Source organism: Polaromonas sp. P4_F4, assembly GCF_056401355.1.
Genome location: NZ_JBFUJO010000002.1, coordinates 336,235 through 380,347 on the forward strand (window position 1 = coordinate 336,235; position 44,113 = coordinate 380,347).

The window sequence follows — 44,113 nt, forward strand, 5'->3', positions numbered from 1 at the left end:
GGGCGGTGACGTCCGCTTCGATGGCGGCACCCGGGGCGGCGCGCGTCCCGCCCCGGGGAGTGCCGAGGTCGAAAGCAGCGTGGCTTTCAAGGCGCAGGGCACGCTCTCGGCCGAGGGCTTGCGGCAGGCGCATGAACTGGGTTTTATCGCGCGCATGGCGGAAAACGCCAGTGGCGCAACGGCTTATTCCGCCTCACTGGGTTTCCGGCGAGGCGTGGCCGAGGTCGCGGTCTCCAGCAACCTGCAGGGCCTGGCCCTGAATTTGCCGGCACCTCTGGGTAAAGCGGCCGATGCCGAGTTGCCGCTGCGTTTTGAAAATGTCCTGCTGCGCGACTCGCTGAACCCGGGGCAAAAGCTGCAGGACCAGCTCTCGGTCGCTATCGGGCGGGTAGCGTCCATCATCTACGTGCGTGACTTGAGTGGCGCTGAGCCTCGCGTGATCCGTGGCGCCATCGGTGTGGGGCTGGAGGCCGGTGAAACCGCCCCCCTGCAGGACGTCGGCGTGCTTGCCAATATCAGCCTGGCCCGGGTCGATCTCGATGCCTGGCAGAAAATCTTCGCCAGCTCAACTGGTGGCAGTGAGGCCTCGACCGCACCCGCACCTGCCGCCGCCACGGCTACAGGGGCCGCCACGCCAGCGACCGGGAGTGCCGGCCTGAGCTACCTGCCCACCGTGATGGCGATACGGGCCAGGGAGCTGCTGGTGGAAGGCCGCAAGCTGAACAACGTGGTGGTCGGCGGCTCGCGCGAAGGCCTGACCTGGCGCGCCAATATCGATGCATCCGAACTCAACGGCTATGTCGAATTCCGCCAGGCGGGCGGCGCTGGTGCGGGCCGGGTGTATGCGCGGCTGTCGCGGCTGAGCCTGGCGCCAGGCACGGCCAGCGACGTGGAGGCCATCCTGAATGAGCAGCCCGCCAGTATCCCGGCCCTGGACATCGTGGTGGAGGATCTGGAACTGCGCGGCAAGAAGCTGGGACGGGTTGAAATTGACGCGGTCAACCGGGGAGCCTCCGCCGCAGTCCGCGACAGCACCCGCGAGTGGCGTTTGAACAAGTTCAATGTGATCATGCCCGAAGCCGTGCTCACGGCGACAGGCAACTGGGCGGCGGTGAGCGCGCAGGCCGGCACCGCGCCGACTGCGGGTGGCGCGCCGCGCGCCGCGCGGGCCAGCGCGGAGCGGCGCCGCACCGTGATGAACTTCCGGCTGGACATTGCCGATTCGGGTGAATTGCTCAAGCGCTTTGGCATGGGTGAAGTGATCCGCCGCGGCAAGGGCAAGCTGGAAGGCCAGGTGGCCTGGATAGGCTCTCCGCTGAGCTTCGACTACCCGAGCATGAGCGGGCAGTTCAACGTGAATGTCGAATCGGGGCAGTTCGTCAAGGCGGATCCGGGCATTGCCAAGCTGCTGGGCGTGCTGAGCCTGCAGGCCCTGCCCCGGCGTCTGACGCTGGATTTCCGCGATGTCTTCTCCGAAGGTTTTGCCTTTGACTTCGTTCGCGGCGATGTGAATATCAACCAGGGACTGGCCCACACCAACAACCTGCAGATGAGCGGCGTGAATGCCGCCGTGCTGATGGAGGGCAGCGCCGACATCGCCCGCGAGACGCAGGACATCAAGGTGGTCGTCGTGCCTGAAATCAACGCCGGCACGGCCTCGCTGATTGCCACGGCCATCAATCCGGCCATTGGCTTGGGCAGCTTCCTGGCGCAGATGTTCCTGCGTCGTCCCCTGATTCAGGCGGCCACCCAGGAGTTCCACATTGACGGCACCTGGTCCGATCCCAAAATCACCAAGATTGAACGCAGGGCGGCATCGGAGGGCAAGGCCGGCGATACTTCCACGGAGACCCGCTGATCATGAAAGTCGCTGCCATCCAGATGGTTTCAGGCGTCCAGCTGCAGGACAACCTGGACACGGCCGCCCGGTTGCTGGCCCAGGCCGCCACGCAGGGCGCGGAGCTGGCGGTTCTGCCCGAATATTTTTGCATCATGGGCTTGAAGGACACGGACAAACTTCAGGTGCAGGAGACGGCAGGCCAAGGGATCATCCAGTCGTTCCTGAGCCGTTCGGCACGCGAACTCGGCATCTGGATCGTCGGCGGCACGCTTCCCATGGCGACCGCCGATCCCCGCCGTGCCCGCAACTGCTCGCTGGCTTACGCCCCCTCGGGCCAATGCGTGGCGCGCTACGACAAGATCCACCTGTTCCGTTTTGCGCACGGAAAAGAAGACTACGACGAAACCCGCGTGCTGGAGCCGGGCACCGAGCCGGTCCGCTTTGAGCTGGCCTCGCGGGACGGCCATGTCTACACCATCGGCATGAGCGTTTGCTACGACCTGCGTTTCCCCGAGCTGTACCGCGCGCTGAAAGCGGATGTGCTGCTGGTGCCCAGTGCATTCACCTACATCACCGGACAGGCGCATTGGGAGGTGCTGCTGCGCGCACGCGCGATTGAGAACCAGGCCTATGTGGTGGCGGCGGCCCAAGGCGGTCTGCACGACAGTGGCCGCCGCACCTGGGGCCACACCATGGTGGTCGAGCCCTGGGGTCAAATTCTGGCGCAGCATGCGGAAGGCGCGGCCGTGGTGATGGGTGAGGTTCTCCATGCCGGCCTGGAGGGCGTGCGCAGCCGTTTGCCTGCCTTGCGGCATGGCGTGCTGTGAAGGTAGCCGGCGTGAATTTTCCGCTGCTGAACGGTGTCAGCTGGGCCAGCCGGCGCTGGTCGCTCTGGGCCCTGCTGCTGGCGCTGGTGGTGACGCTGCTGGCGATTCTCGTCTGGCTGTCGGGGCGCTACGAGTCCAGCATGGTGCAAAGCCGGCTGGAGCACGATGCGGGAGAGACCGTCACGGACATCCGTTCGGGGCTGACCCGCAACATCCAGGCTTTCCAGGCCTTGCAGTCCACCGAGCGCACACCCGCCGCCTGGCATGCACCGGCCGCCGAGCTGCTGCGCGAGCACCGCGAGATCATGCGGCTGGAGTGGCGCAGCGAGACGCTGGAGGTTCTGGGGTTTGTCGAGACGCCCTACCGCGCCTCGGTGTTCGAGCGCCTGGGCCGTCAGGGCATGGAGGCCGATGTCAACCTGACCTGCACCACGGCTCGCCGCCTGAGCGGGTCGGCCTATTCCACCAGTTATTTCATGCCGCAAAACGATGGCCTGGGCCTGGAAGTCCTGGACATGTGCCTGCCGATCGTGGTGGCGGGCCGCCTGACGGGCTATGTGGTGGCCACCTACTCCCTGCAGGACATCCTGGGTGAGCTGGTGGGCAAGCAGCTGGCCCGCGGTGTGGGCCTCTCGTTCACGGAGGCCGATGGCACGCGCCTGGCTTTGCATGGCGTGCTTTCGCGCGGCAGCCGGGTTTACGTTGCCCAGCAATTGCTCGACCTGCCGGGCAACACACTGGTGGTGAGGATGGAAAGCCGGCTCGGCACCCCCGCGCTGTTTCCCAATGTGCTGACGGCGCTGGTCACGGCGATGTCGGTGGCCTTGCTGCTCGTGCTGTTCCTGCTGGCCCGTGACATGCGGCGACGCCTGAAGGTGGAGCATGACCTGGGCGAGGCGCTGGCCTTTCGCAAAGCCATGGAGGACTCGGTCCTGACGGGCCTGCGCGCGCGGGACCTGCAGGGGCGCATCACCTATGTCAATCCGGCGTTCTGCAAGATGGTGGGCGTGGACGCCAAGGACCTGCTCAACCAGAGCTTCCCCTCGCCCTACTGGCCTCCCGAACTGGCGGGCGTGTACCAGCAGCGCCAGGAAATTCGCCTGTCCGGCAGTAACCTGCCACGCGAGGGCCACGAATCGGTGTTCATGCGGCGGGATGGCACACGCTTTCCGGTGCTCATCATGGAGGCGCCGCTCATCAACGCCGTCGGCAAGCACACCGGCTGGATGAGCGCCATTCTGGATGTCAGCGAGCAGCGCCGCATTGAAGAGCTCTCGCGCGCCAGCCAGGATCGCCTGCAGGCCACGGCGAGGCTTGCCATGGTGGGTGAGATGGCCTCGCTGCTCAGCCACGAGCTCAACCAGCCCCTGGCGGCCATTTCCAGCTACGCCACCGGTTCGCTCAATCTTCTGCAGGGCGAGATGGCGCCGGCGGTGAATGCTTCCCCGGGCCGGCCGGATGCGGGCCCGACGGCACCACCTCTGTCCGAAGATCTGCAACTGGCCATGCGGCGTATTGCGGAGCAGGCCGAACGCGCCGGCAAGGTGATCAAAAGTGTGCACGATTTTGTACGGCGGCGCGACCAGGTGCGCGAAGCGGTGGAGCCGCGTGCCCTGCTCGATGCGATCATGCCGCTGGTGAGCCTGCAGGCGCGCAAACTGGGCGTGCGCGTGGTGATCGAGGTGGACGCGGCCTGCGAGCCGGTCCTGTGCGACCGCACCATGGTCGAGCAGGTGCTGCTCAACCTGTCGCGCAACGGCATGCAGGCCATGCAGGGCGTGGACGAGACGCAAGCGCCAGACCAGCGCGAAAGGGTGCTGACGCTGCGTATCCGGCCGGCGGCCTCCAATGCGCACAGCCGCTGGGTTGAATTTGCGGTGATTGACCGCGGCGAGGGCATTTCCCGTGAAGTCGCCGAGCAGCTGTTCACGCCTTTCTTCACGACCAAGGAGGAAGGCATGGGCCTGGGCCTGAGCCTGTGCCGCACGGTGATAGAGCAGCACGGCGGGTTCCTGGGGTTTGAAGCCGCGCAGCCGCGCGGTACGATTTTCAGCTTTACCCTGCCGGTGGCACTGGCGCAGGATGGCCATGACCATATCCACGCTCCTGATGGCGCCGGCGCCAGTGCCGTGGCCGATATGACCTAGAGTACGCACCATGGAACCCATACAAAATGCCACGGTTTATATCGTCGACGATGACGCCAGCGTGCGCGATGCGCTGGCCTGGCTGCTGCGTTCGCGCCGCTTGCCCAGCGAGACCTTTGACAGCGCCGAGGCCTTTGATGCGCGGGTGTCGCAGCGGTTTGAGGTGAAGTCGCCGTCCTGTGTGCTGCTTGATGTGCGCATGGCGGGGCTGAGCGGCCTGGCCATGTTTGAAAAACTGATTGCCTACGGCTTGCTGCCGACCCTGCCCGTGATTTTTCTGACGGGCCATGCGGATGTGCCGACGGCCGTCGATGCCGTCAAGCGCGGCGCTTTTGATTTCTGTGAAAAACCGTTTTCAGACAATGCGCTCGTCGACCGCATCGAACAGGCGCTCAGGTATTCCGCGGCGGCACTGGCCCAGCACAGCGAATCCACCGGCTTGCAGGCGCGGCTGGACGGGCTGACCGACCGGGAGCGGGACGTGATGCGGCTGGTGGTGGGCGGCCTGCCCAACAAGCTGGTGGCCGACCAGCTGGACATCAGCGTGCGGACGGTAGAAGTTCACCGTGCCCGCGTCTTTGACAAAATGGGGGTCAAGTCGGCTGTGGAGCTGGCCAATCTGCTGCGGAATTTGTAGCGGGCCCGGTTTATTTCCTGTCGGCTCCTGGGTCTGCGGCAGGGGGCGCCGAATCGCCTTTCAGTTCGCCATTTTTACGGCCTGAAAACATGGTCCACCACACAATGAACACCAGCAGCAGCAACGCCCCCAGGGCTTCGAGCAAAAGTAGGGTCATGACATTTCCTTGGATTGCAAATAGGGTTTCGCGGGGATCGGTGCGATTCACCCCGATTATCGCCATGGCCATGCTGCTGGCGTCCTGTGCCAGTCCGCCTTCCTATCCGCCGTCGTCTCCGTTGCCTTCATCGCCGCCACCGGCTGCGGCGCCCGCCGCAGCCAGCACGTTGCCGGAGCCCCTGGTACAAGGAAAAAGCCGCTGGGTGCCCGTTCGCTGGACGGAGTTGCCGGGATTTGAAGAGGACCAGCTGTTCGAGGCCTGGAACGCCTGGCTCAAAAGCTGCGAACGGCCCGGCCCGGCTTTTGCGCCCTTGTGCGGCGAAGTCCGGCGCTTGAGCATCGCTTCGGCCGAAGAGCAGCGCAGCTGGATGGTGAGCCGCCTGCAGCCCTACCGGGTTGAAAGCCTGCAGGGCGCGGCCGATGGGCTGCTGACCAGTTACTTCGAACCGGTTCTCAAGGCGAGCCGGCAGCCCGGCGCGGGTTATGAGGTGCCGCTGTACCGGCCACCTGCATCGCTGGGCAGCCGCAAACCATGGTTTTCGCGGCAGGAAATCGACACCCTGGCCGAGGCCAAGTCTGCACTGAGGGGCCGCGAGATTGCCTGGCTGGCAGACCCGGTCGAGGCGATGTCGCTGCACATTCAGGGCTCAGGCAGGCTGAACCTCACCGAGCCCGACGGGTCGCAGCGCGTGGTCCGGGTGGCTTATGCCGGCTCCAACGAGCAGCCGTTTCGCAGTGTCACCCAGTGGCTTCAAGACCAGGGCGAAGGCCGCATGGTGGTGCCCTGGGTGGAGTCCACCAAGGCATGGGCCGCGAAAAATCCGCAGCGCGTGCAGCAAATGCTCTGGAGCAATCCGCGCTACACCTTCTTCCAGGAGCAGCCCCTGAGCGATCTGGACGCGGCATTCGGCCCCAAAGGGGCGCAGGGCGTGGCGCTCACGCCGGGGCGCTCCATTGCGGTCGACCCGGGGAGCATTCCCTATGGCACCCCGGTGTGGCTGGCGTCCCGCGGCGGGGCGGCTAATTTGCAGAAGCTGGTCCTGGCGCAAGACACGGGCAGCGCCATTGTGGGCGCCGTGCGGGCGGACTATTTCGCCGGGACCGGGCCGGAGGCCGGCCTGCTGGCGGCACGTGTGAACCAGCCGCTGCGGCTGTGGGTGCTCTGGCCAAAATAGGCCACGAGGCTGCCACATCGGGCATACACAGAGACACAGGCAAAGGCAAAGGCAAAGGCAAAGGCAAAGGGCACAGAATGCGCATCAAGAACAGGCCTGCAGGCAAACGGATCGGCGGACTGATGGCCCTGGCGGGACTGACCATGCTGGCCGCGTGTGCGGGCCGGGGCTGGCAGTCGCCGGGGCCGCTTCACCGCTGCGAGCAAGGCATTGAGTTCACGGCCCGGTTCATCGACGACACGGCGGTACTGGACGGCACGCGCGGCTATGACGTGCTGTACCGCGACGCCGGCGGGCAGGGGCCGCAGCAGGCGGTGTACAGCAATCCGCGCATGCGGGCCGAATTTGGGCTGGGCGCCAGTGGCCGCGAGGCCGTGCTGCGCTATCCGCTGCTGCCACTGGCGGCGCGCTGCGTGCGGGACTGAGCCCCACGCACCTGGCGTGTGGCTTGCCTGGCGCCTAACGTACAGAAATCCGTACCTCGACTTTCAGGGCCTCCCGGCCCGAAGTCTGCCCCGCGCCGGCCAGGCCGCTGCTGTTGGCCGTTGCCACATCATCCGATTGCGCCACGGTGACCCATTCACCCAGCGGCAGGGCCAGCGAGGTGCTCGCGGATGACGAAGACGGCAGCGCCCCCACCGAGCCGGGGCGCGATTGCACGGCGGCCAGTTCAAGCTCCGCACTGTTGCCGCCGCGCCAGACGGGCCGTGCTGAAAAGCCGCTGCTGGTGTCGATCAGCACGGTGCCTCCCGTGTAGCGCAACACGCCGTTTTGCATAAAGGCCTGCATCAGTCTCAGCGGCGTGATGTTGCCCAGGTTGATGGCGACAGGCCGGCCATTGAGCACCAGCACCCGCTGCACCAGGTCGCGCGCGTCGCTGCGCTGGCTGTTTTGCGTGGTGATGTGGGTCGTGGCGCCGGACTGGCCCGGTTGCAGCAGCACGCCGCCCTGGGCGCCCAGCGCCTGCTGGCCTTGGTCGCTGCCCCGCAGTTGCCGCACTTCAATCTGCAGGTTGCGCATCGGCAGGGGATCCGGGGTGGCGATGGAATGAGTAGCGGGCTGTGCCTGCAGGCCGGGCGCCAGCAGCGTGAAAAGCAGGAGGAAAAATTGTCTGGAGAATCGAAGGGGTTGGGTCACGTTGCGTTCCATTGCTGCAGCTTGTCCGGAAGGGATTCGGGCTGAAAGTTGTTGCTATTGCTGTTGAATTGGTAGCCAGGGGTTGGCGAGATAGAGGGGCTGCAGTGGATTCTTATGATTCAGATGCCGTGCGCGCCAGATGCCCCAGCGGCAGCGCACTGCTGGCCTTGACCTCTCCCAGCGAGAAACTGGTGTGCAGGTCTTTCACATTGGGCAGGTTGATCAGGTTTTGCAGCGCAAACTTGCTGAAGGCCTCGAGGTCCTGGGCCACCACCTGCAGCTCGAAGGTTCCCGTGCCGCTGATGTAGTGGCAGGCGATGATTTCAGGCAGTTTTTTGATGGCCTCTTCCAGTTGCCGCGTGGCGTCCCCGCTGTTGCGGTCCGCATCCAGCCGGACAAAGGCCAGCACCCCCAAGCCTATCTTGTGGCGGTTGATTTCGGCCCGGTAGCCGGTGATGAAGCCGGCCTCTTCCAGCGCCCGCACGCGCCGCCAGCAGGGCGCGGCCGACAGGCCGACGCGCGACGCGAGTTCGGTGTTGGTCAGGCGCGCCTCGCTCTGCAACTCATTCAGGATGGCTATGTCAAACTTATCTAAATGTCCCATTTTTCCTATTTTCCAGCAAGATCCTTTCTTTGTACACCCTAAAACAGGCAAAGAAAGCAAAGACATATCTCGCCGTCCGTCCTACACTTTGCATTCAGTTAGAGGCTTGGTTCTATCCCGGCCTTGCCTTATCCAGACCTGCCCATGAGGCGGCATTACCCATCAGGAGACCCGAACATGAACGCCCCCCTGCCCGAGCACATTCGCAAGGCCCTGGAGACCGTCACGCTGGACGACAAATACAGCCTGGATCATGGCCGCGCCTTCATGAGCGGCGTGCAGGCGCTGGTTCGCCTGCCCATGCTGCAGCGCACCCGCGACGCCATCGCCGGCCTGAACACCGGCGGCTTTATCAGCGGCTACCGCGGCTCGCCGCTGGGCGGCTATGACCAGGCGCTGTGGGCGGCCAAAAAGCATCTGGCCGCGCAAAACATCGTGTTCCAGCCCGGCGTCAACGAAGAACTGGGCGCTACCGCGGTCTGGGGCACGCAGCAACTGGACCTGTACCCCCAAAGCAAAAAATTCGATGGTGTGTTTGGAATCTGGTATGGCAAAGGCCCGGGTGTGGACCGCTGCTCCGATGTGTTCAAGCATGCCAACATGGCCGGCACCGCGAAACACGGCGGCGTGATCGCCATTGCAGGCGACGACCATGTCTCCAAGAGCTCGACGGCGGCGCACCAGAGTGACCACATCTTCAAGGCCTGCGGCCTGCCGGTCTTCTTCCCGTCCAGCGTGCAGGACATCCTCGACATGGGGCTGCATGCTTTTGCCATGAGTCGTTTTTCAGGCGTCTGGTCGGGCATGAAGACCATCCAGGAGGTGGTGGAGTCGTCCAGCTCGGTGCTGGTCGATCCGGACCGCGTGAAGATCGTCATCCCCGAAGATTTCCAAATGCCGCCGGGTGGTTTGCACATCCGCTGGCCGGACCCGCCGCTGGAGCAGGAAGCGCGCCTGATGGACTTCAAGTGGTATGCCGCGCTCGCCTACATCCGCGCCAACAAGCTCAACTACAACGTCATTGCCGGGCCGAAAGACCGTTTCGGGGTGATCGCCAGCGGCAAGGCCTTCAACGACACGCGCCAAGCGCTGGTCGACCTGGGGCTGGACGAAGAGACCTGCCACCAGCTCGGCATTCGCCTGCACAAGGTCAATGTGGTGTGGCCGCTGGAGGCCACCATCACGCGCGACTTTGCCGAAGGCCTGCAGGAGATCCTGGTGGTCGAGGAAAAGCGCCAGGTCATTGAATACCAGATCAAGGAAGAGCTTTACAACTGGCGCGCCGACGTGCGCCCGAATGTGTTGGGCAAGTTTGACGAGCCTGAAGGCGACGCCTCGGGCGGCGAATGGAGCCGCTCCAACCCGAGCGACAACTGGCTGCTGCGCGCCAAGGCCGACCTGACGCCGGCCATCATCGCCAAGGCGATTGCCAAACGCCTGAAAAAACTGGGTGTGCCCGCGGACATTGTGGCGCGTATGGATGCGCGCCTGGCCGTGATCGAAGCGCGGGAACGTGCGCTCGCCGACGTCACGGTCGACACCGGCGAGCGGGCCCCCTGGTTTTGCAGCGGCTGCCCGCACAACACCAGCACGCGTGTGCCTGAAGGCTCACGCGCCGTGGCCGGCATTGGCTGCCACTACATGGCGACCTGGATGGATCGCTCCACCTCCACCTTCACCCAGATGGGCGGTGAAGGCGTCACCTGGGTGGGCCAGGCGGCATTCACGACCGACCAGCATGTGTTTGCCAACCTGGGCGACGGCACCTACTTTCACAGCGGCCTGCTGGCGATCCGCCAGGCCATTGCTTCCGGCGTGAATATCACCTACAAGGTCCTCTACAACGATGCGGTGGCCATGACCGGCGGCCAGCAGGTGGGCGAGCGGCCCGAGGGCCACTCGGTATTGCAGATCATGCAGAGCCTGCTCGCCGAAGGGGTGGCCAAACTGGTGATCGTCACCGACGAGCCGCAAAAGTACCAGGGCGCCAGGTTGCTGGAGGGCGTGACGGTGCATCACCGCGACGAACTCGACCGCATCCAGCGCGAGTTCCGCGAGCTCAAGGGCACGACCGCCATCATTTACGACCAGACCTGCGCCACCGAAAAGCGCCGGCGCCGCAAGCGCGGCACCCTGGCGGATCCGGAAAAGCGCGTGGTCATCAACGAACTGGTCTGCGAAGGCTGCGGCGACTGCTCGGTGCAGTCCAACTGCCTGTCGGTGGAACCGTTGGAAACCGAATTCGGCCGCAAGCGCCGCATCAACCAGAACACCTGCAACAAGGACTACTCCTGCGTCAAGGGTTTTTGCCCCAGCTTTGTCACGGTGGAAGGCGGCCAGCTGAAGAAGCCGAAGAAGGACAAAAAGGGTGGACTGTCCAGCCTGCCCGCGATTCCCGAACCCGTGCTGCCCGTGGCTGAAAACGCCTGGGGCATCGTGGTGGGCGGCGTTGGCGGCACCGGTGTCATCACGATTGGCCAGTTGCTGGGCATGGCTGCCCACCTCGAGGGCAAAGGGGTGGTCACTCAGGATGCCGGCGGGCTGGCGCAAAAGGGCGGCGCCACCTGGAGTCATATCCAGATCGCCAACCGGCCCGAGGCCATTTACACCACCAAGGTCGATACCGCCAAGGCCGATCTGGTGATCGGCTGCGATCCGATCGTGGCTGCCAGCAAGTACACACTCACCGTCATGCAGCCGGGCCGCACCTACGTGGCGATGAACTCGCACGGTACGCCGACGGCGGCCTTTGTGACGAACCCGGGCTGGCAATTCCCGGGTGGCAATTGCGAAAGTGCCGTGACGGCCGCAGTGGGCGCTGACTTGCTGGGCAGCTTTGACGCCGAGCAGGTGGCAGTCCAGATGATTGGCGACTCGATTTACACCAACCCCCTGATGCTGGGCTTTGCCTGGCAAAAAGGCCGGGTGCCGCTGTCCCATGCCTCGCTGATGCGGGCCATTGAACTCAACGGCGTGCAGGTCGAGAACAACCGGGCGGCCTTTGAATGGGGCCGTCGCTGCGCGCATGACCTGGCCGCGGTACAGGCCCTGTTCAAGGCGGCGCAGGTGATCGAGTTTGTGAAAAAGCCTTCCCTGGCCGAGATGCTGGGCAAGCGGGTGGATTTCCTGACGGCCTACCAGAACGTCGCCTATGCCCGGAGCTACCAGGCGTTTGTGGACAAGGTGCGGCTGGCGGAAGCGCCCCTCGGCAAGACCACGCTGACCGAGGCCGTGGCCCGGTACCTGTTCAAACTCATGGCCTACAAGGACGAGTATGAAGTGGCGCGGCTGCACACCGATGCGGGATTTCTCGGCAAGGTCAATGCCATGTTTGAGGGCGACTTCAAGCTCAACTACCACCTGGCGCCCCCGCTGATCGCATCCAAAAATGACAAGGGCGAACTGCAAAAGCAGCAGTTCGGACCCTGGATGCTGACAGGCTTCAAGGTGCTGGCCCGGCTCAAGGGCTTGCGCGGCACGCCGCTGGATGTGTTCGGCCGCACCGAAGAGCGGAAGATGGAACGCGCGTTGATTGATGAGTACCGGGCCAGCCTGGAGGAGGTGCTGGCCGGCCTGACCGCTCAAAACCATTCACTGGCCGTGGAAATTGCGCGGATTCCCGAGCTGATCAAGGGGTATGGCCACGTCAAGGCGCGCCACCTGCAAACCGCGCGGCCGCAATGGGCGGCGCTGAGGCAGGCCTTTCGCCAGCCGGCATCCCCCGCGCAGCAGGCCGCCTAGGCGCGCCGTGCCGGACGGGGGCGCGGCAGAGCCCCCGGGCCGTTGCCGCGGGGAGGCGCAGCAGCCTCCCGGCGGGCAGCTTCTGCGTGCCGACATGGCCTGAAAATGAAATGCCCGGCAAGGTGCCGGGTGCATTTTCCTGTCGGCCGCTCGCCGCATACAATCATGGACTGTGCGCTCTGGCCCGTCGGCCGGGGCGCCTGCCAGTGTTTCCTTCAATCGTTGTGGAGTTTGCCGTGTTCATTTCTTCTGCCTTTGCCCAAACCGCTCCCGCCGCCGCCGCGGGAGGCGATATGTTGTCGTCGCTGACAGGCATGCTTCCCCTGGTGCTGATGTTTGTGGTGCTGTATTTCGTGATGATCCGCCCACAGATGAAAAAGCAAAAAGAGCATCGCTCCATGATCGACGCGCTGGCCAAAGGCGATGAAGTCGCTACCGCAGGCGGTTTGCTTGGCAAAGTGACCAAGCTCGGTGATGTGTACCTGTCCCTGGAGCTGGCCCCCGGCGTTGAAGTGCAGCTGCAGCGCAGCGCCATCGTCCAGGTGCTGCCCAAGGGCGCCCTGAGCGCCGCGAAGTAAGGTCTTGCTGACCCCCTGAGGCCCGCCGGGCCTCAATTTGTTCATCCGTTCACCAGGAACAGCCCCCTCATGAATCGTTATCCGGCCTGGAAGTACGCCATTATTGTGGTTGCGCTATTGATCGCAGCCCTGTACACCCTGCCCAACTTTTTTGGCGAAGCGCCGGCAGTGCAGATTTCCAGCGGCAAGTCCACGGTCAAGATTGACACGACGACCATGGCGAAGGTGGAACAGGCGCTGAAGGATGTGGGCATCACGGCGGATGTCATCGCCCTCGATGGCAATTCGGTCAAGGCGCGCTTCGGCGATACCGATACCCAGCTCAAGGCGAAGGACGCCGTTCAAAAGGCGCTCTCGCCCGATCCCGCGAATCCTGCCTACGTGGTCGCGCTCAACCTGCTGTCGCGCTCGCCCGCCTGGCTGACCTCGCTGCATGCTTTTCCCATGTACCTGGGGCTGGACCTGCGTGGTGGCGTGCATTTCATGCTGCAGGTGGACATGCAGGCGGCGCTGACCAAACGGGCCGAGTCACTGTCGGGCGACATCCGGCTGTCGCTGCGCGAAAAGAATATCCGCCACGGTGGCATCAGCCGCAATGGCCAGGTCATTGACATCAAGGTGCGCGACAGCGAGACCCTGAACGCTGCCAAGGCGCTGATCCAGGACCAGTTTCCGGACCTGCAGACCGTCGATGTCCCGGAGGGCACGGAATACAAGCTGACGGCCAGCATCAAGCCCGAGGCGGCACGCCGGATCCAGGATCAGGCCCTCAAGCAGAACATGGTGACGCTGCACAACCGGATCAACGAACTGGGCGTGGCCGAGCCGGTGATCCAGCAGCAGGGCCTGGACCGTATCGTGGTGCAATTGCCGGGTGTTCAGGACACGGCCAAGGCCAAGGACATCCTCGGGCGTACGGCGACGCTGGAGATGCGTCTCGTGGAAGACAGCGCCGAGGCGCGCGCCGCGGAAAACAACACCGGCGCCGTGCCGTTTGGTACCGAGCGCTTCTTCGAGCGCAACGGGCAGGCGGTGATTGTCAAGAAACAGGTGATCCTGACCGGCGAGAACCTCACGGATGCCCAGCCCGGCTTTGACTCGCAGAACCAGCAGCCCAAAGTGGATTTGACGGTTGATGCCAAAGGCGGCCGCATCATGCGCGATACCAGCCGCGAGAACCTCAAGAAGCGCATGGCCATCCTGCTGTTTGAAAAAGGCAAGGGCGAGGTCCTGACCGCGCCGGTCATCCAGAGCGAACTCGGCAACCGGTTCCAGATTTCCGGCTCCATGAGCGTGACGGAAGCCAATGACCTGGCGTTGCTGCTGCGCGCGGGCTCCCTTGCCGCGCCCATGGAGATCATTGAAGAGCGCACCATCGGCCCGACGCTGGGGGCCGACAATATTTCCAAGGGCTTTCACAGCGTGTCCTGGGGCTTTGTGGTGATTGTGGCCTTCATGGCGGCGTACTACATGCTGTTCGGCCTGTTCTCCGGTCTGGCGCTGGCCGTCAACCTGCTGCTGCTGGTCGCGGTGCTTTCCATGCTGCAGGCGACCCTGACCTTGCCAGGCATGGCGGCCATGGCGCTGGCACTGGGCATGGCCATCGACTCCAACGTGCTGATCAATGAGCGCGTGCGCGAGGAACTGCGCAATGGCGCTTCTGCGCAGGCCGCCATTCATGCGGGGTATGAGCGGGCCTGGGCCACCATTCTGGATTCCAATACCTCGACCCTGATTGTGGGCCTGGCCCTGCTGGCCTTTGGGTCGGGTCCGGTCCGCGGTTTTGCCGTGGTGCACTGCATCGGCATTTTGACCAGCATGTTCTCCGCGGTATTTTTCTCGCGTGGCCTGGTCAACCTCTGGTATGGCCGGCAGAAAAAGCTCAAGACGGTGTCCATCGGCACAGTGTGGCGGCCCGCCACATCCGGCGCCGTGGCGAAATGATCCCGGCATCTTTTTCCTGAGCTTCTCAAGGACCCTCGATGGAATTTTTCAAAATCCGGCGTGACATCCCGTTCATGCGGCACGCCCTGATCTTCAATATCATCAGCTTCGCGACGTTTGCGCTGGCTGTGTTTTTCCTGTTCTCCCGGGGCCTGCACCTGTCGGTGGAGTTCACCGGCGGCACCCTGATGGAGGTGAACTACACGCAGGCGGCGGATGTCGGGAAAATCCGGGCGACCGTGGCTGGTTTGGGGTTGACCGATGTGCAGGTGCAAAACTTCGGAACCTCGCGCGATGTGATGATCCGTTTGCCGGCCCAAAAGGGTGTGAGCACCGCCCAGCAAAGTGAAAAAGTGCTGGCGGCGCTGAAAGCGGCCAGCAGCGATGTGACGCTGCGCCGCACGGAATTCGTGGGCCCCCAGGTGGGCGAAGAACTGGCCCATGATGGCCTGAAGGCCCTGGCCATGGTGGTGTTCGGCATCATGGTCTACCTCGCCTTCCGTTTTGAGTGGAAGTATGCGGTGGCGGCCATCATTGCCAACCTGCATGACGTCGTCATCATTCTCGGTTTTTTCGCGTTCTTCCAGTGGGAGTTTTCCCTCGCGGTGCTGGCTGCCGTGCTGGCGGTGCTGGGCTATTCCGTCAATGAATCCGTGGTGATTTTTGACCGGATCCGCGAGAATTTCCGCCGCTACCGGAAGATGAACACGATGCAGATCATCGACAACGCGATCACCTCGACCATCAGCCGCACCATCATTACCCACGGCTCGACCCAGATCATGGTGCTGTCCATGCTGCTGTTCGGTGGGCCGACCCTGTTTTACTTCGCCCTGGCCCTGACCATCGGCATTTTGTTCGGCATTTATTCCTCGGTGTTCGTGGCTGCCGCCATCGCCATGTGGCTGGGCATCCGGCGCGAAGATCTGGTCAAGGGGCCGGCAAAAAAAGAAGAAGATCCCAACGATCCCAATGCAGGTGCCACGGTGTAAGCTATAGGCTAATTATTCAGGGCGGTCGTGGCTCCAAGTAACAAAAAGAACACTCTTCTGGTCGAGCAGGCACGTGCTTTGTTCACGGAGCGTGCCGCAAGAATATTGCCCGAGCTGGCCAAAGCCATTGAGAGCCGGCTGGCGGCGATGAGGGACGAGCCGGGTGGCTCCCGCGAAATGCAGGACCGGCGCGAAGCCTGGCAGGCCTTCGAGAAAAGCGGTTCAGCCTGGGTCCGCGGCACCACGCGCGCGTGGACCGAAGCGCAATCCGTCCCACTGGCGGGTGCCCAGACAAAATTCACGAACAGCAGCATCAAATTTGAGCTCATGGGCAACGAGGTGATGGAGGACAAGATTCTTGCCTCTCGCCTGGCCCTGCGCTTGCTGGATGTTGCGAGCTGGGAGCTCAACGACCTTCGCTTGCGGGTGCAGAACCTCGAAGGTATTGACGAGCTGCACAAACAGGACGTCCTGCGCCCCGAGGTGCTGGCACAGCATCTGGTTGAACAGTGGAGCCAGGCCCTTCTGCCGCGCGATGTGTGGCTGACGGTTCAGGACCTCATCCAGAAAAACCTGGCTGCGCATCTGCTCGAAACTTATCATGCCACCAACGAGTTTCTGATCCAGCAGGGGGTGATGGCAGAAATCGATCTGCGGGGACTCGTCAAACGCACACCTTCCGCCCCGGGGACGAATGCGCCCTCAAAACCTGCTGCCGAGCAGGCCAGGGGTCAGGATAAATCTGGCGGCGGTACAGATACAGGTACAGGTACAGGTACAGGTACAGGTACAGGTACAGGAACAGGAACAGGAACAGGAAGTGGAAGCGGAAGCGGAAGCGGGCCCGGCGGCAAGGGTGGTGCAGCGCAGGGGGCGGAGAACTCGACTTCGGGCCACCCTATCCATGAAGAAACACGGATGCAGACCGCCACCACGCCACTGGCCAGGGCGCGCATGCGGGCTCAGGGCGTGATGGGGCACCTCAAACGCCTGCTGTCCGATCAGGTGGCAGGTTTTGATGACACGCGGTCGCAGCAGGCGTCCCCGCGGCTGGTCCAGGCAATGGCCACGGTGCAACGGGCGGAAGAAACCAGCCATGAACGCACCTTGCTGCTGGATGGGCCAGGCCAGGTGTATGACCAGACGCATGTCGACCGTGCCGCTGGCGCGCTGCGGGAGCGCACCAGTGCCCTCAAACAGGCGGCATCCACCTCATCGGAAAAGGCAACGATTGAGATCGTGGCCTTGATGTTCCAGAGCATCCTGGCCGAGGACCGGATTCCACCGGCAATACGCGTCTGGTTTGCACGGCTTCAAATGCCTGTGCTGCGGGTTGCGATTTCCGAGCCGGAGTTTTTTGGATCCCTGCAGCACCCCACCCGCCGGCTGATTGACCGCATGGGCTCCTGCGTCCTGGGGTTCGATGTCACGGTGTCAGGCGGCGCCATGGAGGCGGAGATCCGGCGGGTCGTGCAGGTGATCGAGCAGTATCCGGAAACCGGGCGGCGGGTGTTTCAGCTTGTCTACGACGAGTTCGAGAAGTTTTTGTCCAAATTCCTCTCGGAACAGGGAAGCGCCGCGCGCGTGGTGAGCGTGGCCCAGCAGGTCGAGCAAAAAGAGACCATGGTCATCCAGTACACCATTGAGATGCGCAGCATGCTCAATGATATGCCGGTGCGCGCTGAAATCCGTGAGTTCCTGTTCAAGGTCTGGGCCGAAGTCCTGGCCATTGCCGCGATGAAAAACGGCCCGCAGCACACCGAAACGATCACGCTCAAGCAGGCGGCGGCCGACCTCGTCTGGGCCGCCAGCGCCAAGCCGAACCGCAACGACCGTGCCCGTGTCATTGCCGACTTGCCCAAGCTGCTGCAACTCCTGCGCCTGGGCATGTCCATGCTCGGCTTGGCCCCCTCCGATCAGGACCATCACCTGAAAGTCATCAGCGACACGCTGGCAGACGCCTTCATGTCGAAAACCGACGCCATTTCGATGGAACGCATTGATGCCATGGCCCGGCGGCTGGCCAACCTGGAGGACTATTTGTCCGACGAGGATGTGGGCGATTTGCCACTCGATACGGACAGCCTGGTCACCATGATCGGCATTGATGCCGCCGATATCGAGGTGATTACCGATGGCGGCAGCCAGCCTACGGAAGCAATGCGCGCCTGGGTCCAGGAACTGCAGCTGGGAAGCTGGTTCAGCCTGGACCACAGCGGCAAAATCAGCCACGTGCAGTTTGCCTGGTGCAGTGATCGCAAGCAGCTGCATTTGTTTGCGGCGTCCGATGGCCGCAACTTCCTGATTCAGGCGCGTCGCCTGGCCGCCTACCTGCAAGCGGGTTTGCTGGTGCCGACGGAAGAAGAAGCGCTCACAGTGCGCGCTACACGCGACGCCCTGGCCAAGCTGGACGCCAATCCGGAGCGCCTGCTCAGCTAAAACGCCCGGGCATTCTTTTCGGATCCTCAGGATGAACCGATGGCAGGGGTGAGGGCCTCAGGCCGAACGCCGCAAAGGGCCGCCCCAACAAGCATGTTCGGCCCCCGAGGAGCTGGAGCTTGCGGATCCAGGCCTGCTTGAGCGGGTTTGGACAGGCGACAGAGGCGAAGCGTCCCGCGAGCCGCAGCCTGCAAGGCATCGGGAGCTACACAGTGAGCGAGCATGGGTGCTCTCCAACCCAGCAGGGGCCGCGGGACTGGCTTCGCCAGACCGCAGGCGCAGCGGCCCCTCGGGGGGCAGGGAGCTACACGCAGTGAGCAACCGTGGGGGCCTCAGCCACTCAGTGCGCCAGCCGAAATTCCGTGTCGTCGCACAATTCGTCGAGGATCAACGCATCGGGCTCCTCGCCGAAACTCCAGTACACCATGAGGACGATGATTTTCAGGTCATCCAGCGTGACAGGGTCTCCGGGGGCGGCCATTGCGCGGTCAATGACGATCTCCCGCATGTGCGGAGGCAATACGCCTGACGATTCCAGGAAATTGACGAATCCCAGACTTTGCGCGCCCAGATGCGTCTGCTCGGCCACGGAATAAATCCGGAGGCTGTTGGCGGACTGAGGTTGAATGAGCGCAGGCGCCGCGACAGGGTCGGCCAGGCCGGAGGATGGCTTGGCGGCGAGGCTGATCTGCGTACCCTGGGCCGCAGTATTCAGGCCCTCAAGCCATACCAGGGCCGCCTGGATTTCTTCGGCGTCAAATCCTGCCGCGGTGAGTTTGCGCCCCAGTCTTTGAAGTTCAGGGCAGGCGTCACCTTGCCAGTAATTCTCGTAAACGTACACCAGTACTTCAAACATATGCCTCAATATAACGCAGATACGAGCGCCGGTGTCAAGCCCGTGTCAATCATCGTTGATGACGCTGGATATTGCCGTATCAGCCGGCCGCCACGCGCTGGAACAGACCCCCAGGCAGGCGCGCGACCTGCCCGCGCAGCTCAAGCTCCAGCAGGTCCGCCTGAAGCCGGGCGGTATCCAGGCCGGTCCTCGCCTGCAGGGCATCCAGGCTGACGGCATCAAAGCCCAGCGCTGCAATGAGCGGATCCCCGGCATCGGGCACCGGCAGACCGGAGGCGCTGTTCGGGCTGTCGGTCAAGCCGGTGCGCGGCAGATTCAATTCTTCGAGGACGTCCTGCGCTACCTCCACCAGCTTGGCGCCCTGCTTGATCAGCGCATGGCAACCGCGGGACTGCGGTGAATGAATCGAACCGGGAATGGCAAAGACCTCCTTGCCCTGCTCGGCAGCCAGCCGCGCTGTGATCAGCGAGCCCGATTGCAGTGCCGCTTCCACCACCAGCGTGCCCCGGGACAGCCCGGAAATGATGCGGTTGCGTTTCGGGAAATTACCTGTCAGCGGGGGTGTGCCCAGCGGGAATTCGCTGATGAGCAGCCCTTGCTGGGTAATGCGGTGTGCCAGGGCCAGGTGTCGCTTCGGATAAACCCGGTCCAGCCCGGTACCCACCACCGCGATCGTCTGCCCGCCTCCGAGCAGGGCCCCGTCATGGGCAGCGCCGTCTATGCCCAGCGCCAGACCGGACACGATGCACAAGCCCGCGCCGCTCAGTGCTTTTGCAAACTGCCGGGCATTGGCCTCGCCCTGTGGGGTGGGGTTGCGACTACCGACGATGGCGAGGTTGTTGGCCATGGCCGGGCCGGCTGCCGGTGACGATTTGACCAGACTGCCCATCATGTAGAGCATCAAAGGGGGGTCTTCGATGTTGAGCAGGGCCGGCGGATAGGCGGCATCCCCCAGGGTGGCTATACGACGGTCGTCCGCCTGTTGCAGCCAGTCCAGTGTGGTCTGCAGCAGGCTGCCCAGTTGCGCAGGTTCCGTCTGGATGGCATGGGCTAGCCGCTCGGAGCCCAGCGCCCGCAAGGTGGCCGTCGTCTGCCCGAAAACCGCCTGGGCTGATCCGAAAGTGGCCAGCAACTGGCGCGCGGTCTCGTTGCCGACACCGGGCGTCAGGGTCAGGCGCAACCAGGCGCCGAGTTCTTGTGTGTCCAAGGAAAGTTAAACCCGTCCGGCCTGCGAAGAGGCGCCAACGGCCGCTCGGGCCGCTGGGCGCTGCAGCATTGGCTGCAGGCGTTGGATCGGGACTGGTGGTCAGTTGGGGTTGATGAAGCGGTCGCCCACCTTGACGCCGTCAACGATTTGCAGCACCAGCGCGTAGGACAGCTTGTCGAAGGTCTTGAAAACCATCAGCAGGCCGTTGCGCTCATTGGGCAGCTTGATCTGGGGCTTGGCTTGATCGGTGCGATCAGTCAGGCGCTCGCCATTCTTGAGGATGGCCATCACATTGCCGCGCTCCAGCCCGTCCTGAAGGCCCCGGTTGATGACCACCACCTGGTTTTCCGCGGCGTACTGGACCGCGCTGCCATAGACAGAGACGATCTGGCCCTCCATCGGCAGGATGGGCGCATGGGGCACATAACTGAGCAACTCACGCGGTGGCTCGGCAATCAGGCGGTCGCCTATCCGCATTTCTTCCTTGGTCACCACAATGTCTATGGTGGCCGGCACGATTTCAGACGGTGTCTTGTCGTCGCCACCGCGGCTGGATTCGCCGCGAACCAACTCGGCTTTGCCGACAAACTGGGCTTCGTAGCCCAGGATTTCCTTGGTGATGGGGTCCTTGAGCGGCGTGGCGTTGCGAAACACGCGGTAGTCCAGCGGTTCGCCTTTGGCGTCGCTCAGGGTCTTGCCGGTCACGCCGTCACTGTAAGCGCCGCGTGCGTAGGCGCGGTCGCCCCGGCTCAGCAGGACGCGGCCTTCCTGGGCGGCCACAATGCGCGGGGCCGTGGCAAAGGTGGCCGCATCCACAATCAGGGGTTCGGCCAGGAAGGGCTCAATCACGTTGGCCGGCAAGGTCGGGATCGCCGCGTCAGCCAGCGCTTCGGAGCGCGTCCGGGGTGAGACACGGATGGTATCGGTGGGCGGGCCGTCTGCCGCCTGGCGTGTGCGCAGCGTGGCACGTCCGCCGGTCTTGTCGAGGTAAAGCTGCTGGCCGGGGTAAATACGGTGCGGATTCCGGATGTCCTGCAGGTTCATGCCCCACAGTTCGGGCCAGCGCCACGGGCTTTTAAGGAACAGGCCCGAAATGGCCCACAGCGTATCGCCCCGTTTGACGGTGTACTCGTCAGGCGCATTGGGCGCCAGCTCGCTCAGGGGAACACCGGCCTCGGCAACCTGGGTGGCCGTGGCCTTCTGGTTGGGGGTAATGGGGAAATTTTGCGCATGAAGGCCGGGGGTGACACCCCAGAGGGCCGTGCCAACCATGGAGGCGGCTATTGAAATATGACTGAAACGACCAAAAATAGTTTGCATCTTGAAGGCCTTAAGCGCTAAAACCAGCCTGGCACGGTTCTCCCTGGATGAAAAAAGCCGTGTTCTTATCTTGATAAATTACTAACGATTTTGTACCTAAGCCCTTGATTAAGCAACGATTACGCGATTCTGGGAATATCGGAATGCGCAAAAACAAGGAAAAGTGGCGAAAATAGCGACACCTGACCATTTGCATCCATGACTCAATTGACCATCCTCCGTTATCCCGACCCGCGTTTACACATGGTTGCCAAGCCCGTGGGCGCCGTAGATGCCCGCCTGCGCCAACTGGCCAGCGACATGTTTGACACCATGTATGAAGCGGCAGGCATTGGCCTGGCGGCCACGCAGGTCGATGTGCACGAGCGCCTCATCGTGATTGACGTGAGCGAAAACCGCGACCAACCCCTGGTGCTGATCAACCCCGAGATCCTGTGGGCCAGCCCCGAAACCCGGGTGGGCGACGAGGGCTGCCTGTCGGTGCCCGGCATTTATGACGGCGTCGAGCGCTCGATCGCGGTCAAGGTGCAGGCACTGGATCTGGACGGCAAGCTGCAGGTTCATGCCGCCGAGGGCATGCTGGCGGTGTGTATCCAGCATGAAATGGACCACCTGATGGGCAAGGTGTTCGTGGAATACCTGTCCCCCTTGAAGCGCAACCGCATCAAGACCAAGATGATCAAGCAGAAAAAAGACGAGGAGCGGGAGTCCGCCCGCTGAAGCGCCACTGCGGCACAGGCAGGCTGCCTTCCGCTGCGGGTTTCCGCTCCCGGCCAGGATTTTCCGGGGGATCCCATTTCCGGGGCTTTGCAGGCGTCCACCCGGGTTTCCCCCAGTGAGTCTTTAGAATCCTGCCCCATGCGCGTCATTTTTGCCGGTACCCCTGAGTTTGCCCGCGTGGCACTGGCAAGTCTGCAGGCCGCCGGCTTTGACATCCCACTTGTGCTGACGCAGCCCGACCGTCCCGCCGGGCGCGGCCTGAAGCTGCAGGCGTCGGCCGTGAAGCAGTGGGCACAGAGCCAGCAGATCCCGGTGGCGCAGCCCCGCAGCCTGCGGCTGGACGGCAAATATCCCGATGACGCGGCGGCCGCCAGGGCCGCCATTGATGCGGCGCAGGCCGACGTGATGGTGGTGGCGGCCTACGGACTGATCCTGCCGCAGTGGGTTCTGGATGCGCCGAAGCTGGGCTGCCTGAATATTCACGCGTCGCTGCTGCCGCGCTGGCGCGGCGCCGCACCGATTCACCGGGCCATCGAAGCCGGTGACGCACAGACCGGCGTCACCATCATGCAGATGGACGCCGGCCTCGACACGGGCGACATGCTGCTGCTGGAGAAGCTGCCCATCGGCCCGGAGGACACGACGGCGTCGCTGCACGACAGGCTGGCCGGGCTGGGTGGGCGACTGATCGTGAACGCCCTGGAGCTGGCCGCAGGCGGCGCGCTCCAGCCCCTTGCCCAGCCCTCCGAGGGCGTCACATACGCCCACAAGATCGAGAAAAACGAGGCGCTGCTGGACTGGACCCGTAGCGCGGCCACGCTCGAGCGCCGCATTCGCGCTTTCAATCCTTTCCCCGGCGCCGCCGGTGTCCTGGGCGGCGAAACCATCAAATTCTGGCGCGCAGCGGTGCCGGCCGGTGCGGTCAGGCCGGTGGGCGCGCAACCCGGCCAGGTGATTGCCGTTGGCCCCGAGGGCATCGACATCTGCGCCGCCGATGCCCTGGTGCGCGTGACCCGCCTGCAAAAAGCGGGCGGCAAGGCGCTGGATGCGGCCGATTTTTTGCGCGGGTTCGAGATCCGTCCCGGCATGGTTTTCAATCCCACTCAGACGGAATGAGGTTTTTGTGAGTTCATTGTTCAAGCACCCGGAGTTTCGGGTGGGTGTGCGCGACCTGGCTTCGGTCGCGCCCGGTATTGCCGCCTGGGGCCTGATGACCGGGGTGGCGATGATCAAGTCGGGCCTGAGCCTGACCGAAGCCCTGCTCATGGGGGTACTGGTTTTTGCCGGGAGTTCGCAGCTGGCGGCCGTTCCCCTGATTACCGCCGGTGCGCCCATGTGGGTCATCCTGGCCACCGCGTTTTGCGTCAACCTGCGTTTCGTGGTGTTCAGCGCGCACCTGCGCCCCTATGTGATGCACCAGAACATCTGGCGCCGCATGCTCAGCGGCTACCTGACGGCCGATCTCAGCTATGTGCTGTTCACCAAGCGCTTTCCGCATCCCACGACAGATCCGGTCGCCCGGCGTGCGCAGGAGGCGTACTTGGCCGGTAACTCGGCCATCAACTGGGCCAGCTGGGTGGGCGCCAGCCTGCTCGGCATTGCGTTGGCCAATGCCATCCCGCTGTCGTGGGGGCTGGGCTTTGCCGGCATCCTGGCGCTGCTCGGCATCATGTGCTCGCTGGCCACCACGCGGCTGCGCGTCGTGTCCGCCGGGGTGGCCGGTGCGGCTGCCGTGGCGGCTTTTGCCTTGCCGCTCAAGCTCAACATCCTGGTGGCCATCGCGGCTGCGGTGGCGGTCTGCCTGATGCTGGAAAAGCCGATGCGGGCGCAGGCCGCCTCGCCAAAGCCTGTCAAAACCGGTGAAACGGGTGAAACAGGAGGGGCCTTGTGAGCAAGACCGATCTCTGGACCGTGGCCACCATCATCGGCATGGCGCTGGTGACCGTCGTCACCCGTTCCTTTTTCTTCCTCTCCAGCAAACCCTGGACGCTGCCCGCCTGGGCGCAGCGCGGGCTGCACTATGCGCCGATCGCGGCGCTGGCGGCGGTGATCGTGCCGGAAATGGTCATGACGCAGGGCCACCTGATCGCCACCTGGCAAGACGCCAGACTGTTTGCCGTGGTGGCCGGCACCGCCTGGTACTACTGGCGCCACGGCGTGCTGGGCACCATCCTCGCCGGCATGGCGGTTTACCTGCCGCTGCACATGGGGCTGGGCTGGTGAGCTAGAGCCCCCACGGTCGCTCACTGCGTGTAGCTCCCTGCCCCCCGAGGGGGCCGCCCGCCCTCCGGCCCGGCAAAGCCGGTTCCGGGGCTCATGCTTGGTTGAAGAGTCCCTAACTTCAGCCGTCGCCCGATTTCACGCCAGCAGGGGCCGCGGGACTGGCTTTGCCAGACCGCAGGCGCCGCCCCCTGAGGGGGGAACAGGCTACACGAAGTGAGACTGGACGGGGGGGGCCTATACACCGACCTACAATTTAAGGCCTTGGCCGCGTTGGCCAGCTTTTTCACTTGCGAGCGATTCATGAATTTCATCCGTTTTTCCGACCTGTGTGCCAGCGGCAAGGCCGCCGGCCAGCGCGTTTTCATCCGTGCCGACCTGAATGTGCCGCAGGATGACAGCGGCGCCATCACCGAAGACACGCGCATACGCGCCTCCATTCCCTGCCTGCAAATGGCGCTGGATGCCGGCGCGGCCGTGATGGTGACCTCCCACCTCGGGCGTCCGGTCGAGGGCGAATTCAAGCCGGCCGACTCGCTCGCCCCTGTGGCCAAACGCCTGGGTGAACTGATGAAGCGCGAGATCCCGCTGATCACCCAATGGGTGGACGGCGTGGACGTCCAGCCCGGTCAGCTGGTGCTGCTGGAGAACTGCCGCCTCAACCCCGGCGAGAAGAAAAACAGTGAAGCGCTGGCCCGCAAGATGGCCGCCCTGTGCGACATCTTTGTGCACGACGCGTTTGGCACCGCCCACCGCGCCGAAGCCTCGACCTATGGCATCGCGCAATATGCCAAAGTGGCGAGCGCCGGGCCGCTGCTGGCCGCCGAGATGGATGCGATTTCAACGGCGCTTTCCAACCCGCGCAGGCCGCTGGTCGCGATCGTCGCGGGCAGCAAGGTCTCGACCAAGCTGACCATCCTCAAGTCTCTGGCCCGCAATGTCGACCAGCTGATCGTGGGCGGAGGCATTGCCAATACCTTTATGCTGGCCGCAGGGCTGAAGATTGGCAAAAGCCTGGCGGAGGCCGACCTGCTGCCCGAGGCCCGCGCCGTGATCGAGGCCATGAAAGCGCGCGGCGCCGCCGTGCCCATCCCCACCGACGTGGTCACGGCCAAGACCTTCTCCGCCGATGCGCCGGCCACCGTCAAGGCTGCCACCGACGTGGCCGACGATGACCTGATCCTGGATATCGGTCCGGAGACCACGGCCCGGCTGGCGGCGCAGCTCAAGGCGGCCGGCACCATTGTCTGGAATGGCCCGGTGGGCGTGTTCGAATTTGACGCCTTCTCGCGCGGTACCGAAGGCATTGCCCGCGCGATCGCCGAAAGCAGCGCCTTTTCGATTGCCGGTGGTGGCGACACGCTGGCCGCCATCGCCAAATACGGCATTGAGAAACAGGTGGGCTACATCTCCACGGGTGGCGGCGCATTCCTGGAGGTGCTGGAGGGCAAGACGCTGCCGGCCTTCGAGATCCTGCAGAAGCGGGCCGCCGGCTAACGCCGTTGCGCTCCTGATTTGGTAGCGTGAAGCCTCGGCTTCATGGGTGCTATCGATCTGTTTGTCTCAAAAAAGGGTGCTGCGGCGCCCTTTTTTTTGAGCCGCACGGCTGACCTGCACCGACGTGCCGGAAGGGGCCGCCATCCCGCCGGCCCGCGTGTGCGCTGCAGTTGGTACCGGTTTGGTAACTTTTTCGTGTGAAAATCGGGAACTAAATTACAGGAGACATTCATGCCAAGTCGCGCTACCAAGATCGTTGTCACCCTCGGGCCTGCTTCCAGCGACCCCGTTTTGCTGGAAAAAATGATTCGCGCAGGGGTCAATGTAGTGCGCCTGAACTTCAGCCACGGCACGGCGCAGGACCACGTCGACCGGGCAAAGCTGGTGCGCGAAGCCGCCCAGCGCGCCGGCCGTGAAGTCGCCATCATGGCCGACCTGCAGGGTCCGAAAATCCGCGTCGGCAAGTTTGCCGAAGGCAAGGTGCGGCTCGAGCCCGGCGAGAAATTCATCCTCGATGCCTCCCGCACCGAACCCGGCGACGTCAAGGGCGTGGGACTGGATTACAAGGAACTGCCGCGGGATGTGAAAGCGGGCGACGTGCTGCTGCTCAACGATGGCCTGATTGTGCTGACGGTGGAGGCTGTGCGCGGCGAGGAAGTGCACACCATCGTCAAGCTCGGCGGCGACCTGTCCAACAACAAGGGCATCAACAAGCAGGGCGGCGGCCTGACGGCGCCCGCGCTGACGGCCAAGGACATGGAAGACATCAAGACCGCGATGAGCTTTCGGGCCGACTATGTGGCCGTAAGCTTTCCAAAAAATGCCACCGACATGGAAATGGCGCGCCAGCTGTGCGATGTGGCCGCTGCGCCCTACAAGCACAAGCCCGGCCTGATCGCCAAGATCGAGCGGGCCGAAGCCATTCCCAAGCTTGAAGAAATCTTGCGCGTCAGCGACGCCATCATGGTGGCCCGCGGCGACTTGGCGATTGAAGTGGGCAATGCGGCGGTGCCGGCCCTGCAAAAACGCATGATCAAGCTGGCCCGGTCGTACGACAAGGTCGTCATCACCGCCACGCAGATGATGGAGAGCATGATCGTCAACCCGGTGCCCACGCGCGCCGAGGTCAGCGACGTGGCCAATGCGGTGCTCGACGGCACCGACGCGGTGATGCTCAGCGCGGAAACGGCCGCCGGCAAATATCCGCTCGAGACGGTGGAGGAAATGGCCAAGATCTGCGTGGAAGCCGAGAAAGCCGAGTACAAGGAACTGGAAGCGGACTTCACCGGCAAGACCTTCACCCGCATCGACCAGTCGATTGCCATGGGCACCCTGTTCACGGCCCACCACCTGGGGGCCAAGGCGATTGTGGCGCTGACGGACAGCGGCTCCACGCCTCTCTGGATGAGCCGCCATGACATCCGTGTGCCCATTTATGCCCTGACCCCGCACCTGGCCACGCAGCGCAGGATGGCGCTGTACCGCAATGTGCGCCCCCTGCTCATGGACACCAGCGCCGATCGCGACACCGCTCTGGCACAGGCCGAAGGCCACCTGCTGCGCCGCAACATCGTGCAGAGTGGCGACGTCTATGCCATCACCTGCGGTGAGCCCATGGGTGCGCCCGGCGGTACCAACATGCTCAAGATCTGCCGAGTAGCTTAGAACCTATTTACGGTCTAAACGGGGCCGCGCAAGCACCTTCTCGGGATGAGATGCAAGGCGCGGTGCGCCGCCCATAGCTTGGGCTATGGGCAAGCGCCGCAACGCCGCAGACCGCCCGAGAAGGCGCTTGCCCTTTGGGTTGGGGTGAAATCGGGCGATTGAGCCACCCGGGCCCTTGCATGGGCATTAGCCCATGCGGCGGACCTGGGCGCCCCACTCATCCCGATTGCACCCCAACGCGGCCTCGTTTAGATCGTAAACAGGTTCTTAGCCCCACGCTCCCCCACTTCGTGTGGGTCGCTGCCCCCCGAGGGGGCCGCTGCGCCTGCGGTCTGGCGAAGCCAGTCCCGCGGCCCCTGCTGGTATCTATGGCTTCAATGTTGCGAGCGTGGGCGCCTGTGCCCGAGCCGGTGACGGCCTTTGTGAAAGCATCTGGCTGACGATGTTCTCCACCAGGGCCGCCGTGGCCCAGCAAAGCCACGCGGTCCAGAGGGTGTGGCTCATGTAGTGGGCGCCGCGCACCTGCTGTGCAAGGCCCAGCGTAAAACCTGCCAGCATCGCGCCGGCCAGCCAGCGGCGCGCTGTGGTGGGCAGGGCATGCCGAAAGGCAAAAAAGCCGCCCAGAAAGGCAAAGCCTGCCGAGGCATGCCCCGCTGGAAAGCAGTGTCCACCGCCGCCATCCGAAACGCCCCAGGCCCAGTGCGACACATGCGTGGCCACGCCGCCAAATTGCTGCAGGTCCCAGGGGCAGCTGGTGTGGCTGTGCAGCTTGATGCTGGAAATCGCCAGCAATGCAAGCAGCGTGGTCAGGGCCAGCTGAGCCCGCCGTTCGGGCGCCAGTTGCCTGAGGGCGCCAACCGGCCAGACAATGCCTGCCAGCAAGCCCAGCTCGAGCAGCCACGGCAGGGGACGGATGCCGTCATGCAGCAGTCCCCGCCACAACCAGTGGTCTTGCAGGGGAAATCCCCGGGCCGACCCAAACCAGTGCGCCAGCCACAGGTCCAGTCCCGAATAATCCCAGAGCATCAGCAACAGGAGGCTGCACACGGACCAGAGGAAAAGACGGGGCGCAGCGGGGCGGCCGGGAGGTGAGGCGGGGGGTGAGGGGGTCATGCAGGGGTTGAGTGCCAGGCGGAGACCGCACGATAGCCGGGGCGCCTTAACCAATCCTTAAGCTGGACAAGCCAATATGAGCTCAACATGAGCTACTTGAAGCAACCAAAGCACCCAAGCACGCGGACGGCCGGCAATGCGCCGGAGCGTCGACAATAGGAATATGCGAATTCTCGTGGTCGAAGACGATGCCGGTATTGCCGCGGGCCTGCGGACCAATCTGCAGCAACGGGGATATGCGGTCGATGTGTGCGACACGGTAGCGTCCGCCTGGATGGTGCTGTGCAGCGAGCCTTTCGACCTGGTCCTGCTCGACCTTGGCCTGTCGGACGGGGACGGCGGCGATCTGTTGCAGCGTATCCGGCAGGTCAAAAGCGCCGATGGCCGGCTGCCGGATCCGCTGACACCGGTGCTCATCATGACGGCGCGTGACCAGGTGGCCGACCGTATCTCGGGGCTGAACCTGGGCGCCGATGATTACCTCGTCAAACCCTTTGACCTGGATGAACTGGAAGCCCGCATGCGCGCGCTGCTGCGCCGCGCCGCAGGCCGCGCCCATCCCTTGCTGGTCCATGGCGAGCTGGTGATTGACCCCGCTGCCCGCACCGTGCTGCGCGCCGGCCAGGGGGTCGAGCTGGCGCCGCGTGAATTCACCTTGCTGCTGTTGCTGCTGGAATCGCGCGGCCGGGTCCTGTCGCGCCAGCAGCTGGAAGCGCGCCTGTACAACTGGCAGGACGCCGTGGGCAGCAATGCGGTGGAGGTGCATGTCCACCATTTGCGCCGCAAGCTGGGCGAGGGGCTGATCCAGACCCTGCGCGGCGTGGGTTATTTCATACCGCAGGATGACCGGGCATGAAGCGGTCGGCGAACCGGCAGGCCTCGCTGACCCGCCGCCTGCTGCTGTGGGTGCTGGCAGCACTGTTCCTGGTCTGGGGCAGCTTCATCGTGGTCGGCTACCGCACCGGTATCCATGAAGCGGCCGAGCTGACCGACGGGAACCTCGTCGGCACGGCCGCCCTGATGATCAACCTGAACCTTCCGCAGTTCATCGAGACTGCGCACGAAACGGACCGGACGGCCAGTCCCGCACTGAAAAGCCACGACTACCAGCCCTCGCTGAGTGTTGTCGCCTGGGACGCCAGCGGGCGATTGCTGAGCCGCTCCGGGGAAGCGCCGCTGCCGCGCTTTGCCAGGCGTGATGGTTTTGCGGATCTGCAGCTGGGCACGCCGGCTGTGGCCTGGCGAAGCTTTTCGCAATGGGACAGCACCGGCAGCCGGCAGGTGATGGTGCTGGTGAAGGCCGAGGAGCGAGACGAGCTGGCCGCTGACCTGGCGGGCCAGGTCGCCGAACCCGGCCTGTGGCTGCTGCCGGTGGTGGCGCTGGCGCTGGGCGCCGCCATCTGGCGCGGGCTGCGCCCGCTGCAGGCCCTGTCCCGCGACGTGGCCGAACTGGAGGTCGACAAGGCCGGGCGCCTGCAGGCCCGCCATCCCTACCGTGAATTCAATTCGGTGGTCCTGTCCATCAACCGGCTGGTGGGCCAGCAGCAGGCGGCACTGGAACGGGAGCGGCAACTTGCCAGTGAGATCGCCCATGAATTGCGTACCCCGCTGTCCTCCATTGCCCTGCAGGCCGCTTCGCTGCGAAATTCCCTGCCCGAGCAGGCCCGCGAGGAAGCGCTGCTGCAAATCAGCGCCGACGCGATGCGGGCCGGCCATGTCATCACCCAACTGCTCGCGTTGGCGCGTGCCAGCCGGGCCGATCTGCAGCAGCAGATGAGCCTGCTGGACCTGGGCGCATGGGCCCGGCAGGTGGTGGCTGCTTATGCGCAGGCAGCATGGAAAAGCGGGCACCAGTTGAGCGTGCACGGCGACGAAGGGCTGCAGGTGCTTGCGCACCCGCTGTTGCTGGAGCTGGCGCTGCGCAACCTGATCGACAACGCCCTGCAGCACACCCCGGGTGGCACCGCCGTGTCCGTCCAGTGGGGCGCCGGCGCCGGGCGGGCATGGCTGGAGGTGTGTGATGACGGCGCCGGCAGCAGCAACGGCCAGAGTGCCCGGCCACGCTCCACCGAGCGGCTGGGGCTGGGGCATAAAATTGTGGGCCGCGTCATGGATATCCATGGCGGCAGCTTTGCGCTGGCGCCCGCCGCCACTTCCGCAGCTTCCACTGCTTCTGCGACCGGCGGACGCTGCTACCGCCTGACTTTTGTCGTCCCTGACCTACACAAGCCGCCCTCCGGCAAACGGTAGAATCGAGCCTTTGGTTACTTCGCGGTTACAGCCCCTGAATGCAGCGCCTGCGCTGTCTGGCCATCCGCAGGACCCACCGTTTTTTACAGCGTTTTAACTTTCTGGGGATTCGAACATGGCACTCGTTTCGATGCGCGAGCTGCTGGACCATGCGGCAGTCAACACGTATGGCATTCCGGCTTTCAACGTCAACAACCTTGAGCAGGTCACCGCCATCATGCAGGCGGCTGACGAAGTCAACGCCCCGGTGATCATGCAGGCCAGCGCCGGTGCGCGCAAATACGCCGGCGAGGGTTTTCTGAAACACCTGATCCAGGCCGCCGTCGAGAGCTTTCCGCACATCCCCGTGGTGATGCACCAGGACCATGGCCAGAGCCCCGACGTGTGCCTGGGCGCCATCAAGCTGGGCTTCAGTTCGGTCATGATGGACGGCTCGCTGATGGCCGACGGCAAGACCATTGCCGACTACGACTACAACATTGACGTCACCCGCAAGGTGGTTGAAATGGCCCATGCCACCGGCGTCTCGGTCGAGGGCGAACTCGGCTGCCTGGGCAGCCTGGAAACCATGCAGGGCGACAAGGAAGACGGCCACGGCACCGATGCCGTCATGACGCACGACCAGCTGCTGACCGACCCTGAGCAGGCCGCCGATTTCGTCAAGCGCACCCAGCTGGACGCGCTGGCCATTGCCATCGGCACCAGCCACGGCGCCTACAAGTTCACGCGCAAGCCCACCGGTGACATCCTGGCCATCGAGCGCATCAAGGAAATCCACCGCCGCATCCCCAACACCCACCTGGTGATGCATGGCTCGTCCAGCGTGCCGCAGGACCTGCTGGCCATCATCCGCAACTACGGCGGCGACATGAAAGAAACCTACGGCGTGCCCGTGGAAGAAATCCAGAAGGCCATCAAGTTTGGCGTGCGCAAGATCAACATCGACACCGACATCCGCCTGGCGATGACGGCTGCCACGCGCAAATTCATGGCCGAAAACCCCAGCAAATTCGACCCGCGTGAATGGCTCAAGCCGGCCACGGCCGCCGCCAAGGCCATCTGCAAGCAGCGCTACATCGAGTTCGGCTGCGAGGGCCAGGCCAGCAAGATCAAGGGCGAGAGCCTGTCGGTCGTGGCAGCCAAATACGCCAAGGGCGAACTGGCCCAGGTCGTGCACTAAGCCAGCTTCGCCCTTTCCCGCCCTTTCCCGCTTCTTCCGGATTGGCGATAATCCAAAGCCCGTGCATGCCTTGAGCCGCGCGGGCTTTTTCACTTTTCCACCCACCAAGACCTTCAAGCGATGACTGCTGCGCTCCATACCTCCGCCCTGACTTCCCTGCCCCTGCTCGCCCGCGGCAAGGTGCGCGACAACTACGCCGTGGGCCAGGACCGGCTGCTGATGGTGGCCAGCGACCGCCTGAGCGCGTTTGACGTCATCCTGGGCGAGCCGATTCCCGGCAAGGGCGCGCTGCTCACCCAGATGGCGCTGTTCTGGTTTGCCAAGCTGGGCCACCTCTGCCCCAACCACCTCACGGGCGAGGCGCCTGAAAGCGTGGTCACGGCCGCGGAGCTGCCCCAGGTCACCGGCCGGTCCATGCTGGTCAAGCGCCTGAAACCCCTTCCCGTGGAAGCCGTGGTGCGCGGCTACCTGGCCGGCAGCGGCTGGAAGGAATACCAGGACAGCCAGTCCGTCTGCGGCGTGCCCTTGCCGGCCGGCCTGAAAAATGCCGGCCAGTTGCCGGAACCTATCTTCACGCCGGCCGCCAAGGCCGAGGTCGGCGAGCATGACGAGAACATCAGCTACGAGCAGGTGGAGAAGGTGGTGGGTCCTGAGCTCGCCGCCCAGATCAAAAAGATCAGCATCGAAATTTACAAGACCGCGGCGGCCTTTGCGCTGACCAAGGGCATCATCATCGCGGACACCAAGTTCGAGTTCGGCCTCGATGAAAACGGCACGCTGACCCTGATGGACGAGGTGCTGACGCCCGACTCGTCACGCTACTGGCCCATCGAAGGCTACGAAGCCGCCTACGCCGCCGGGCTGAACCCGCCGAGCTATGACAAGCAGTTCGTGCGCGACTGGCTGGAGGCCGTGCGCATCAACGGCAAGCCCTGGGACAAGACCCCGCCCTCGCCGCACCTGCCACCCGATGTGATTGCCAAAACCGCGGCCAAATATCAGGAGGCTTTAATCCGGTTGGCGGGTTAAAGAGCCCCCCCTGTCTCGGCTCACTTCGTGTAGCCGGAACCCCCCAAGGGGGGCGGCGCCTGCGGCCGGGCGAAGCCCGTTCCGCGGCCTCTGCTTAACAAGACATCAAACCCAGTGGGGGCCAGGGTCCGGCTTTGCCGGCCCTGGGCGACCGCCCCCTGCAAGGGGGGAGGAGGCCGAAGGCCTCCACGGGGGTTAACTCAATACTATGCTGCTCAGGCGGCGCCGGTAGGTGGCCACCGTCGGGTCCTCGGGCGGAATCTGCCCGTCGGCCACCTTGGGTTTGGGCGCTTCCATGATGTCGAGCACGGCGATGTAGGTTTTGCGCGCCAGGTCCTCGTTCCAGCTTTTGTCACGCATCAGGATCTCCAGCAGCTCGTCCAGCGCCCCGGTCCATTGCTGTTGCGCCATCAGCCAGCGGGCCTTGTCAAAGCGGGCTGCAAAGTCCCGCTTGTTGGCGGCGATTTTTGCATCAAATCCGGCTGATGCGCTTTCTCCGAGTGCATTAATGGCTACAAAATCAATCGCATCCATCCAGCGTTTGAGCGAGTCAAAGCGCCGCACCACCGACGTTTGGGTAATCACCGGTGCAAAGGCCACCTTGGCGTCGTCTTCGTGTCCCAGGGTCAGCAGCAGCTTGACGTAGTCGAAGCGGGCATTGTGGTCGGCGGGGTCGGTCGCCACGGCATGCTGCAGTTTTTCAAGGATGGCGGCGGGGTCCGTGCTTTCTTCTTCAAGTTGAAGCTCCTGCTCTTCAGGCTGTTCCTCCGCCGGCGGCAAATGCTTGTCCAGAAACTCCTTGACCTTGCCTTCGGGCAGGGCGCCGGCAAAGCCGTCCACCGGCTGGCCGTTCATCATCAGGATGCAGGTGGGAATGCTGCGGATGCCGAAGGCAGCACCGAGTTGCTGCTCCTGGTCGGAATCGATCTTCACCAGCTTGAAGCGCCCGGCGTAGGTCTGCTCGACCTTTTCCAGAATAGGCCCGAGCGACTTGCAGGGGCCGCACCAGGGCGCCCAGAAGTCAATCAGCACGGGGGTGGTCATGGAGGCGGCAACGACTTCCGCTTCAAAGTTGGCAAGGGTGACGTCAATCATGATTCGGCAAAAAGGGAGTTTAAAAGGATGTTTTCAGCCGGCGGGCGGCTTGTCAAATGCTTTGTTGCGCGCACCCGGTCGGGGGCCATCGACAGCAGGCCAGACGATAGCACGCGTCGGGGCATGGGCCCGAGCCCTTAAAATCATGGGTTCCGGGCACGCAGCCGCCCGCAGACTCTTGGCTTGAAGGTCCACTATGACAACGCACAATCCGGTCCGCCCCCTCGTGGGTGTGGTGATGGGCTCCAGCAGCGACTGGACCACCATGCAGCATGCCGTGCAAATCCTCCAGCAGTTCGGCGTGGCGCACGAGGCCCGCGTGGTGTCGGCCCACCGCATGCCCGATGAGCTGTTTGCCTATGCCGAACAGGCCGCCGGGCGCGGCCTGCAGGCCATCATTGCCGGTGCCGGCGGTGCGGCCCACCTGCCCGGCATGCTGGCCGCCAAAACTGCGGTGCCCATCCTGGGCGTGCCCGTGGCCAGCAACCACCTGCAGGGTGTTGATTCGCTGCACAGCATTGTGCAGATGCCCAAGGGGGTACCGGTGGCGACGTTTGCCATCGGCAATGCCGGTGCGGCCAACGCCGCGCTGTTTGCGGTGGCCATGCTGGCAACGCACGACAAAACCCTCGCCGACAAGCTGCAGGCTTTCCGCGCAGAGCAGACGGCCGCTGCGCGCGCCATGACGCTGCCTCCCGCATGAGCCCGGCACCGATGTTGCCTGTGCTTCCCGGTACGGTGTCGGCCGACGGCCACCCGGCCACGCTCGGCGTCATGGGCGGCGGCCAGCTGGGCCGCATGTTTGTGCATGCCGCCCAGCGGCTGGGCTACTTCACCACCGTGCTGGATCCGGACCCGCACAGCCCGGCTGGCTATGTGAGCCACCACTTCATTCAAACCGCCTATGACGATGCCGACGGGCTGGCCCAGCTGGCCGCGCAGTGCGATGCCATCACCACCGAATTTGAGAACGTGCCCGCCCAGGCGCTGACCGCACTGGCCGCCACGCGCCCGGTGGCGCCGGGTGCCGCCGCCGTGGCGATTGCCCAGGACCGCATCGCCGAAAAAGACCACTTCGTGGCCTGCGCCGGCATCTCGGGTGTGAGCTGCGCGCCCTTCGCGGTGATCGACAGCGCGGCCGCGGTCGAGGCGGTGCCCGATGCCCTGTTGCCCGGTATTCTGAAAACCGCCCGCCTGGGCTACGACGGCAAGGGCCAGATGCGCATCAGGACCCGCGAGGAGCTGCTGGCCGCCTGGACGGCGCTCAAGCAGGTGCCCTGCGTGCTGGAGCAGTTGCTGCCGCTCAAGGCCGAATGCTCGGTGCTGGTGGCACGGGGCTGGGATGGCGGCATCGTCAGCTTCCCGCCGCAGCGCAATGTGCATGTCGACGGCATTCTGGCCGTGACCCATGCCTATGCGTCAAACATGCCTGCGGCCCTTGCCGTACAGGCGCTTGCAGCGACTAAGTCCATAGCGGATCATGTGGGCTATGTCGGTATTTTGTGCGTCGAGTTTTTCGTGATTGACGATGGCAGCGAGCATGGCGCGCTGGTGGTCAATGAAATGGCGCCGCGCCCGCACAACAGCGGCCATTACACGCTGGACGCCTGCGATGTCTCGCAGTTTGACCTGCAGGTGCATGCGATGGCCGGCCTGCCCCTGCCGCAGCCGCGCCAGCATTCGCCCGCCATCATGCTCAATCTGCTGGGCGACCTGTGGTTCGATGCCCAGGGCAAGGAGCACACACCCGACTGGCAGGCCGTGCTGGCGCTGCCCGGTGCCCATCTGCACCTGTACGGCAAGCTGCACGCGCGTACGGGCCGCAAGATGGGCCACCTCAACATCACGGGTGCCGATGTCGCGGGCGTGCAGGCCACGGCGCGCAAGGCGGCCGCCATCCTCGGCCTGCCGGGCCTCGAAGACCACTGATGATCCTGCCCGGCGCCGACCCCCAAGCCATTCTTGAAGCCGCCCGCCGCATCCAGGCCGGCGGGCTGGTGGGTTTTCCGACCGAAACGGTATATGGCCTGGGCGCCGATGCCTCGAGCGACCAGGCCGTGGCCGGCATTTTTGCCGCCAAGGGCCGGCCCGCAGACCATCCGTTGATCGTGCATGTGGCCGATGCGCAGCAGGTGGCCGATTACGCCAGCAGCGTGCCGCCGTTTGCGGCCCGCCTGATGCAGGCCTTCTGGCCCGGGCCGCTCACCGTGATATTGCCGCGCCGGGAGGGTGTGGCTGCAGCCGCTGCCGGTGGCCAGGGCTCGATCGGGCTGCGCTGCCCCTCGCATCCGGTGGCGCTGGCTTTTTTGCAGGCGTGCGCCACTGGCGTGGCCGGGCCGAGTGCCAACCGTTTTGGCCGCGTCAGCCCCACCACGGCGCAGCATGTGCAGCAGGAGTTTGGCGACAGCTTGCTGGTGCTCGATGGCGGACCGTGCGAGGTCGGCATCGAGTCAAGCATTGTCGATTGCACGCGCGGCCGCCCGGTGCTGCTGCGCCCCGGGGTGCTCACGCGCGCGCAGCTGGAGGCCGCGTGCGGCGAGCCGGTGCTGGACAAGGACGAACTGGCGCGGGAAGCGGCCGGCCTGGGTGATGCGCCGCGCGCCTCCGGCACGCTGGAGGCACACTACGCGCCCCATGCCAAGGTGCGCCTGATGGACGCCGGCGCGATACAGACCGCGCTGGATTTACTGGGCGCGGACGCCGCCCACATCGCGATCTATGCCCGCAGCATCGTGCGCATCAAGTCCGATCAGGTGCTGTACCGGCGCATGCCGGACGACGCAGCGGCCACCGCGCAGCAGCTGTTTGCCGTGCTGCGCGACTTTGACGCCAAGGGCGTGAAACTGATCTGGATTGAACACCTGCCCGCCACGGCAGCGTGGGACGGTGTGCGCGATCGGCTGGCACGCGCTGCTGCCAGCTGAAGGAGCACGGGCCTAATCCTGCGTACCCGCGTCCACCCATTGCAGGTAGTCAGCGGAGCCGGCGGTGATGGGAACCTGCACGATCTCGGGCATCTCGTAGGCATGGTGCGTGCGAATAAATTGCGCCAGTGCCTCAAACCTGTCCTGGCGCGTCTTGATGGACAGGCTGTATTCGGGCGAGCGGCACAACTCACCTTTCCACACATAGAAACTCTCGATCGGCTGCATCTGGACACAGGCGCCCAGTCGCGCCTCGACGATCTGGCGCGCCAGGGTTTCGGCCTGCGCCAGATCGGCCGTTGCGGTCAGCACGATGCAGTAGGGCGTGGCGCCCTGCGTTCCGGTTTGCTTCGCAAGCGCCATGCTGGCCTCCCGAGGTGTGCGGTTGACTGTCCGGCAAACAGATCCGCCGGGTGCCCGAAATTCAGGCAACGCACCGGCGACCCGCGCCAAATGGCATTGTGACCTGCTTGTGCGCCGGTCATCAACAGGCTTGTCCACACCAGGCTGGAATAACTTCAATGGTTCCGGCGGTACCTTAATTTCATGCCGAGGATGGCCAGCGCCAAAGCCAGCGTCACCGCATTGGCGATCACGATGGGCCAGGCGCGCAGCAGCAGGCCGTAGGCCAGCCACAGCGCCACCCCAATCGCAAAAAAGCTGTACATGCCCAGTGAGACGCCCCGGACATCGCGCGTTTTGAAGGTCAGCCAGGCTTGCGGCAAAAAGCTCAAGGTGGTCAGGCAGGCGGCCAGGGCGCCGACCAGATCGGTTACGTTGATCGACGGGGTCATTTGCTGCCTTCCTTCACCGCCCAGTTCACCAGCGCTTCCAGGGCGGGCCGTGCGGCCGGCGCATTCGGATGGTTGACGACGGCTACCACCACCAGGCGCCTGCCGCTCGGCGTGTGCACATAGCCGGCCAGCGCATTGGCGTCGCGCAGCGAGCCGGATTTCAGGTGGGCCCAACCCTGCGACACGCGCGATTTGCTGCGCCTGAGCGTGCCGTCCACGCCGCTGATCGGCAGCGAGGCCATCAACTCGGGCATGGCGCCCGAGACATAGGCGGTCTGCAGCAGGCGCGCGAGCCCCTGCGGCGTTGCACGCTCCAGCCGCGACAGGCCTGAGCCGTTGTCCAGCACCGGCATGTCCTGCTCGCCCAGGCGTTCGCGCCACCAGCTGCGCACCACCTCGCGCGAGGCCTCGTTGCTGGCCGCGTAGTCAGGGCCGCCCGTGCGCGGCTGGCCTGGTACGCCCTGCACACCCTGTACCAGGCTGAGCGTCAGGAACAGCTGCTGCGCCATCACGTTGTTGCTGTATTTGTTGATGTCGCGAATCACCTCGGCCAGCGTCGGCGACACCACCTCGAAGGCCGGTTTCACGCCCAGGGGCGCGCGGCCCTCGCGGACCCGGCCGCCCAGGCGCCCGCCCATGTCCTGCCACAGGCCCGCCACGGCCCGCTCCGCGTAACTCGCAGGGTCGATGTAGGCCACGGGCCAGACCTTTTCGCCGCAGCCTGCCGGGTAGCTGCCGCTGAAGGTGATGCGAAACGGGTCGCTGAAGTCGGCCTTCAGCCGTCCCCGGTAGTCGCCGCACTCCAGCAGCGAAGCGCCTGCACCCTGGCCCGCCGACAGCGGCACGCTGGCCTGCATCTGCACATTGGCCAGGGGCGGCTCAAAGCTCACATTGGCGATGCCGCTGCCGGGATGGGGCGCAAAGGTCATCACCACCGATTTGTAGTTGATCAGCAGCGCGTCGGGCGCAGCGTTGTAGGGCCGCAGCGGTTCGCCGTCAAAGTCACCCGGGTTTTGCGTGCTGGGGGCAAACGCGCTGCGGTCCAGCAGGATGTCGCCGGTGATGCTCTTGATGCCCAGGCCCTGCACCCGGCGCAGCAGCAGCCACAGCCGCTCCAGCACCAGCTTGGGGTCGCCCCTGCCCTGAATGATGAGGTTGCCCTGCAGCACACCGTCCGCGACGGTGCCGTCGACATACACCGGTGTGTTCCAGGTGAATGACGGGCCCAGCAGCTCCAGGGCGGCGTAAGTGGTCACCAGCTTCATGACCGAGGCCGGGTTCATGGCAGCGCTGGCGCGCCAGCTCAGCAAGGGGGCGGACTGGCCGGTCTGGCCATTCAGGGCCGGTGCGGCGTCCACCACCACGGCGGCCAGTGCGTCGCGCGGCACCTTGGCCTGCGCCAGCAGGGCAGCCACTTCGGGGGGCAGGGCCTGGGCCGTTGTCTGGGCGGCGGCCGGGATGCTTGTCAGGCTGGCCAGCCCGGCCAGCAGGCCGGCAGCCAGGTGCGCCGTCAGGCGGGCGCGGGGTGGGTTGAAAAGCATCAGGCGATTATCTGCGTTGGCCCGCGCCGTCACCAACCCTGCAAAACCCCCGCCAAAGCGCCAGGCCGGATAATCAGGGAATGCGTGTTCGTGGCCGGCGGCCTGCCAACCCGGCTGGCAGGTGCCAGGGCCGAACAGGCGCAACGATACTAACTATGATTTTGATAGCTACTTCTGCCCCCAATATTTGGGACTGGGCTTTGCTTGATGCCTGAAATCCGGAAATTCCTGGCGTTTGACACCAGCACCGATCGCATGTCGATTGCGCTGACGGATGGCGTGCGCGTCTGGCAGCACAGCGGCGCGGGTGGCGCACAAGCCTCGGCCACGCTGATTCCCGCGATCCTGGCGCTGCTGGCCGACGCGGGCCTGGCGCTGGGCCAGCTGGATGCGATTGCCTTTGGCCGCGGCCCCGGCTCGTTCACCGGCTTGCGCACGGCCTGCGCGGTGGCGCAAGGCCTGGCGTTCGGCGCCAACGGCGGGGCTGGCATGCCGGTCTTGCCCATCGACACGCTGATGGCCGTGGCCGAAGAGGCCCGGTTCCAGCAGCATCAGGCGGCCGGCAACCCTTCCGGCGCGTCCTCCGTCCTGCGGGTGACGGCGCTGCTCGATGCGCGCATGGATGAAATGTATGTGCGGAGCTATGAATTCCACGGGGATGCCTGCGCGCCGCTGGGTGAGTGCGAGCTGATACGGCCGGAAAACCTGGTGCCGGAGCCGGCCACCGGCTTGTGGGCCGGGAATGTGTTCGGCGTGTATGCCGACCGTCTGCCCGCAGGGCTCGCGTCGCTCACCCGGCTGGAGGCCTTGCCCACCGCCACGGCCATGCTGCGGTTGGCCCCGGCCCTGGCCGCCGCCGGGCATTGCGTGGATGCCGCGCTGGCCCTGCCGCTGTACGTTCGCGATAAAGTAGCGCTTACCACCGACGAGCGGGCCGAGGTCAAGGCCCGGGCGGCGCTGTCGGCCCTGACGGCCGCCAGCCTGGCCCATCCTGCCTGAACCCGCTTGCAGTCCTTCATGAACGCTGTTTTCAAACCCCTCGAAGCCCAGTTCGAAGCCATGACGCCCGCATGGCTGGAGGCGGTCGTGCGGGTGGAACAAAGCGCTTACGACCATCCCTGGACCCAGGGCAATTTCACCGATTCGATCAATGCAGGCTACCAGGCGCAGCTGCTCACGGCTGGCGAACACGTCGGGCTGTCTGCCGGGCGCGCGCCGCAAAACGAGTTGCTGGGCTATTTCGTGGCCATGAAGGGTGTGGACGAGGTGCACCTGCTCAACATCACCGTGGCACCCACCCATCAGCGGCAGGGTTGGGCCCGGGTGATGCTGGACGCGCTGGTCCTCTGGTCGCGGGGGCAGGGCGCCCAGTGGCTGTGGCTGGAAGTGCGCGTGAGCAACGTGCGCGCCCAGGCCGTTTATGAGCGCTATGGTTTTCGCCATGTGGGCACGCGTCGCAACTACTACCCGGCCACAGCGTCGCGGCGCGAGGACGCCATTGTCATGAGTCTGGCCCTGTGAGTTCCATCGCGAGGACCTTCCGATGAGCCTGAGCCTCGACAAGCGCCAGCGCGCCATGTTGCGCGAAATGGGCGTGCGGGTCTGGCTGCCCCAAGCGCCGGTCCAGCCACCTGTGGAGGTCGACGTCGAGCCTGCCATGGCTGCGGTGCTTCCTCGTGCCGAGCTGGCGGGGGCTGCGGGCCATCCCCCTGCCGACAAGCCGAACAGGCCGGCGGTGGTGCGAGACGGTTTCGTGCCTGTGCAAGCGCCCCAAGTCCCCCAAGCCCCGGCATCCCAAACATCCCCGGCACCCCGCGCCGAAGCGCAGCCCGGCAGCGGGCCGGCACCCCGCGCCGAGGCGCAGCCCGGCAGCGGGCCGGCGGGCTGGCGCCTGGGCGCCCCGCAGGCGCTGTATGCCGAGGGAGCCCAGGCGCACGGCGCGCGCTGGCTGGTGCTTGCCGAAACGCCGGCCGCGGCCCTGCAGGCCGAGCCTTTCACCCCCTTCCTTGGCGATGCCGGCAAGCTGCTCGACAACATGTTGCGCGCGGCCCGCCTGAACCAGGCCGGCGTCGTGCTGCTGGCGCCGCTGGTCCGGCTGGCGGCTTCCGGCACGGCGGCTGCCGGCCTGCAGGCGGCGCTGGCGGATCTGGCCGCCCATGCGCTGCCCGATGTGGTGCTGGTGATGGGCCGCCTGGCGGCGCAGGCGGTGTTGCAGTCCACCGAGCCCCTGGGCAGGCTCCGGGGCCAGGTGCACCGCGTGCAGGGTGCAAACACCGTCGTGACCTACGATGCCACCTACCTGCTGCGCAACCCGGCCGACAAGGCCAAGGCCTGGGAAGACCTGTGCCTGGCCATGCGCCTGGCCGGTGGCGCTACAACATCCCGGCCCAGCTGATTTTCAGCCTGTCTTTCCCGGTTTCGGTGAGCGGCCGGGCATCAGCACCGACGCGATGGCTGCTACCATCAGCGCCACGGCGGTCCAGTCCTGCCAGTGCAGCACTTCGCCCAGGCCCAGCGCGCCCGAGAAAACCCCCAGCACGGGAATCATCATCACGCTCAGGCTGGACGCGACCGGCGGCAGGGCGCGCGCCAGCGTGAACCAGGCGGCATGGGCAAAACCGAAAATCAGCACGGCGTTGTAGGCAATCGCGGCCCAGGTCTGCGGCGACGGCGCCCGCCACTGGGCCTGCTCGAACGCCAGGCCCAGGGCCGTCATCACCACGGCCGTCATGACGGTCATCCAGAACGAAAGGGTCAGGGTCGCGGCAGCGATTGTGGTGTTGCGCAGCCGCTGCGTGCCGAAGGCCCACACCGCGGCGGCCACCAGCGCGCACAACACGCCCAGCGGCCGGCCCGACAGGTGGATCAGCTCGGTCCAGAGCAGCAGGGCCACGCCGAAGGCGGCCGCCGCCACGCCCAGCCAGTGGCGCGGCTCCAGGCGTGTGCCAAAAAAACAGGCACCGAGCAGCGCTGAAAAAATCGGCATGGTGTAGCCCAGGATCGCGGCGCGTCCGCTGCTCAGATTTTTCACGGCCAGGATGATCAGCGCATGCCAGACAAACATGTTGGCAAACGCCAGCCAGAACAGTTCGCGGTAGTTGCCTTTCGGCACATGAAAAGGGACTTTCAGGAGCACCATGGCCAGGCCCAGCACCGGAATGCCGAGCCAGATCGACATGGCGCGGAAGGTCAGCGGCGGAAAGCCGGTCACGCCCGCTTTCATCACGGGCCAGTTCAGGCCCCAGGCGAGCGTCAGGAGGACAAGGAGCAGGAGCTGCTGGCGATTGAGTTGCATGCGGATGCGCCGGTGTACTGGAGGGCCGGCGCTGATGAACGTCGGATGGGTGGGTGGGTGTGGATTGTCCCGGTTTGCGTGAAGGCGTGCTGAACGCCTGTGGTTCCGGTCCGCGAAGCGAATCGTGGGGGGCTCTAATAGCCAGAAGTGGCAGCTCTCCAACCCAGCAGGGGCCGCGGGACTGGCTTTGCCAGACCGCAGGCGCAGCGGCCCCCTCGGGGTGCAGGGAGCTACACGCTAGTAGAGCGACCGTGGGGGCCACACTTCTTACAATAAGCCCATGGTGCGACTCGAAGTCGCTTCATTCGATCCTTGTGATCGTCTTTATCAGTGGATGGTTGCCCTCTCAGGAGGCTCCATTCTGCCCCCCTCAAAAGGGGTTAACTTTGTAGCAGCCAAATGGCTCTATTTGGCTGCTCCAGCCCGCTCCCTCAGGGCGCGGGAATGGTGAATTGCGTTCCCAAGGGACGCAATTCGTTGCCAATCAGAGACATATTTCCGCAAGGAAAGGCCTTGTTACTTCTTGCTGCAAATTAATTTGCAGCAGGTTGTACTGGTAGGGGAGCGTAACCGCTCTCTGTGTCTTGTTTTCCACCAAAACCACCCCTGGAACGGGGTGACCTTCACCACACGTGCGTCCTGAGTAATCGGGGGGTGCGGAGCTGTGGTTAAACGTCCCGTGCCCCGGCACACAGGTCATGCGCGAGCTTGGCCGACTCACAGAACAAGACTGTGCGGAGACGCGAAGGTACAGGGCATGGGAAATGTAATGTGAACTCTCGTTTGAACCGTCGTGACTATTGAGCAGCTTACGCTTGTCTCTCCCGCAAAGGAGGAGCTGCGGCCAAAAGGCACGGAGTCAGGATGCGCATGTCATGGACTTCGCATCGTTCCCAAAACGACTTCCGGCGGATAGAGAGTCCCTAAACCCCATCGGTCTGGTAGCCACCAGACTGGGCACAGAGGGAAACGAGGTAAGCCCCACTCACCGCCAGCCCCGCAAGGGGCTGGCAACCCGCGAGCAATCAAAGGCCATGGTGGAGGGGGTAAAGGAAGAGGCAAAAAGCGAATGCCGGTCTGTAATGGATCGGATAGGTCATGCCTAAGCGAAAGCGAGCAGACTTGCCTCAGGTGCGACAGCGTAAAGCCGTTGCGACTTTATCAATGACCCAGAGGGTATCTGACCC

At 64.7% G+C, this 44,113-nt stretch carries 38 protein-coding genes (1 of these 38 cut by a window edge); 27 read left to right on the forward strand and 11 right to left on the reverse strand.

What is annotated here, in order from left to right; translation table 11 throughout:
* From AC1DUR_RS04130 to AC1DUR_RS04155, 6 genes are all read left to right on the forward strand, one after another.
* Positions 1–1,858, forward strand: the 3' portion of a protein-coding gene (locus AC1DUR_RS04130) for a YhdP family protein (protein ID WP_477721301.1). It extends 2,396 nt beyond the left edge of the window; only the last 1,858 of its 4,254 coding nucleotides appear in the window; its start codon lies off the left edge, out of view; the stop codon is at positions 1,856–1,858.
* Positions 1,859–1,860: 2 nt separating this feature from the next.
* Positions 1,861–2,667, forward strand: coding sequence for a carbon-nitrogen hydrolase family protein (locus AC1DUR_RS04135; protein WP_477721302.1), 807 nt, complete (start codon positions 1,861–1,863; stop codon positions 2,665–2,667).
* 11 nt (positions 2,668–2,678) lie between these two features.
* Positions 2,679–4,814 carry a two-component system sensor histidine kinase NtrB gene (locus AC1DUR_RS04140; RefSeq protein WP_477721303.1) on the forward strand — a complete coding sequence of 712 codons (2,136 nt, stop codon included), beginning with the start codon at positions 2,679–2,681 and terminating at the stop codon, positions 4,812–4,814.
* Between the two features lie 10 nt (positions 4,815–4,824).
* Positions 4,825–5,451 (forward strand): response regulator transcription factor, encoded by a 627-nt coding sequence (locus tag AC1DUR_RS04145; RefSeq protein WP_477716396.1) that lies wholly within the window; start codon positions 4,825–4,827, stop codon positions 5,449–5,451.
* A 104-nt stretch (positions 5,452–5,555) separates the two neighbouring features.
* Positions 5,556–6,785 carry a murein transglycosylase A gene (gene mltA / locus AC1DUR_RS04150; RefSeq protein ID WP_477721304.1) on the forward strand — a complete coding sequence of 410 codons (1,230 nt, stop codon included), beginning with the start codon at positions 5,556–5,558 and terminating at the stop codon, positions 6,783–6,785.
* Positions 6,786–6,862: 77 nt separating this feature from the next.
* Positions 6,863–7,210, forward strand: a complete 348-nt coding sequence (locus AC1DUR_RS04155) for a hypothetical protein (RefSeq protein ID WP_477721305.1) — start codon at positions 6,863–6,865, stop codon at positions 7,208–7,210.
* Positions 7,211–7,244: 34 nt separating this feature from the next.
* Here AC1DUR_RS04155 and AC1DUR_RS04160 read toward each other — a convergent pair whose 3' ends face one another.
* Together AC1DUR_RS04160 and AC1DUR_RS04165 are read right to left on the reverse strand one after the other, a co-directional pair.
* Positions 7,245–7,922: a hypothetical protein gene (locus AC1DUR_RS04160; RefSeq protein WP_477721306.1), complete on the reverse strand. Its 678-nt coding sequence runs from the start codon at positions 7,920–7,922 to the stop codon at positions 7,245–7,247.
* 112 nt (positions 7,923–8,034) lie between these two features.
* Positions 8,035–8,526 carry an Lrp/AsnC family transcriptional regulator gene (locus tag AC1DUR_RS04165; protein WP_477716391.1) on the reverse strand — a complete coding sequence of 164 codons (492 nt, stop codon included), beginning with the start codon at positions 8,524–8,526 and terminating at the stop codon, positions 8,035–8,037.
* Between the two features lie 177 nt (positions 8,527–8,703).
* Between AC1DUR_RS04165 and AC1DUR_RS04170 the strand changes: the two genes are divergently transcribed.
* The 5 genes from AC1DUR_RS04170 (at position 8,704) to AC1DUR_RS04190 (ending at position 18,220) form a co-directional block, all read left to right on the forward strand.
* Complete coding sequence (locus tag AC1DUR_RS04170; protein ID WP_477716390.1) at positions 8,704–12,267, forward strand: indolepyruvate ferredoxin oxidoreductase family protein; 3,564 nt, start codon at positions 8,704–8,706, stop codon at positions 12,265–12,267.
* Between the two features lie 236 nt (positions 12,268–12,503).
* On the forward strand, positions 12,504–12,845 hold the full coding sequence (yajC, locus tag AC1DUR_RS04175; RefSeq protein ID WP_477716733.1) for a preprotein translocase subunit YajC: 342 nt from the start codon (positions 12,504–12,506) through the stop codon (positions 12,843–12,845).
* Positions 12,846–12,914: 69 nt separating this feature from the next.
* Positions 12,915–14,789 (forward strand): protein translocase subunit SecD, encoded by a 1,875-nt coding sequence (gene secD, locus AC1DUR_RS04180; protein ID WP_477716389.1) that lies wholly within the window; start codon positions 12,915–12,917, stop codon positions 14,787–14,789.
* 38 nt (positions 14,790–14,827) lie between these two features.
* Positions 14,828–15,781 (forward strand): protein translocase subunit SecF, encoded by a 954-nt coding sequence (gene secF / locus AC1DUR_RS04185; protein WP_477716388.1) that lies wholly within the window; start codon positions 14,828–14,830, stop codon positions 15,779–15,781.
* Positions 15,782–15,808: 27 nt separating this feature from the next.
* On the forward strand, positions 15,809–18,220 hold the full coding sequence (locus AC1DUR_RS04190) for a DUF1631 family protein (RefSeq protein ID WP_477721307.1): 2,412 nt from the start codon (positions 15,809–15,811) through the stop codon (positions 18,218–18,220).
* Between the two features lie 340 nt (positions 18,221–18,560).
* Here AC1DUR_RS04190 and AC1DUR_RS04195 read toward each other — a convergent pair whose 3' ends face one another.
* The 3 genes from AC1DUR_RS04195 to AC1DUR_RS04205 form a co-directional block, all read right to left on the reverse strand.
* Positions 18,561–19,076, reverse strand: coding sequence for a Smg family protein (locus AC1DUR_RS04195; protein ID WP_477716386.1), 516 nt, complete (start codon positions 19,074–19,076; stop codon positions 18,561–18,563).
* Between the two features lie 79 nt (positions 19,077–19,155).
* Positions 19,156–20,283, reverse strand: a complete 1,128-nt coding sequence (gene dprA, locus AC1DUR_RS04200) for a DNA-processing protein DprA (RefSeq protein WP_477716385.1) — start codon at positions 20,281–20,283, stop codon at positions 19,156–19,158.
* Positions 20,284–20,382: 99 nt separating this feature from the next.
* Positions 20,383–21,603 carry a LysM peptidoglycan-binding domain-containing protein gene (locus tag AC1DUR_RS04205; RefSeq protein ID WP_477716384.1) on the reverse strand — a complete coding sequence of 407 codons (1,221 nt, stop codon included), beginning with the start codon at positions 21,601–21,603 and terminating at the stop codon, positions 20,383–20,385.
* Positions 21,604–21,801: 198 nt separating this feature from the next.
* Between AC1DUR_RS04205 and def the strand changes: the two genes are divergently transcribed.
* The 6 genes from def to pyk all read left to right on the forward strand — a co-directional run bounded on the left by def (position 21,802) and on the right by pyk (position 27,705).
* Positions 21,802–22,323, forward strand: a complete 522-nt coding sequence (gene def / locus AC1DUR_RS04210) for a peptide deformylase (protein WP_477716383.1) — start codon at positions 21,802–21,804, stop codon at positions 22,321–22,323.
* 138 nt (positions 22,324–22,461) lie between these two features.
* Positions 22,462–23,439 carry a methionyl-tRNA formyltransferase gene (fmt, locus tag AC1DUR_RS04215; protein ID WP_477716382.1) on the forward strand — a complete coding sequence of 326 codons (978 nt, stop codon included), beginning with the start codon at positions 22,462–22,464 and terminating at the stop codon, positions 23,437–23,439.
* Positions 23,440–23,446: 7 nt separating this feature from the next.
* On the forward strand, positions 23,447–24,214 hold the full coding sequence (locus AC1DUR_RS04220; RefSeq protein WP_477716381.1) for an AzlC family ABC transporter permease: 768 nt from the start codon (positions 23,447–23,449) through the stop codon (positions 24,212–24,214).
* Positions 24,211–24,546 carry an AzlD domain-containing protein gene (locus AC1DUR_RS04225; protein WP_477716380.1) on the forward strand — a complete coding sequence of 112 codons (336 nt, stop codon included), beginning with the start codon at positions 24,211–24,213 and terminating at the stop codon, positions 24,544–24,546. The genes AC1DUR_RS04220 and AC1DUR_RS04225 overlap by 4 nt, the downstream gene beginning before the upstream one ends.
* 300 nt (positions 24,547–24,846) lie before the next feature.
* Complete coding sequence (locus AC1DUR_RS04230) at positions 24,847–26,040, forward strand: phosphoglycerate kinase (protein ID WP_477716379.1); 1,194 nt, start codon at positions 24,847–24,849, stop codon at positions 26,038–26,040.
* A 231-nt stretch (positions 26,041–26,271) separates the two neighbouring features.
* Positions 26,272–27,705 (forward strand): pyruvate kinase, encoded by a 1,434-nt coding sequence (gene pyk, locus AC1DUR_RS04235; protein WP_477716378.1) that lies wholly within the window; start codon positions 26,272–26,274, stop codon positions 27,703–27,705.
* 366 nt (positions 27,706–28,071) lie between these two features.
* On the opposite strand, the gene AC1DUR_RS04240 is transcribed toward pyk, so the two are convergent.
* Positions 28,072–28,818 (reverse strand): phosphatase PAP2 family protein, encoded by a 747-nt coding sequence (locus AC1DUR_RS04240; protein ID WP_477716377.1) that lies wholly within the window; start codon positions 28,816–28,818, stop codon positions 28,072–28,074.
* A 163-nt stretch (positions 28,819–28,981) separates the two neighbouring features.
* On the opposite strand from AC1DUR_RS04240, the gene AC1DUR_RS04245 reads away from it, so the two are divergent.
* From AC1DUR_RS04245 to AC1DUR_RS04260, 4 genes are all read left to right on the forward strand, one after another.
* Positions 28,982–29,674, forward strand: coding sequence for a response regulator (locus AC1DUR_RS04245; RefSeq protein ID WP_477716376.1), 693 nt, complete (start codon positions 28,982–28,984; stop codon positions 29,672–29,674).
* Positions 29,671–31,068, forward strand: coding sequence for a histidine kinase dimerization/phospho-acceptor domain-containing protein (locus AC1DUR_RS04250; protein WP_477716375.1), 1,398 nt, complete (start codon positions 29,671–29,673; stop codon positions 31,066–31,068). Before AC1DUR_RS04245 ends, AC1DUR_RS04250 begins: the two co-directional genes overlap by 4 nt.
* Positions 31,069–31,183: 115 nt before the next feature.
* A complete protein-coding gene (gene fba / locus AC1DUR_RS04255) occupies positions 31,184–32,248 on the forward strand; it encodes a class II fructose-bisphosphate aldolase (RefSeq protein ID WP_011485500.1) in 1,065 nt (354 codons plus the stop codon).
* A 120-nt stretch (positions 32,249–32,368) separates the two neighbouring features.
* Positions 32,369–33,277 (forward strand): phosphoribosylaminoimidazolesuccinocarboxamide synthase, encoded by a 909-nt coding sequence (locus tag AC1DUR_RS04260; RefSeq protein ID WP_477721308.1) that lies wholly within the window; start codon positions 32,369–32,371, stop codon positions 33,275–33,277.
* A gap of 195 nt (positions 33,278–33,472) precedes the next feature.
* Here AC1DUR_RS04260 and trxA read toward each other — a convergent pair whose 3' ends face one another.
* Complete coding sequence (trxA, locus tag AC1DUR_RS04265; protein WP_477721309.1) at positions 33,473–34,372, reverse strand: thioredoxin; 900 nt, start codon at positions 34,370–34,372, stop codon at positions 33,473–33,475.
* 196 nt (positions 34,373–34,568) lie between these two features.
* Between trxA and purE the strand changes: the two genes are divergently transcribed.
* From purE to AC1DUR_RS04280, 3 genes are read left to right on the forward strand one after another with little or no spacing between them, the layout of a single operon-like run.
* Positions 34,569–35,075, forward strand: coding sequence for a 5-(carboxyamino)imidazole ribonucleotide mutase (gene purE / locus AC1DUR_RS04270; RefSeq protein ID WP_477716372.1), 507 nt, complete (start codon positions 34,569–34,571; stop codon positions 35,073–35,075).
* A complete protein-coding gene (locus tag AC1DUR_RS04275) occupies positions 35,072–36,301 on the forward strand; it encodes a 5-(carboxyamino)imidazole ribonucleotide synthase (RefSeq protein WP_477721310.1) in 1,230 nt (409 codons plus the stop codon). Before purE ends, AC1DUR_RS04275 begins: the two co-directional genes overlap by 4 nt.
* Positions 36,301–37,296 carry an L-threonylcarbamoyladenylate synthase gene (locus AC1DUR_RS04280; RefSeq protein ID WP_477721311.1) on the forward strand — a complete coding sequence of 332 codons (996 nt, stop codon included), beginning with the start codon at positions 36,301–36,303 and terminating at the stop codon, positions 37,294–37,296. Before AC1DUR_RS04275 ends, AC1DUR_RS04280 begins: the two co-directional genes overlap by 1 nt.
* Positions 37,297–37,308: 12 nt before the next feature.
* Here the strand turns inward: AC1DUR_RS04280 and cutA are convergent, their stop codons facing one another.
* The 3 genes from cutA to dacB form a co-directional block, all read right to left on the reverse strand.
* The gene (gene cutA / locus AC1DUR_RS04285) at positions 37,309–37,659 is read right to left on the reverse strand and encodes a divalent-cation tolerance protein CutA (protein ID WP_477721312.1); all 351 of its coding nucleotides are present in this window, start codon (positions 37,657–37,659) and stop codon (positions 37,309–37,311) included.
* Between the two features lie 155 nt (positions 37,660–37,814).
* Positions 37,815–38,090 (reverse strand): SemiSWEET transporter, encoded by a 276-nt coding sequence (locus AC1DUR_RS04290; RefSeq protein WP_477721313.1) that lies wholly within the window; start codon positions 38,088–38,090, stop codon positions 37,815–37,817.
* The gene (dacB, locus tag AC1DUR_RS04295) at positions 38,087–39,631 is read right to left on the reverse strand and encodes a D-alanyl-D-alanine carboxypeptidase/D-alanyl-D-alanine endopeptidase (protein WP_477721314.1); all 1,545 of its coding nucleotides are present in this window, start codon (positions 39,629–39,631) and stop codon (positions 38,087–38,089) included. The genes AC1DUR_RS04290 and dacB overlap by 4 nt, the downstream gene beginning before the upstream one ends.
* 207 nt (positions 39,632–39,838) lie before the next feature.
* On the opposite strand from dacB, the gene tsaB reads away from it, so the two are divergent.
* The 3 genes from tsaB to AC1DUR_RS04310 are packed head-to-tail and all read left to right on the forward strand — an operon-like array spanning position 39,839 to position 42,026.
* Positions 39,839–40,630 carry a tRNA (adenosine(37)-N6)-threonylcarbamoyltransferase complex dimerization subunit type 1 TsaB gene (gene tsaB, locus AC1DUR_RS04300; RefSeq protein WP_477721315.1) on the forward strand — a complete coding sequence of 264 codons (792 nt, stop codon included), beginning with the start codon at positions 39,839–39,841 and terminating at the stop codon, positions 40,628–40,630.
* Between the two features lie 18 nt (positions 40,631–40,648).
* On the forward strand, positions 40,649–41,152 hold the full coding sequence (rimI, locus tag AC1DUR_RS04305) for a ribosomal protein S18-alanine N-acetyltransferase (RefSeq protein ID WP_477721316.1): 504 nt from the start codon (positions 40,649–40,651) through the stop codon (positions 41,150–41,152).
* A gap of 22 nt (positions 41,153–41,174) precedes the next feature.
* Positions 41,175–42,026 carry a uracil-DNA glycosylase family protein gene (locus tag AC1DUR_RS04310; protein ID WP_477721317.1) on the forward strand — a complete coding sequence of 284 codons (852 nt, stop codon included), beginning with the start codon at positions 41,175–41,177 and terminating at the stop codon, positions 42,024–42,026.
* 3 nt (positions 42,027–42,029) lie between these two features.
* Here the strand turns inward: AC1DUR_RS04310 and AC1DUR_RS04315 are convergent, their stop codons facing one another.
* Positions 42,030–42,926, reverse strand: a complete 897-nt coding sequence (locus AC1DUR_RS04315; RefSeq protein ID WP_477721318.1) for a DMT family transporter — start codon at positions 42,924–42,926, stop codon at positions 42,030–42,032.
* Positions 42,927–44,113: the final 1,187 nt, after the last annotated feature.

Coding starts and splice junctions, on each gene's coding strand:
- AC1DUR_RS04230 (WP_477716379.1), top strand. CDS start 24,847: ATGAATTTCATCCGTTTTTCCGACCTGTGTGCCAGCGGCAAGGCCGCC.
- cutA (WP_477721312.1), bottom strand. CDS start 37,659: ATGGCGCTTGCGAAGCAAACCGGAACGCAGGGCGCCACGCCCTACTGC.
- mltA (WP_477721304.1), top strand. CDS start 5,556: ATGAACACCAGCAGCAGCAACGCCCCCAGGGCTTCGAGCAAAAGTAGG.
- fba (WP_011485500.1), top strand. CDS start 31,184: ATGGCACTCGTTTCGATGCGCGAGCTGCTGGACCATGCGGCAGTCAAC.
- AC1DUR_RS04240 (WP_477716377.1), bottom strand. CDS start 28,818: ATGACCCCCTCACCCCCCGCCTCACCTCCCGGCCGCCCCGCTGCGCCC.
- AC1DUR_RS04195 (WP_477716386.1), bottom strand. CDS start 19,076: ATGTTTGAAGTACTGGTGTACGTTTACGAGAATTACTGGCAAGGTGAC.
- AC1DUR_RS04290 (WP_477721313.1), bottom strand. CDS start 38,090: ATGACCCCGTCGATCAACGTAACCGATCTGGTCGGCGCCCTGGCCGCC.
- AC1DUR_RS04260 (WP_477721308.1), top strand. CDS start 32,369: ATGACTGCTGCGCTCCATACCTCCGCCCTGACTTCCCTGCCCCTGCTC.
- def (WP_477716383.1), top strand. CDS start 21,802: ATGACTCAATTGACCATCCTCCGTTATCCCGACCCGCGTTTACACATG.
- fmt (WP_477716382.1), top strand. CDS start 22,462: ATGCGCGTCATTTTTGCCGGTACCCCTGAGTTTGCCCGCGTGGCACTG.
- trxA (WP_477721309.1), bottom strand. CDS start 34,372: ATGATTGACGTCACCCTTGCCAACTTTGAAGCGGAAGTCGTTGCCGCC.
- AC1DUR_RS04245 (WP_477716376.1), top strand. CDS start 28,982: ATGCGAATTCTCGTGGTCGAAGACGATGCCGGTATTGCCGCGGGCCTG.
- rimI (WP_477721316.1), top strand. CDS start 40,649: ATGAACGCTGTTTTCAAACCCCTCGAAGCCCAGTTCGAAGCCATGACG.
- AC1DUR_RS04145 (WP_477716396.1), top strand. CDS start 4,825: ATGGAACCCATACAAAATGCCACGGTTTATATCGTCGACGATGACGCC.
- secD (WP_477716389.1), top strand. CDS start 12,915: ATGAATCGTTATCCGGCCTGGAAGTACGCCATTATTGTGGTTGCGCTA.
- tsaB (WP_477721315.1), top strand. CDS start 39,839: ATGCCTGAAATCCGGAAATTCCTGGCGTTTGACACCAGCACCGATCGC.
- secF (WP_477716388.1), top strand. CDS start 14,828: ATGGAATTTTTCAAAATCCGGCGTGACATCCCGTTCATGCGGCACGCC.
- AC1DUR_RS04205 (WP_477716384.1), bottom strand. CDS start 21,603: ATGCAAACTATTTTTGGTCGTTTCAGTCATATTTCAATAGCCGCCTCC.
- AC1DUR_RS04155 (WP_477721305.1), top strand. CDS start 6,863: ATGCGCATCAAGAACAGGCCTGCAGGCAAACGGATCGGCGGACTGATG.
- AC1DUR_RS04135 (WP_477721302.1), top strand. CDS start 1,861: ATGAAAGTCGCTGCCATCCAGATGGTTTCAGGCGTCCAGCTGCAGGAC.
- dacB (WP_477721314.1), bottom strand. CDS start 39,631: ATGCTTTTCAACCCACCCCGCGCCCGCCTGACGGCGCACCTGGCTGCC.
- AC1DUR_RS04250 (WP_477716375.1), top strand. CDS start 29,671: ATGAAGCGGTCGGCGAACCGGCAGGCCTCGCTGACCCGCCGCCTGCTG.
- purE (WP_477716372.1), top strand. CDS start 34,569: ATGACAACGCACAATCCGGTCCGCCCCCTCGTGGGTGTGGTGATGGGC.
- AC1DUR_RS04315 (WP_477721318.1), bottom strand. CDS start 42,926: ATGCAACTCAATCGCCAGCAGCTCCTGCTCCTTGTCCTCCTGACGCTC.
- AC1DUR_RS04165 (WP_477716391.1), bottom strand. CDS start 8,526: ATGGGACATTTAGATAAGTTTGACATAGCCATCCTGAATGAGTTGCAG.
- AC1DUR_RS04170 (WP_477716390.1), top strand. CDS start 8,704: ATGAACGCCCCCCTGCCCGAGCACATTCGCAAGGCCCTGGAGACCGTC.
- pyk (WP_477716378.1), top strand. CDS start 26,272: ATGCCAAGTCGCGCTACCAAGATCGTTGTCACCCTCGGGCCTGCTTCC.
- AC1DUR_RS04275 (WP_477721310.1), top strand. CDS start 35,072: ATGAGCCCGGCACCGATGTTGCCTGTGCTTCCCGGTACGGTGTCGGCC.
- AC1DUR_RS04280 (WP_477721311.1), top strand. CDS start 36,301: ATGATCCTGCCCGGCGCCGACCCCCAAGCCATTCTTGAAGCCGCCCGC.
- AC1DUR_RS04310 (WP_477721317.1), top strand. CDS start 41,175: ATGAGCCTGAGCCTCGACAAGCGCCAGCGCGCCATGTTGCGCGAAATG.